Here is a 57,671-nt window from a genome sequence, read left to right as displayed (position 1 = left end):
TCGAGATCTTCTAAAGCGTAACCCGTTGTTTTATTTTGCATACTTAGCTCCCTAACGTGCTTAAAATACAGTCTAACAATACACCTTGTATATACAAGGCAATTATGCCATCTTTATTAAATAGTTTATTTTAAATACAGCTAATAATAAGTAATGACCACTCCTAAATTTGCACAAATAAAACAATTTATTGTCGATAAAATAAAAAATGGCGCATGGCAAGAAAACCAACGCGTCCCCTCAGAAAACGAGCTTAGCAGTCAATTTTCTGTAAGCCGTATGACCGCACGACGTGCACTGAGCGAATTAACAGATGCCGGTATTTTAACGCGCAGCCAAGGATTAGGTACGTTTGTAGCAAGTTTTAAATCGCAATCATCTCTACTCGAAATTAAAAACATTGCCGATGAAGTAAAAGAGCGTAACGGGCATTACAGCTGTAGCGTGCACGTGCTTGAATCTATCAATGCCGTTGCCCCCATCGCCATTGCGCTTGGCGTTGAAGTAGATAGCGTGGTGTATCGCAGTGTACTGGTACACAACGAGAACGACAAACCACTGCAAGTTGAAGAGCGGTTTGTGAACCCAGCTTTAGCCGCGGGTTATTTACAACAAGACTTTAGCACCCTTACACCGCATGAGTACTTATCGAGCGTAGCGCCACTCACACAAGCACGCCACACAGTGGAAGCGGTTATGCCTAACTCGCAAATGTGCCAATGGCTTAACCTGTATAACGAAGAGCCCTGCTTACAGGTCATTCGTCGTACTTGGTCAACAAAAGGCATAGTGAGCTTTGCTCGCTTAGTATCACCGGGCAGTAAATACCGCCTGGGTGGACACTTAACATTTAAAAAATAATAACAAGATAACGCTTAAGGGCGTTTTTTTATAGCTGACCATCTTGTATATACAACAGGAGAAATTCATGAACAACAGGCTCGACACACACCGTGAAATCCGCGCGCCCCATGGCGACAAAATTAGCGCTAAAAGTTGGCAAACCGAAGCCGCTAAACGCATGTTAATGAACAATTTAGACCCTGAAGTGGCAGAGCACCCCCATGCGTTAGTAGTCTATGGCGGTATTGGCCGAGCAGCAAGAGACTGGCCAAGCTTTGATAAAATAATTGAAACCCTTGATAGGCTCGAAAACGACGAAACACTGCTTGTGCAATCGGGCAAGCCCGTGGGCGTATTTAAAACCCACGAAAACGCGCCGCGCGTTCTCATTGCTAATTCTAACCTGGTGCCACATTGGGCAAATTGGGAGCACTTTAATGAGCTCGATAAAAAAGGCTTAATGATGTATGGGCAAATGACCGCGGGCTCTTGGATTTACATTGGCTCACAAGGCATAGTGCAAGGCACTTACGAAACCTTTGTAGCAATGGCAAAACAACACTTTGACGGTAATGCGCAGGGTAAATGGGTTTTAACCGCAGGTCTTGGCGGTATGGGAGGTGCCCAACCACTCGCCGCGACGATGGCCGGTTTTAGCGCATTAGTTGTGGAATGCGACGAAACCCGTATCGATTTTCGAATTAAAACTGGCTACGTTGATGTAAAAGCCACGACGCTTGAACACGCACTTAAACTTATTACCGATGCGTGTATTAAAGGTAAGGCCCTATCGGTAGGCCTATTAGGTAATGCCGCCGATATTTTTACTACCCTAGCAAACAGCAACATTATCCCTGATATCGTGACCGACCAAACCTCAGCGCACGACCCACTCAACGGCTACCTACCTCAAGGTTGGAACATGCAAGATGCGGCAAAAATGCGCAAACAAAACCCACACGCGGTTGTTAAAGCCGCTAAGCAATCTATGGCAATGCAAGTTAACGCTATGCTAGCACTGCAAAAAGCAGGTGCTGCCACTACCGACTATGGTAATAACATTCGCCAAATGGCATTTGAAGAAGGCGTTACTAACGCGTTTGATTTTCCGGGGTTTGTGCCCGCTTATATCCGCCCGTTATTTTGTGAAGGAATTGGCCCATTTAGGTGGGTTGCGCTTTCGGGCGACCCCGAAGACATTTATAAAACCGATGCAAAAGTGAAAGAGCTTATCCCAGAAGATACCCACTTACATAACTGGCTTGATATGGCGCGTGAGCGCATTCAATTTCAGGGTTTACCAGCACGTATATGCTGGGTAGGTTTAAAAAATCGAGCTCGCCTTGCACTGGCTTTTAACGACATGGTTAAAAATGGCGAGCTTAAAGCACCGGTTGTTATTGGTCGCGATCACCTCGATTCAGGCTCAGTAGCAAGCCCGAATCGTGAAACAGAAAGTATGCTAGATGGCTCAGACGCCGTGTCTGATTGGCCAATACTCAATGCTTTATTAAACACTGCAGGCGGCGCTACATGGGTTTCACTGCATCATGGTGGCGGTGTTGGTATGGGCTTTAGTCAACATGCCGGCGTTGTAATTGTTGCTGATGGTACTAATGAAGCAAAAGAGCGTATCGCCCGCGTGCTTTGGAACGACCCTGCCAGCGGTGTTATGCGTCATGCCGATGCAGGTTACGACATTGCAAAAAATTGTGCGCAAGAGCACCATCTCGATCTCCCTATGCTAAACAAGGAATAGCCATGATTTCACACACTCTCACACCAGGGCAGTTAGACTTAAACACCCTAAGAAAAATTAATGACTCAGCTGTCACGCTTAACCTTGTCGATGGCGCCAGTACACAAATAGCCGCCAGCGCACAAACCGTTCAAAACGTAATAAGCAAATGCCAAACGGTGTACGGTATCAACACCGGCTTTGGCTTATTAGCCAATACAAAAATAGCGGATGACGAGCTTGAGCTACTTCAACGTAGTATTGTCCTTTCGCACGCTGCCGGTATAGGTGAGCTCATGGACGACAGCACAGTAAGGTTAATGATGACCTTAAAAATAAACTCTCTATCTCGGGGCTACTCAGGAATACGCCTTGAGGTGATTGAGTTTTTTATTAAGCTACTGTGCAGTGAAGTTTACCCGTGCGTACCAGAAAAAGGATCTGTGGGTGCTTCGGGCGATTTAGCGCCGCTTGCTCATATGTGTCTACCGCTGCTAGGTGAAGGTAAAATGCGTCACAAAGGTGAAATTATAAGTGCTGCTCAAGGGCTAAAAATTGCAAACCTTTCCCCCCTAACTTTAGGTGCAAAAGAAGGGCTGGCGCTGTTAAATGGTACACAAGCTTCTACCGCACTTGCGTTACAAGGGCTTTTCAAAGCAGAAGATTTATACACACAAAGTTGTGTTATAGGCTCTATTAGCATAGAAGCTGCTAAGGGCAGCCGTGCCCCCTTTGATGCACGCATTCACGAAATACGGGGGCAACGCGGCCAAATCGATACAGCCAGTGTATTTAGAGAGCTACTTGGTACTCAATCACAAATTAGCCAATCTCACGTAAACTGTGAAAAAGTGCAAGACCCTTACTGCCTGCGTTGCCAACCTCAGGTATTGGGCGCGTGCTTAACACAAATTCGCCAAGCTTCAGAAGTGCTACTGTGTGAATCAAATGGCGTTACCGATAACCCGCTGGTATTTGCCGATGTGGGCGATATTATCTCCGGTGGTAATTTTCATGCAGAGCCCGTTGCTATGGCAGCTGATAACTTAGCCATAGCGATTGCCGAAATAGGCGCGCTGGCAGAGCGAAGAATCGCGCTACTTATTGATTCAAACCTCTCTACACTGCCGCCTTTTTTAGTTGAAAATGGCGGAGTTAACTCAGGCTTTATGATTGCCCAAGTAACTGCGGCGGCACTTGCTTCCGAGAACAAATCGCTTGCGCACCCCGCCTCGGTAGACAGCCTGCCAACATCTGCTAATCAAGAAGATCATGTCTCTATGGCAACCTTTGCAGCAAGGCGCTTAAATGAAATGGCCAATAACACCCGCGGGGTATTAGCAATTGAATGGCTTGGAGCTGCTCAGGGGCTTGAGTTTAGAGCCCCGCTAAAACCCTCACCGCAAGTAGAAAAAGCAAAAGCACTGCTGCGCGAGCATGTAAGTTACTATGATAAAGACCGCTACTTTGCCCCCGATATAGACGCGACCAATACGCTTTTATCTCAGGGGGCGTTGTGCGACTTTATTAATCTCAACCCGCTACCATCGCATGCTAAATTCCATGCTGATAGCTAAAACCTAACGCCTCAATTGCTGAGCCAAGCACCTTGCGCTCAGCACTTTCATTACTGGTAAAGGTTGGCATTTCACCGCCATGCTCTGCACACTTTTGTGCATAATAATTCGCTTTAGTGGGGTGCGATGGATTCACCACGTTATAAATGTTTTGCCCCGAATTATAGTTTTCTATTACCGCAAAAATAGCGTTTATCACATCTTGTTGATGCACCATATTAACCACTTGCTCGCTAGATGAGTTTAATTCTTTACCAGCCACAAAGCGTCCAGGCTCACGGTTAGGTCCTAATAAGCCCGCTAAACGCAGCACCTTACCGTCTTGTTCTAGTACTTTTTCTTCGCTATCGAACAGTTTTATTTGTCGCTCATTGGTGCAGCTTATTTCACTGCTTTCAGTGTAAACACCAGGCTCTTGGTCGTACACACCGGTAGATGAGCATAAAATAAAGCCTTTGGCAGTTAATTGTTTAGAAAGAGTAAGTGCAGCACTAAGTGTTTCTGGGTAGTTACTTTCACTGTGTCTGCTCCGTGGGGGGATTGCACACACCCAGTAAGCATCGTGTAAATCTATTTGGTGTGTTAGCAACCCTTCATTGAGGACAAATTGACGCTGAAAATCCTCTGTATGCTCATCACTTCTATGTGTACCTTGTACTTGCCAACCGGCTTGCTTAGCTTGCAAGCATAAAGCATGACCCAACCAGCCTGCGCCTAATACTACTAATTTATTAGCTTTTGTTTCCATTTTTGCATAACCCTTCATTTTAAACGCATAATTAGTGCTTTTTATCTAACTTCATAGAGATTTAAAGTAAGATATGATTAGATATCACCTACTAAATAACAATAATACGTGCACTCATGCTAAATAATTTATCATTACGGAAGAAAATATTATTATTGATTGGTGGTACCATCACCATTTTGCTAATTATTGCTTCAACATTTTTTGTAAATCACATCGCTAACCTTTCCAGAGTAAACATTGAGCGCGAAGCTCAAAGCTACCTACAAAGCGAACAACTTTCAATGCAAAGCTATTTTGCAAAGTATGGCAAGCTGGTATCTACGTTCGTTAATAATCCCCACTTAGTTAATTTTTTTGAAAATTGGGATACTCGAAATCAGCCAATCAAAAACGCTCCGGGATACAACGAAGTTAATCAAGACTTTGTCCGTATTAGCTCAAATGACGAAAATATACTGTCGGCGTTTTTTGCCTCAGCAACCACCGGCGAATACTTTAAAGAAAACGAGCGTACCAGCCATTACAATGGCCAACCTTACTACGCCTATAAGCGTGGTTGGTGGCAAGAAGCCCTGCAAATAAATAAACTTTACGTGGGCCCTATATCAGTCGATTTAACCACAGGTGTTGCCTCGGCAGTTGTACAGCAGCCGGTATACAACGCACAGCGTAAACTTATTGGTATGGGCGGCGTTGATTTACAGCTTAATAAAATCAACGACATGGTAGAAGGTATCCGCTTTAACGGCCAAGGCTATGGCTTTTTACTCGATGGCAATCAAAAGGTGGTGCACTTTTCAAATGCCACTGGCCATAAACTGTCTAACACCGATGAAGGCCCTAAAGGTAAAGAAGGGCTAGATGGCCTTGAAAGCCAGTTTAGCAATACATCAGGCTTTACAGAGCTTAATACCCAAATGCGTAACAACCTTGAAGGCAGCCAATTGGTGACTTTAAAAGGCGAAGCGTATTATGTGGTGTATCATCGCTTACAACTAGAACAACCTTATCTTGACTGGTATGTAGGTATACTAATTCCAACCAGCATGATTGAAGCCCCCGTTAATGAAGCGGTTACCAGCACAACCACCGCAGTGGTGATTATTTTAGTGATCATTTTAGCGATGATATTATGGGCAACCCACATGATTTCGCAGCCTATTACCACGCTAACTAATATTATGCGTGATATTGCATCGGGCGAAGGCGATTTAACCCAAAAGATTACTATTAACAGCCAAGATGAGGTTGGCCAGCTTGCCAATCACATGAATACATTCATTGATAAGCTGCGCGGCATGATGTTAGAAACAGCCGCACAAGCTGAGCAATTGACCAATGCCGCAGCGCAGCTTAAAAATGTATCAGCCCAGACCAATACCGAAATACAGCAAGAAAAACAACAAGTAGACAGCGTTAGTGCCGCCGTGACCGAAATGGCCAGCACTGTACTTGAAATATCGCGTAACGCACAGCATACCAACAGCGCCGCCGAAGAAGTACAAGCCATTACTGCCGAAGGGGCTGACCGCTCAACTCAAGCACAACGTGTGATGACCGAACTTGCGCTACACATAGGTGAAGCGTCTAAAGTGGTGGCAGGGCTTGAGCAAGAAAGTAATAACATTGGTGCATTGGTGGATGTAATTAACTCCATTGCCGATCAAACCAACTTACTTGCTCTTAATGCCGCCATTGAAGCTGCGCGTGCTGGTGAGCATGGCCGTGGTTTTGCGGTAGTTGCCGATGAAGTGCGTTCACTTGCGAGCCGTACGCAAGAATCAACAGACGATATACGTAATATGATTTCTCGCTTACAGCAAATTGCCCAACAAGCATCGGTAATGATGCTGCAAGGGCAAGAGCAAACAGAAGGCTCAGTATCGCAAACCAAAGAAGTGCTAAGTTCATTACAAAACATTGCTCAGTCGGTAACTAAAGTGCAAGACCAAAGCCACCAAATTGCCACCTCAACAGAGCAGCAAACGGTTGTAGCAGAGGACATTAACACCAGCCTTGCAGCAATTAATGGCTTAGTAAACAGCACAGCTGATCACGCCCACATTTTAGCAGATGAAGCGCGTGATTTAAGCGACCTAGCCGTTGCCTTAAACAAAACGGTTAATCAATTTAAGCTTTAAATACACTACGTCATAGGGTGGGTTACTCAGTATAAAACTTACCCACCCTATACTCTTGTTTTTAAATTTTTTAACACCATATCTTCACAACTTGCTGCTATTTTTTAGCGTAATAAAACTAGTTTTTTGCGCATCAGATCAAATTTTTCTGTTTTAAATACACATCTTTTTATTGAGATAGTTTGTTGTTTGGCAGAGTCTGGTATAGTAGCACACGTATTAAACAGTGCTTTTAATGCTCTTTAATACAAAATTGCTAATTAATATGTTCTACAGGTTATGTAAAAGTACATATTAATTACCAATTGTAAAAAATGGGTTAGCCGACACTCGGTTAGCAAAGAATACATTGTAACGGTTTTATCATGATATCTAATTTATTTACCAAGATTTTTGGTAGTCGCAATGACCGCACTATTAAAAACCTAAGAAAGACGGTCGCGCTAATTAACGCGCTAGAAACGCAATTAGAAGCGCTTTCTGATGAAGATTTAAGAGCTAAGACAGCTGAGTTTAGAGAACGTTACGATAACGGGCAAAGCCTTGACGACATTCTACCAGAAGCATTTGCTGTGGTACGTGAAGCGTCAAAGCGTGTAAATGGCATGCGTCACTTTGACGTACAGCTATTAGGCGGCATGGTTTTACATCAAGGCCGTATAGCAGAAATGCGTACCGGTGAAGGTAAAACACTCACAGCCACACTTCCAGCCTACTTAAATGGCTTAACAGGCAAAGGCGTGCACGTAATTACCGTGAACGACTACCTTGCAAAACGTGATGCTGAAACAAACCGCGAGTTATTTGAGTTCTTAGGCTTAACTGTAGGCTGTAACGTACCAGGCATGATGCCACAACAGAAAAAACAAGCTTACAGTGCCGATATTACTTACGGTACTAATAACGAGTTTGGTTTTGACTACCTACGTGACAACATGGCATTTAGCATTGATGAGCGTGTACAACGCCCACTGTTTTATGCGGTAGTGGATGAGGTGGATTCAATCTTAATCGATGAAGCACGTACGCCACTTATAATTTCAGGCCCAGCTGAAGATAGCTCTGAGCTATACATCGAAATCAATAAAATTGTGCCGCTTTTAGAGCTTCAAGAAAAAGAAGACGAAGAAGGCATTGAAGGCGATGGCGATTACACTATAGACGAAAAGTCTAAACAAGTTCATTTAACAGAGCGCGGTCAAATTAAAGTAGAAGACCTACTTACTGAACGTGGATTAATTGAAGAAGGCGATTCGCTTTACTCAGCCAGTAGTATTACTCTACTAAGCCACGTGTATGCTGCGCTTCGTGCTCACAAGCTTTATCAAAAAGATGTGGATTACGTTGTTAAAGAAAACGAAGTCATCATTATCGATGAGCACACAGGGCGCTCAATGGAAGGTCGTCGTTGGTCTGAAGGTTTACACCAAGCTGTAGAAGCGAAAGAAGGTGTAAAAATTCAAAACGAAAACCAAACACTGGCTTCTATTACTTTCCAAAACTACTTCCGTTTATACGAAACCTTAGCTGGTATGACAGGTACAGCCGATACAGAGGCATTTGAGTTTCAATCTATTTACGGTCTAGACACGGTTGTTATGCCAACTAATAAGCCGATGATCCGTGATGATCGCGCTGATTTAGTTTACCTAACACAAGAAGAAAAATACGAAGCTATTTTAGCTGATATTAAAGATTGCCAAGAGCGCGGGCAACCTGTGCTAGTAGGTACTATTTCAATTGAAAGCTCTGAGTATTTATCGCAGTTTTTACGCAAAGAAAAAATTAAGCACAACGTACTTAATGCTAAGTTCCATGCGCAAGAAGCTGACATTGTATCGGATGCAGGCTTACCTGGTACTGTAACAATTGCTACCAACATGGCCGGCCGTGGTACCGATATTGTGCTTGGTGGTAACTGGAACAGTGAAGTTGAAAAACTAGAAAACCCAACAGATGAACAAATTGCTGAAATTAAAGCAGCGTGGAAAATTCGTCACGATGCAGTAATTGATGCTGGCGGTTTACATATTATTGGTACTGAACGTCATGAATCGCGCCGTATAGATAACCAATTACGTGGCCGTGCTGGTCGTCAGGGTGATGCCGGCTCTAGCCGTTTTTACTTATCGATGGATGATGCGCTAATGCGTATATTTGCTGGTGAGCGCATGACTAACATGATGCGTAAACTAGGCATGCAACGCGGCGAAGCCATTGAGCATCCATGGGTTAACCGTGCAATTGAAAACGCTCAGCGTAAAGTAGAAGCACGTAACTTTGATGTTCGTAAGCAATTACTTGAGTACGATGATGTAGCAAACGATCAACGTCGTGTTGTTTACGCCCAGCGTAACGAGTTGCTTGAAGAAGGCGATATTTCAGAAACAATCACTGCAATTCGCGCAGATGTACTCAATGGGGTGATCGATCAATACATCGCACCACAAAGCCTTGCTGAAATGTGGGATATCCCTGGGCTTGAAGAACGCTTAAAACAAGACTTTCTTATTGAGTTGCCTATCGCGCAATGGCTAGCTGATGACAATAAATTATACGAAGAGAAACTTCGTGAGCGTATTGAGCAAGCGGTTGAACAAGCTTACAAGCAAAAAGAAGAACAAGTTGGCGACTCTGTACTACGTCAGTTTGAAAAAGCGATTATGCTACAAAGCCTCGATCAGCACTGGAAAGATCATCTTGCTGCAATGGATCATTTACGCCAAGGTATTCACTTACGTGGCTATGCACAAAAGAATCCTAAGCAAGAATACAAGCGCGAGTCGTTTGAGCTATTCACCGAAATGCTTGAAAACTTAAAAGTTGATGTAGTGGGCATTTTAAGTAAAGTACAAGTTCGTGCCGAAGAAGATGTTGAAAAAGTAGAAGAGCAACACCGTAAAAGTGAAAATGCCCCTCGCGAGTACCAACACGAAGAAGCTGAACACGTAGGCGGTGAAGCCCCTCAAAGCGCAACTGTAATGGCAAGAACAGCGCCTAAAGTTGGCCGCAACGATCCGTGCCCATGTGGCTCAGGACAAAAGTTTAAGCAATGTTGTGGTAAATTAAAGTAACGACGCATTGTATGTAATTAAAAAGCGACGCTAGCGTCGCTTTTTTTATGGAGAAAAAATATGACAACAAAAATAGTTAACGTAGCGGTAGGCGTAATAAAAAAAAATAATGCTATATTCATTTGTAAGCGCGCTAATGAGCAACATCAAGGTGGCTTATGGGAATTTCCAGGCGGGAAAGTAGAAGCTGGTGAGAGCGTATTTGCCGCCCTTAAGCGTGAGCTCAGTGAAGAAGTTGGCATTACCATTCACAGCTCTAGCCAACTGATGGTGATTGAACATGACTATGGCGATAAATGTGTAAAACTTGATATTCACGTTGTAAGTAACTTTAGCGGTGAAGCACATGGCGCCGAAGGGCAACCTAGTGAATGGGTCGCTATTAATGAGCTTAGTAACTATGAGTTTCCTGCTGCTAACGCCGAGATTATTGAAAAAATACACGCGCGATACGCGTAAAGCACATGAATACAGCAATACAAAATAAATTAAGTGAGCTATTAGCGCTAAACCCTGAGCTTACTCAGGTGAGCTCTTTAGGCAGCGGACATATAAACACCACCTGGCTGCTCACCAATGCTGGTCAGCAATTTGTTGTTCAAAAGCTCAACACTCATGTATTTGAAAATCCAGCACAACTGGTCAATAACGCCCAGTTAATTGAGCAGCATTTAAGCGCTAAACAACAAGCAAATACTTACCCGCTCGATATTGTTAAGCATATAAGTACCCACCAAGGTGAACACCTTATAATAATTAATAACGCGTACTACCGCGTGCTTAATTTTATTAGCCAAAGCGCAAGTGAAGATATCGTCAAAGAGCCTAAACACGCAGAGCAAGCGGCATTTGCATTTGGCACATTTACACGTGCCTTGCTCGATTTTGACGCATCAAGCCTCTACCCTGTTATTGCAGACTTTCATAACTTAGCCATGCGTTTTGAGCAGCTTAATACAGCCATTGCCACAGCCACTAATGAGCGGCTGCAACAGTGTAAAACCGTTATTGACTACTGCATTGCACAACAGCATTTGGTAAAAGAACTGGCTGAGGTAACAGCTGATTTGCCTACCCGGGTGTGCCACAACGACACTAAAATAAATAACATGCTGTATTGCAGCAATACATATAAAGCAAAAGCAGTTATCGATTTAGATACCTGCATGGCCGGCTTTTTACTTTATGACTTTGGAGACATGGTGCGCACATTTTGCTGCGCTGAGGCAGAAGATTCAACTAACCTTGGTAAAGTGGTTATTCGCAAAGAGGTATTTACAGCGCTTGTTAAAGGCTACCTTGCCCCCCTTAAATCGGCAATTAGCAACAAAGAGCAAGCAAGTTTACTGCTTGGCGCTAAAGTTATGCCGCTAATGCTTAGTGTGCGGTTTTTAACCGATTACTTAAATAACGACGTGTACTTTAAAACCACCCATGCAGAACATAATTTAGAACGTGCGCAAAACCAACTCGCTTTGTATAAAAATATTTTAAGCAATCAAAGCTGGATGCATAAAGCCCTCATGCAATAACTGCAGTGTTATTAGTATAAAAAAACCAGCAAGCTAAACACTTGCTGGTTTTTACTAAGTTAACCAAAAAGCATAACAATTACCAAATTTTTACGCGGTCTTCTGGTTTGATATACATCTTGTCGCCTTCTTTTACGTCAAACGCGTCGTAAAACTCAGGCATGTTCGACAAGATACCAATAACACGGTAGTGACTTGGTGAATGCGGATCTGTCATTAAGCGGTTACGTAATTCTTCATCACGGTACTTACGACGCCAAATTTGTGACCACCCCATAAAGAAACGCTGATCGCCAGTGTAACCGTCAATTACAGGCGCTTTGTTATCGCCTAGCGATAATTGATACGCTTTGTAAGCCACCGTTAAACCACCTAGGTCGCCAATGTTTTCGCCAAGCGTAAGCTCGCCGTTCACACCTGCATCTTCAAACGGTTTATATTCATTGTATTGCGCCACTAACGCGCCGGTACGCTCTTCAAACTGTTTAAGGTCAGACTCACTCCACCAGTTACGTAAGTTACCGTCACCGTCGTATTTAGCGCCTTGGTCGTCAAAACCGTGGCCTAGCTCATGGCCAATTACTGCGCCAATTGCACCGTAGTTTACAGCGTCATCGGCGTCTAAATTAAAAAACGGTGGCTGTAAAATAGCAGCTGGGAATACAATTTCGTTATTTACTGGGTTGTAGTAGGCATTAACGGTTTGTGGGGTCATGTGCCACTCAGAGCGGTCAACTGGTTTGCCTAATTTAGCAATCATATCGCTGTAAGCCCACTGGCTATAACGTATGTAGTTACCCACTAAATCATCAGGATTAATTGTAAGCTCAGAGTAGTCTTTCCATTTATCTGGGTAGCCAATTTTTGGGGTAAATTTGTTTAGCTTTTCTTGGGCTGCAAGCTTGGTTTCTGGGCTCATCCACTCAAGGTTTTCAATAGCAACGCCGTAACCTTTAATAACGTTATCTACCAGCTCTTCCATGCGCGCTTTTGCCTCAGGTGGGAAGTTATCTTTTACGTATACTTTACCTAAAATTTCGCCAAGTACGCTGTTAGATGCATCCACCGCTTTTTTCCAAAGAGGCGCCTGCTCTTTTACGCCGCGTAATGTGGTGCTATAAAAATCAAATTTAAGATCAACCAAGTCAGTGCTTAGTAACTGTGCGTAACCACTTACAAAATGAAACTTTAAGTAGTTTTTCCACGTGGCTAAATCTGTTTCTTTGTACACTTCAGCAAACCCTTCTAAATAGCTTGGCTGACGTACAATAATGTCTGAGGTATCTACCCCAGCGCTTTTGAAAAACGCAGCTAAATCAAAGTCGCCTGTTAGCTTACTTGCCTCAGCTACAGTCATTTTATTGTATGACTTAGTGGCATCACGGCTTTGTACACGGCTCCACTGTGCCTGTGCTAAAGCGCTTTCAAATGCGATAACGCTTTTAGCGGCATCAGCGGCATTTTCAACGCCCGATTTAGCTAAAATATCTGTGATGTATTGCTCGTAAGATGCACGAATTTTAGTAAATTTTTCATCATCTTTTAAGTAATAGTCACGATCTGGTAAGCCAAGCCCAGATTGCGATAAGTACAGCGCGTATTCACTTGAATTTTTAGCATCGTTATTTACAAACCAGCCAAATGGTAAGCTGGCACCTTGCTGCTGAATTTTAGCCATTAAAGGCGCAAGATCAGCTTTTGAATCTAGGCTATCAATGGTATTAAGTGAAGGTTGTAAAGGTGTAATACCTAACTCATCACGTGTGTCTTTATCCATGTAGCTTTTATAAAAAGCACCAATTTTGTACTCGTCGCTGCCTTTTTTAGCATTACTATTTTTAGCGGCACTTTCAAGTGCTGCTTTCATCGCTTTTTGCGACTCTTCATACAACTGTGTAAACGAGCCATAGTTAGACTTGTCGCCAGGGATCTCTGTTTTAGCAAGCCACTGCCCGTTTACATGGTAATAAAAATCATCTTGCGCACGAACTGACTCATCCATATTGGCAAGGTCTACACCTAGCTCAAGGGTTTTTTCTGCAGGTGCTGCAACAGTAGCTGTATCGGCTACTTGTGTTTCTTGTTGTTTTTCACCGCAACCTACTAGGCCCAGCGCAAGTGCAATACTTGCGGCGGTAATAGTTACTTTTTTCATAATTATTCCGTTTGTTAGTAAAGAATAAAATATCTATTTCATTAAGCTATGGCGCCACAGAGAAAGATAAAAAGCGCCCTGCGATGCTTTCACTTAATGAAATTAATATTTAGGCGGTTAAAACAACACGCCGAATTTGTATGATAAACCCCATTAAAGAAACAATAAAATAGAATATGTAACAAAGTATTTGCCGTGAGACGAGATAACAAAATAGCCCTACCAACAACCATATTCGCGCTTTAGCGAGTTATTTTTTACCATGGCGAGCAAGGCGCTCTAGCTTTTCTTTCAGCGAAGGGGGCGCTGATGCGGCAATGGCATTAAGGTAATCTGAGGTTTGCTGGCTCATTTTTCTTGAATTGCCAGGTGCTTTGCCTACGGGGCCTCGTTTATCTGTTGTTGGGCTTAAGCGCGCTGTTGCTTGAGGGTTTGCGACAATTTTAATTTGGCCGAGCTCTGCCATGCCCGCCGCTCTAAAATGCGACTGCATATCCATTTTTAAATAATTAAGTTTAAGGGCAATTGCTGCCGATACAGCTTCAATCATCAGCGTGCCATCGCGGTAATTACTTACACGGCATTTTTCAGCAAGCTTTGGGCCTAAAAACTCTTTAAGCAATACTTGCTGTTTATCTAGCGCTTGGCTTTTACCTGCATAAGCAGATAAGCGATTATTAAGGCCTGCCATAATGTCAGTTAGGGGTTTTGGTGCGTACCTATCTTTAGCCATTCAAGACCTCATCAATTTAAATAAAACACGCTTAAGCCAAGCCCTTAAATACTTGGCCTAAATGAGTGCTTATAGGATCTCAATTTGTCTAATTAAGTATTAGTGCAAATTAATATTATACCAATGCGCATAATTAAGTGATCTATTTTGAGGATGGATAAACGTGTTGATAGCAAGGCAAAAAATTCGCTATTTAGTTGCTCTAAATGAGAATTTTTTAACGCAGATAGCGACACGTTTAGCCCCTAAAAATGATTAAGTATTATTGCGGATTGGTATTAAGCGCCTGCTATTTGCATTTGTTCTATAAGTACTGAGCCGGTTTGAATGCCGCCTCTGCGCTCAATATCGCCCCCTATGGCCGAAATACCTTTAAACATGTCTTTTAAATTTCCGGCAATGGTAATTTCACTAACAGGGTACTGAATTTCACCGTTTTCTACCCAAAAACCAGCTGCTCCACGCGAGTAGTCACCGGTAACGGTGTTGACGCCTTGCCCCATCAGCTCGGTAACTAATAAGCCTGTTCCCATGGTTTTTAATAGTGTGGTTAAATCGTTATGCGTTTGCTCTACTAACCAGTTATGAATACCGCCTGCATGGCCTGTTGGAGCCATATTTAATTTACGTGCTGCATAACTTGCCAATAAATACGTTTGCAGTTCACCGCCTTGAATAATTTCACGGTCAATCGTTTTAACCCCTTCACTATCAAAAGGTGATGATGCTAACCCTTTTAATATATGTGGACGCTCAGCAATATTAACGCACTTACTAAATACTTGGGTGCCTAGGCTGTCGAGTAAAAAGCTCGATTTACGATAAAGCGCCCCACCGCCTATAGCCGATACCAAATGTCCAAACAATGAGTTAGCTATATCGGCTCTAAAAATAACAGGTACTTTCATAGTCCCTAGTTTTTGGCTGTTTAACTTAGCAAGTGTTTCGGTTGCAGCTTCAAGGCCCACTGCTGCAGCATCGTTTAAACCAGCTTGATCGCGCGCAACAGTGTACGCCGAATCGCGCTGCATGTGCTCGCCTTCTTTGCCTATTACCATAGTACTAATACTATGGCGCGTACGTGGAAAACCAGCAATTAAACCATGGCTATTACCGTATACACGTAAACCTTGGTGCGATGAAAAACTTGCACCATCTGAATTTACAATGCGCTCATCAGCATTTAAGGCGGCTTGCTCGGCGGCATGGCAAAGTTCAATACCTTGCTCTGGGCTTACATCCCACGGATGATATAAATCGAGATCTTTAGGGGCAAACTCAAGTAGCTCTTTATCCGCAATGCCATTAAATGGATCATCGGAGGTAAACTTGGCAATATCAATGGCTTTTTCGACTACAGTGCGTAGTGTTTTTGGGTTGAGATCTGCAGTAGATGCCGACCCTTTATTATTCCCTACATAAACACTGATACCTAAACCGCCATCTTGGTTAAATTCTATGGTTTCTACTTCACCCATGCGTGTACTTACCGATAAACCCGATGTACTCGACATAGCAGCTTCTGCGGCAGTAGCACCCAATTTTTTTGCATGCTCGAGCACTTCAGCTACGGCATCTTTTACTTGAGAGATTTGAGAATAAATTGGATCGTGTTGTTGGCTTTTCATAAATTAAGTCCTGAGCCTTAAGGCAATATTGCACGCATTTCTTATCTTTAAATGCTAACACACTCACTGCACCACATCAGCTAATATTAATCACTAAAAGAATCGCGTATAATGGCAAAAGTTATTTTTACTTAAGAGCACCCCATGGCGAAGAAAAAAGGCAAGCCTGCTGAAATTGAAGAAGAAATTATTTACGTATCAAAAAGTGAGCTAAAGCGAGACGCGCAAGAGTTTCACCAGTTAGGTTCTGAAATTGCTAAAATGGGGAAAAAACAACGCGAACGCTTACCACTCAATGACGATTTAAAAGAAGCCATGGTGGTTGCTGATAAAATTAGCAATAAAAGCGATGCGTACCGTCGTCATTTAAATTACATTGCTAAAACGCTGCGCACAGTAGAAAACGTTGAAGAAATTAAAGCAATTATTGATGTAATGCTTAATAAAAATAACCAAGCTGAGGTTTTAATTAAAAAAATTGAGCAATTACGTAGTGACTTAATTGAACAAGGCGACGATTTAATCAACGAAACCATTGAGCAATACCCGACCCTTGAGCGCCAAAAAATGCGCCAATTGGTTCGCAATGCCGCCAAAGAGGTTAAAGCCGAGAAGCCAGGCAAGGGCTATAAAGAATTGTTTCAGTACCTAAAAGATGCCCACAACATAACGTATTAACAAAAAATACTCTTTTAAAAGGTGCTTAGGCACCTTTTTTGTTGTAGATCAAAACCCCTTCCTTAAAAGCTTTTTATACTCACCACCTCATTAATATATAAGGTGCGCGTGATGATAAAGCTTCCAAAATGGGATCAAACTCTTATAAATAAGTATAACGTGTCAGGGCCGCGTTATACCTCCTATCCTACCGCGTTATCTTTAAGCGAGGGGTATCAGCAGCAAGACCTAGTTAGCGCTATAAAATCATCATCGAGTCGCTCACTCTCTTTGTATATTCATATCCCATTTTGCAGTGAGCTTTGCTATTACTGCGGTTGTAACAAGGTGATTACGCGCCATCAGTCTAAAGCCGATGTGTACTTAGATTATTTAGCAAAAGAAATAGCAGCGCATGCCCCATTATTCAAACACTACACGGTAGAGCAATTGCATTTAGGCGGTGGTACACCAACTTTTTTAACTGTAAAGCAAATGACGCGCCTAATTAATTTGCTAGAGCAGCACTTTCATTTTACCCGCAACACTGAGCGTGGCATTGAAATAGACCCACGCTCCCTTGCTAAAGATATGCTTATACACTTACGGGTTTTAGGTTTTAACCGCGTATCCTTTGGTATTCAAGATTTTAACGATGAGGTACAGCAAGCAGTTAACCGCACACAGCAAGTTGAGACCGTTAAAGCACTGATAACCCAAGCCCGCGAGCTGGGCTTTAAGTCAATAAATGCAGATATGATTTATGGCCTACCTAAACAAACACCCCAAAGCTTTGAGAAAACAATAGCGCAATTAATTGCCTTAAGCCCAGACAGAGTCTCTGTATTTAATTACGCGCATTTACCGGAGCGCTTTGCTGCGCAACGTAAAATAAAAGAAGCTGATTTACCCAAAGCCCACGACAAGCTAACAATGTTTAAAAACACCTTGTCGCAAATGACATCAGCAGGTTATCAGTTTATTGGTATGGATCATTTTGCAAAAGCCGACAACGAACTGGCAGTTGCGCAAAACAAAGGGCAGCTACATCGCAATTTTCAGGGCTATACCACCCACGGTAATTGCGACTTGTTAGGCTTAGGGGTCTCGTCCATCTCACAAATTGGCACAGCCATTTTACAAAATCAAAAAGTGCTTAAGCATTATTATCACGCCATTGAAACGCAAGCTGGGAGCGCTATACATAAAGGAATGCATTTAACGCATGATGATGTAATACGTGCAGAGGCTATTAAATCCCTTATCTGCCAGTTTGAATTAGACACACAGGCTTTTGCGAAAAAACATACTATTCAATTTAATGAGTATTTTGCAGATGCCCTGTTGGCACTACAGCCTTTAATAGACGATGAGATGGTACATATAAATGATAACGTAATACGTGTCACGCCTCGGGGGAACTTGTTTATTCGTATAATATGTATGTGCTTTGATGCTCACTTACAAAAGCAAATAAGTAAAACCCGTTTCTCACGGGTGATTTAAAGCAGGCATAAAAAAAGCAGACCTAAATCTGCTTTTTTTATTTTTGAGCTTAATTAAACACTATGTTTTCGCTGCCCGGCGCAGCTTTAAACTCGACAATGATTTTATCGCAATCGGCTTTAATCTCATCGCTAAAGTTTTCTTCTGCTCGCCAACGAGCTGTATCTTGTTTAAAAATCTCTTTTTTAGAGTATTTTTTGCGTGCATCGTGAGTCGGCATTTCTTTAACGACATTATACATTTTATAAATGCCTGGGTACGCCTCGGTTAAATCTCGCTCATCTTCAAAAGCGTACTGAGACATTAACACCCAAATCCGTAAACAGCCTTCAGAATACTCACATTGCTTTTCAGCCATTGCGCGAGCAATTAAATGAATGCTATCTGCAAGTTTAGCGTTTCGCTTTAAGCGCGACTGCTTAAGCTTTTGCTGTTGCTCTGCTTGCTTTTGCGCAATTAACTTTTTTTGCGCGTTAAGCTTATAGAGTAACTGACCTGCATAAAATGCTAAGCCAGCAATAATAACAGCACCTACAAACAAGGCTACAATCACTGCGGTACTCATTAAGCGCCCTTACTATTTATCGTCATCATCTAGCCACTCATTGGCTAAATCATCTGAAAGGTATTTATCAAAGTCTGAGTTACCGTTGCTTTCGACGTTGTCTTCAAAATCATCTTCAAACTCGTCCTCATCCTCATCTTCTATACCCAGTAACTTACAAAGCACTTGGTGGCGTGCAATACGGCTATTAAAGTACTTTGCATCTTTACCCGTCAGCATTTCACCTTGTTCATGACGCTCAACGAGCTTAAGTAAACGCTCATCGTTTTCAAGCGCTTCTAGCTCTTGCTCTGGTGTCAGCTCTGGCTCTGTCGCCTTTTTAAGCTCGGCCATTGGCTTTAAGTTACGCTTCATTTCTACTTGTGGCTGTGGTGCGGCAGCCACTAAAGGTACCGCTTTTTTACTGCCTACACGTTTATCTTTCGGTGCTGAACTTACTTTTTTAGTGTCGCTATCTAATAGCTCTGGTGCATTTCGAGAGCCAGGTTTAGCGCCCTTTGGCTTTTTAACACGTTGCTCCTTTAACGCACGCATTTCTCTAAGCTTATCTTGGCTTAAACGAACAGGGCCGTTTGAAGGAATTTTACGTGACTTTTTCTTTCTACTCATATCTTGATCATCTCACTTAAGAGGTTTTGAGCGAGGCACATAACATGAGCATCGCAGTGCTGGCCTAGCCAGAAGAATTCGATTTGCGCATTAAAGCTTGGGTTGCTTGTTGAATTAGCGCATTAGCTTATTGCTAAACGGTGGGTATTGTAACAGGACAAATAAAAAGGCGGTAGAGAAAACATCTCTACCGCCTACTAATCTGAGCGCCATTATCTGGACACTTCTCCCTTCGACTTTTTTAGTCTTTATTATTTTTATTATTATCAGTCCGTATTGTTATTATTTTAACCTTCCTTGTTACATTCCATTTTGTTTTTATTTTTAACTTCCTTGAGATTTTATTATTTACGGTCATCCTGACGCTTTCTTGTTATTTCCTTTTGTAGCACCTTCAGTGTGCTATTCAGTCGTGCCGCGCTATTTTCCTTTAGCATAATCCATGTTGTTATTGTTGTTTTGCGACAGTGGTTAATTTACCCATTAATAATTTTGTTACAACTGGTTTATATAATTTTTCTTACATGTCACACATATAAATTCATTAAAAACAATATAAATTAATAAGTTACACACTTAAAAAGTTTAAAAATAAGTTATTTCTCACAATTCTATATGGCAAATATCTCACAAACTAAAGGGTGATATCGTTAAATTACGGACACAAAAAAAGCAGCGTAAGCTGCTTTTTAATCATATTTCATAGTATTACATTAGCAAATACTAAATAAATACGACTTTAGTGTAAACCACCCAAGTATTGAGAAAGTACTTCAATATCTTTGTCTGTTAGCTTTTTCGCTATATCTTGCATCATACCGTTATGGTCGTTTTTACGGGTACCATCACGGAATTTCTCTAGCTGAGCTTTGATGTACTCTGGGTGCTGGAAAGAAATTTTAGGAAACTTAGCAAGTGACGAACCATTGCCGCGCGGACCATGACACGCCGCACAAGCTGGAATACCACGCTCAGCATCGCCTGCTTTGTAAAGCTTTTGACCAACTTCAACCACGTCTTTAGGGGTGGCGCCTTCAGTCATGTTCAATGAAGAAAAATAAGCAGATAGGTCTTTCATGTCTTGTTCGCTAAGTGGCATAGCCATCGCGCTCATTACAGGATCCATACGACCTTCTTTACCGCCTGAAGTCATACCTAGTTTTAAATCCTTAAGTTGTTTAAGGATGTAATCTGGATGCTGGCCTGCAAGTTTAGGGTAAATATTAACCGGTGCATTACCGTCTGGGCCGTGACAAGCCGCACACGTTGCTGATTTTTCTTTACCTGCGTTTACATCGCCATCAAATGCTGTTGCGTTGCTTGCTGACAACGCACCAAGCAATATTGTTAAAGATAGTGCTATTTTTTTCATGGTGAATTCTCTGTTTCCGACCCTGTATCATCTACAATATGGATGTTGTAATTCATGTATTCTACACGATAAAAAATTCTCTGGCACGTTTTCTACTCATATTAAGCTTATAATTTATAGGGTTTTGACCTAGATTAACCTTTAAGCAGCTTTAATAGTGCCATTTATAGCATTTTTAGGTGTTTAAATACGCTTTTTAATACATCCTTTATAGTATAAAATACGCGCCCTGAGTCAATTTAGCTCAATAAGATTAACTTTTACGTTTTAGGAGAGCCTGTGCTCAAATCTCGTATCAAATATAATACTGCGTCTTTTGTTACAAGCGCGCCAGACATCACTAAATTACCTGCTGATACGGGAATTGAAGTCGCGTTTGCAGGTCGCTCTAATGCCGGTAAGTCGAGTGCTCTTAATGCACTTACAGATCAAAAACTTGCTCGTACCAGTAAAACACCGGGCCGTACGCAATTGATCAACACGTTTGAATTAGGTGAAGTGGATGATATGCGCTTAATTGACTTACCTGGTTATGGCTTTGCTAAAGTGCCCATTGAAATGAAAAAGAAATGGCAAAAATCACTGGGTGAATACCTACAAAAACGTCAAAGTTTAAAAGGCATTGTGGTATTAATGGATATTCGCCACCCATTAAAAGATTTAGATAAAGATTTAATTAATTGGGCTATTGGCAGTGAAATCCCTGTATTGGCGCTTTTAACTAAAGCGGATAAGCTTAAGCAAGGGGCGCGCAAAGCACAAGTATTACAAGTACGCCGCGAATTAAGTGAACTAGACGGTGATATTACTGTTCATGCTTTTTCATCACTTAAGGGGACGGGTTTACCGGAAGTCGCCAAGAAATTAGATGAGTGGTACTTAGGGCCAATCGTGGCTGTTGCACCACAGCCAAGTGATGAAGATAACTCAAACGCTTAAAAATAAGCATCTATGAGAGATAAAACCTTTCACCTGCAGATTTTATAAAATAGCCGCGCTCATCTGCGTCGGCTATTTCAGCCCACTGATAAAACACATTTCGTGATACCCGCGCATTACATCCATAAGGCAATTGCAAATAAGGCACCGCTGCATTTTTATAGTTTTTTATATAAAGAGGCTGCTCAGCACTAACTAACCATTGTCGTGCTAAATTATCTACACAACACATAACGTGCCCCTGCGCTGTGCTCTCTATATGCCAGCTTACGATAACGAATGGCGCATCTTGTACTTCTATCGCTATTTTTTCGATGGGTGTTTTTAAGTAAAACTGCTCGCCTTCTTTGCATAAAACACTGGCAAACAGTTTTACCATAGCGGAGCGAGTAATTTCGCTGCCATCGTAAAACCACAGCCCTTGTTCGTTAATAATAATTGGCAGTTCACCACACTGGGTTGGCTGCCAACTATCAAACGGTTTACTAGGCTCGCTTAATTGCTTACTAAGCGCCGCTAAGGAGATCACTGTTTTTTTAGTGTCAGTGCAAAAGTAACCGGGACGGCTGTAGCAACGGCCGGTAAGCCAGCTAATTGCTGTAACTTTTTAACGCCTTCGGTCACCCCAAAGTCTTGGCTATTTATAATCACTGGCGTAAACGACGATACGCTTAAATCGCCATTTTTTGAACTGCTAACAAGTACATTTATTTTTAATGGTTTTTTATTACCATGAAAATCAAGCTGCGCATCAACCGCTTTTAATACATGTTGGCCTGGTTTTTTAATATTACTTAATTGCTTTTTTAAATCTGCGGTTAAAATTGCGTTAGGGAATTTTGCCGCTTCAAATACAAATTGAGTTAAACGTTCATTGCGAATGGGGATTAGTGTTTCTGCAGAGGTTAAGTCAATATTTACACTAAAAGCACCGCTGTCTAAAAGTGTCCCTTCTAGATTAGTAAAATGATGCGCCTCAGCAATCGTGTCTTTCTTTATAGAAACAAAACTTAATTGGCTTTTATCATTAACGAGCTGCCAATCTGCATGAGCGGCATTAGACAAAACAAGGCTAGTTAACGATAAACCTACAGCGGCTAACGTTTTAAACATAACGCACTCCTTAAATTTAAATGAGAATAATAGCGCTTTCGATACTACCACTTGCGGTATACGCATACCAACTCAAAATAAATAATAAAGGGGATTGAAAAGAAAAAACGGCCTGCTTAAAACAAGCAGGCCGGTATAGCAAACTGGGGAGAAGCTATCAATTTGTTGCACCTTTTCAGATGCATCATCAACAGGATGTCCTACAGGATGAGGACGCGCGCACTTTAACAAAAGCGCGCATAAAAATACAATCATATTCCGCCAAAATAGTTCGAATTGACGAACATATAACTATTTAATACAAATAGTTGCTTAAATTAACCTACTTTTAACTAAACTTTGTTTACGCACAGAAATACGTATATCGATTCGCCTAATTGGGTGAGTTATTTAGAGGCAATAAAAAAGCGCCTTGCGGCGCTTTTAAACTATAAGCATGTTTTGAGGTTAATGGGCTTGTTCCCAGTTTTCACCTTCGTCGGCTTCAACAATTAAAGGCACATCTAAACTCGCAGCTTGCGACATTAGTTCACAAATTTGCTTGGTGTAAGCTTGTGCGCAGTCGGTTTTAATTTCAAATACCAACTCATCGTGTACCTGCATGAGTAATTTAATCGTGTTAGGGGCTTGCTCACTAACCCATTGATGTACACTCAACATTGCTTTTTTAATAATGTCGGCGGCTGTGCCTTGCATTGGTGCATTGATTGCTGCACGTTCGGCGCCTTTACGACGAGCTCCATTACGTGCATTAATTTCTGGTAAGTGTAAACGACGACCAAAAATAGTTTCTACATACCCGTTCTCAGCCGCTTTCTCACGCGTTGTTTCCATGTAATCAAGTACCCCAGGAAAACGCTCAAAGTATTTATCTATGTAGTGCTGTGCTTCGTGACGTGGCACATCAAGCTGACGCGCTAAACCAAAGGCGGACATGCCGTAAATTAAACCAAAGTTTACTGCTTTCGCTTTACGACGCATATCGGTGGTTACCTTACCAAGCTCAACACCAAATACCTCAGCAGCGGTTGCACTGTGTACATCTAACCCATTAGCAAAGGCATTTAGTAGCCCTTTGTCTTGCGATAAATGCGCCATAATACGCAGCTCAATTTGGCTGTAATCGGCAGCCACAATTTTATAACCTGGTGCCGCTACAAACGCCTCACGTATTCGGCGCCCTTCTTCAGAGCGAATAGGAATATTTTGTAAGTTAGGATCGGTAGAACTCAAACGCCCTGTGGCCGTAACAGCTTGATGATAAGAAGTATGCACGCGTTGTGTTTTCTCATTTACCATCAATGGTAATTTATCGGTATACGTTGATTTAAGCTTAGATAAACCACGATGCTCAATAATCACTTTAGGTAATGGGTAATCATGGGCAAGTTCTTGTAGCACTTCTTCAGCCGTTGAAGGTGCACCTTTAGGTGTTTTTTTAATGACTGGCAGCTCAAGTTTTTCAAATAAAAGTACTTGCAGCTGCTTTGGCGAGCTTAGGTTGAATGGTTCGCCAGCTATTTCAAACGCTTCTTTTTCAAGCTCAAGTAAACGCTCGCCTAAACGCTGACTGTGTGCGGCAAGCATATTGCTATCTATAGCTACACCAGTGCGTTCAATATCAGAAATAACATCAACTAGGGGCATTTCTATGGTTTCAAACACTGACTTTAACTTCTCATCAGCTTCTAATTTTAGCCACAGTACTTGGTGTAAACGCAGTGTAATATCGGCATCTTCTGCTGCGTAAGGCGCAGCTTTTTCAAGCTCAATTTGATTAAAGGTAAGCTGCTTTTTCCCTTTGCCGGCAATATCTTCAAAGCTAATGTTTTTATGGCCTAAGTATTTAAGCGCTAATGAATCCATGTCATGGCGAGTGCCCACACTATTAAATACGTACGACTCAAGCATAGTATCAAACTTAATGCCATTGAGTTCATAGCCGGCATTAGCTAGTACACTCTTGTCGTATTTTAGGTTTTGCCCTACTTTAGCTTTGTTAGCATCGGCCAGAATTGGCCCAAGCTTTTGCATTACATATTCAAAGCTTAATTGCTCTGGTGCACCCGGGTAGTCATGTGCAATGGGTAAGTAAGCGGCTTCGCCTGCTTTTACAGCAAAGCTCATACCTACTAACTGCGCTTGCATATAATCAAGGCTAGTTGTTTCGGTATCAAAGGCAAATAACTCAGCGTTATTTAACTGCTCTATAAGCGCATCAAACTGTGACTCGCTTAAAATAGTTTCATAATGAGCGTCTTCTACTTTTGGTAGTTCATTTTCCTCAGTAGGGAGCGCTTTTTCTGCATCTTTTGGATTATCAAGTAGCTCAGCTAACCAGCGGCGGAACTCACACTCACCATACAGTGCAATAAGCTCATCTTTATTTGGCTCTTGTACTTTAAAGGTATCTAGGTCTGACTCTACCTCAACATCACATTTAATGGTGGCAAGCTCATAACTTAGTGGTAAATGATCTAGGGCGTTTGCAAGTTTTTCACCAATCTTGCCTTTAATGTCGCCGGCATTATCAATAACACCTTGAAGTGACCCATATTTTTGTAGCCATTTAACAGCTGTTTTAGGCCCACAACCTTCAACACCTGGGATGTTATCAACTTTATCACCCATTAATGCTAAATAATCGATGATTAGCTCAGGTCCTACACCAAATTTTTCAACAACGGTTTGAGGATCTGAAATGCTATCGGTCATGGTGTTTATTAGCGTCACATGCTCGTTAACTAGTTGAGCCATGTCTTTATCGCCGGTAGAAACCAATACATGGCGCTTTTGCTCAGTCGCTATTCGTGAAAACGTACCAATCACATCGTCGGCTTCAACACCTTCTATACTGATCAGTGGAAAGCCCATTGCTTTAATAATACTGTGCAGTGGCGCTATTTGCGTTCGTAAATCGTCAGGCATAGGCGGACGGTTAGCTTTATACTCGCTATACATGTCGTTTCTGAACGTTTTGCCTTTGGCATCAAACACCACCACCATGTGACTCGGATCATATTGTTTGATCAAACTCTTAAGCATGTTAACCACGCCATAAATAGCGCCTGTTGCTTCACCTTTTGAGTTGGTTAAATGCGGTGGAGAGTGATAAGCACGGAATAAATATGAAGAGCCATCAACTAAAATTAGCGGGTTTTCGGGGATCTGAGCCATGGTGAATTTGGATCCTAAATACAAAAGAGTAATATTATTACAAGCATGCCATAAGGTTGTGAATAAAACGACAGTGAATTACGCTTAGTAGCTATAATTATTGCAGAGCAACCTGTGGATAACTTTGTAGATAACAGCCACGAACTATTCCTCCAATACATAATTAAATGCTTAGAAAAATAAATAACTGCTTGTTTTGTTTAAAAAAGATAATACGAGGTTCTTTTTTTATTATTTTAAAACCAATGTGGAAAAAGGTTTTCTAACTGATACATCTGCTGTTAGTCACTTTAGTTATTTGCATCCATTTAAATAACCGGAGGAGTATTCTAGCATAATGGATCAAAGATCATAGCGATCCTTTATAATTTTTTTTATAAGCGCACTGGCAAAAATGGCATAAACCGCAATACAACTTGCACTGCGAATACTTTTTAAGCTAAAAAATTATTTTAGTGAGTGTTTTGCCCCGTGTTAAACTTCACCCAAACGACTTATTTAAAATACTTAAGGAGCACAAAAGCATGAAAAAGATAGCTGTAATATTAGCCGGCTGTGGTGTGTACGATGGCAGTGAAATAAACGAAGCAGTATTAACATTACTACACATAGCTAAAAATGGTGCTGCATATCAATGTTTTGCTCCTGATATAGAACAACTTCACACGATTAATCACCTCACCGGTGAAGAAATGCCAAGCAACCGTAATGTACTCACTGAGGCAGCACGCATTGCCCGTGGTGATATAAAATCTTTAAGCGAATTAAAAGTATCTGAATTTGATGCGTTAATAGTCCCTGGGGGATTTGGCGCCGCTAAAAACTTATGTGACTTTGCCGTTAAAGGCGCTGATGCGCAGATAAACGAAATAGTTTTAGCAGCGTGTAAACAATTTTCCAGTGCACAAAAAGCGGCTGGCTACATGTGTATTGCGCCGGCTTTAATTCCGTTTATATATCCCAAGGCTACTTTAACCATAGGTAATGATGAACAGACCGTAAACGCTTTAACCCAGCTAGGCTCTACTCACGCAGCCTGTGCAGTTGATGATATTGTGATTGATGAAGACAATAAACTCGTTACCACCCCTGCTTATATGCTGGCGCAGTCTATTTTAGATGCCGATGCGGGGATCGAAAAATTGGTTAAAAACGTATTAGCATTAGCTTAAATAGTGATTTACTAAGCCACCGATTATAAAAGTTTATTAACTGAAACATGCAATTTTATTGCGTTAACGCAAAAATTAGACAGTTTTATTGATAAAAACACCAGTGGGCGTTTTATAAATTGTTACACAGAGGTATAATCGGTTTAATTTCCGTCATCTATAATCGTGATTGATCACGTTCAAATCGAAGTGAGCAAGGCAAAATGAAAAAACTATCAGCTGCAGCATTATTAGTGCTAGCAACCACCGCATACGCACAGCCATATGATAACTCTATGACTGAAGATGCGATTAAAAAGCGTTTAGCTCCAGTTGGCGCTGTTTATCTTGAAGGCGAAAAAGCTGCTGCGGCAGCGCCTAGTGGCCCTCGTTCTGGTGAGCAAGTTTACCAAGGCGCCTGTTTTGCCTGTCACGGTACTGGCGCATTAGGTGCACCTAAATCAGCTGATGACTGGGCACCGCGTATCGCTAAAGGTAAAGATGTGTTGCTTGATCATGCTATCAATGGCTTTAATGCGATGCCGCCAAAAGGAACATGTATGGATTGTTCTGATGATGAGATTAGCGCAGCTATTGATTTCATGACATCTAAATAATTTAATTAACCCTCTGATAATTAGGGTGATTATTTAAAAAAGGTCTATTTTTATAATAGGCCTTTTTTTGTTGCTAAAATAATGTTTTAGTGGCAGTTTTAGGGCATTAGTTACTTGACGATCGCAACTAAAAGTGAAATTATACGTTTAATAAACATACAATAATAAAATAATATGATTCATGTCATCGGAAGATAAGGCCGCTAACCTTAGTAAATTAGCGCATCAGAATAAACGTCTCAGAACGCTATTAGAAAAGTATAAGCAATCTCACCACTTACAAAATGCCTTGATTCAATTATCAGAGCAAGCGAGCTCTGTTGCCGAATTAACCTTACTTTACCCCGCAATCCATGACATTTTACAAGCATACCTACCTAGTAAAAGCTTTTATGTGGTACTTGCTAATCAATATACTCATGCTCTTGAGCTTTCTTATTTTTGCGATGAAAAAGATGGTATATCAGTTGCCCTTAATCAGGATAATAGTTTTGAAGAAGGCGCTACAGGCTATGTTTATAGACTTGGCAAAACCACGTGCTTTACCAAGCAAGAAATGCAAAGCGCTGCTCAAAATGGCTTATTTAAAGCGCTTGGCTCACCTGCAGAACATTGGGTAGGCGTGCCTATCTACCAAGAGCAAAATATTATTGGTGTGCTTGCTGCGCAAAGTTACGACAAACAGCAAGACTACAGCAGCCAGCAGGTGCACTTACTCGAAGTAATGTCTTTATATTTAGCGACAGCAATAGAGCGGGTTAAAAAAAGAGAGTTACTCGAATCAGAAGTAAAAATTCGTACCCGCGCACTGACACAAAGTAATGAGGCATTAAACCTAGAAATTGAACAACGAAAACGCGCACTACAACGCCAACAAATTCTGTTTAAAATATCGGAGTTGGCAACGCAAGCGCAAAACTTAGATGATGCCTATGTAAAAATTCATCAAATAATAAAAACCATTACATACGCAGAAAACTTATACATTGCACTTTATAACAAAGAAACAGGCTGGATCAGCTTCCCATATTGTGTAGATGAATTTAAAGACAACACCGAGCCTAGAAAGTTTGCAAAAGGTTATAGTGAGCTAGTTATTAGTAGCGAGCAAACCCAACTTATTCACCCAAGTAGAGCTAAAGAGCTGTTAGAAAGTGGTGACGTACAGCGAAATAACCCAATACCAGAAGAACAAATGGCCACCAGCTGGCTAGGCGCACCACTTAAAACATCGCAAGGTGTTATCGGCCTAATTGCATGTCAAGCGTATAATAATAAACATATTTTTAGTAAAGATGACTGCGAACTTATTACATTTGTTTCGCATCAAATTGCGACAGTTCTGCAAACAAAGTTAGCCACGCAAGCACTTAAATCTAGCCACCAAGAGTTAGAGTATCGCGTTAATGAAAAAACAAAAGCGTTGCAGCAGGCCAACTTACATTTACAAATGCAAATTGATGAGCGTAAAAAAGTAGAACAACAGCTTTATCATGATGCACATCATGACTCATTAACAGGCCTCCCTAATCGCAGCCTGTTTTTAACCCAGCTAGAAAAAACATTGCAGCATTACCACCGCTTTCCTGAGCACCACTTTGCTGTTTTATTTATTGATTTAGATAAATTTAAAGATATAAACGATCAACTAGGGCACCATGCTGGCGATCAATTTTTAATAAGTGTGGCTGATTTATTTTCCCATTGTATTCGTGAGCACGACTTGCTCGCCCGCCTTGGTGGTGATGAATTTGTCATTTTGCTTACCCACTTAACAGAGCTTCAACAAGCAGAAGATGTGGCTGATCGCATTATTAATATAATGAAAAAGCCATTTTGCAGTAAAGGTACCTGCGTTCAAAGTGGTGCAAGTATTGGTATAACGTACTCAAATTCGAGTTATCAGCATACCGATGAAATTATTCGCGATGCCGATGCCGCTATGTATTACGCTAAAAATGCCGGCCGCGACCGCTATGAGTTGTTCCATCCATTATTAACGCAGACACTAACAAGTGCAGAATCTCCAGCACAGCACCATCTTGATTCACTTCCGATGAGCTTTAGAAGTGCTGATATTATAAACCTTGATGAGCAACAGCAATCAGAGTCATTGTTTGAAGCATTTGGTGAGCACCCTGTATTAGGTTATACCAGTTTTGAAGTGCTGAAAAAGTTTGCAACCGATAAAGAGCAACACCTACAGGTTGAATTAGAGCTATTGCAACACGCTTACGCCCATGCCCTAGCGGCCAATGTGGCCATGGTATTGATGCCGTGCTCAGGGTTGCTTTTAGAAGCGCTTGAATTTAATTTATTTACCGAGGTATTAAGTAAGCTGCAAGGACAGAGTCAACTGTGTTTACTCTTTGACGACCAAGAAATACGTTATGCCTGTGCAACTCAGCTAGAAAACCTTAAAAAGCTCTCGCAGCTTGGTTACAGTATTGGCTTAAATAACTTTGCAAAAGACCGTTGTGAGTTAAATGCGCTGACCGACATTAACTTCGATTACATACTCCTTAGCTCCACCTTTAGTAAACGCGTATTACAACAAGAAAGCTTTAACTTGCAATTACAAGGCGTACTGGCAATTACTCAGCTTAAAGGCATAAAAGTCATTGCCAAAGGCCCTTCTATACTCAACTTTAGGGCCTTGCTTGATAAGTACGGGCTGAGTTTATTTGTCGCAAAGCAGCAAGGCTTATCGCAGTCAATAGAGGCTACTGAGAACACCGCACAATCTATTAACTAGGTTTTTTAAGCATCGCCCTTAAGTTAGCGACCCGTGCTTGGCCTTTTTCCATGCGCTCAGCTTGCGAACTAGGGGCTTTTTTGTTTTCAAACGCTAAGTCATCTTGTGGTAACTCTTGCACAAAGCGACTTAGCTCTGTTTGCGAGGTTTCACCAAACTGGCGTCGTATTTTTGCATACGTTAAGGTCAGCTCTTGCTGGGCCCGTGTGATCCCTACGTACGCTAAACGGCGCTCTTCATCTACGTTTTCTTCGTCAATACTTACTTGGTGCGGCAGTAACCCCTCTTCCATACCAACCATAAATACGTACGGATACTCTAAGCCTTTGGATGCATGCAGAGTAAGTAACTGTACCGCATCGGATTCATCTTCTTCCTCATTACGCTCTAACATATCGCGAAGTGTTAGTTTGCTGACCACTTCTGGTAAGGTCATTGGTTCGTTATCGGCATCGCCGGTGAGCATATCGGTGATCCAACGATACAACTCAGAGACGTTTTTCATACGCATTTCAGCTGCTTTAGCACTTGGCGATGACTCATATAAATACGCTTCGTAATTAATATTACGCACTAAGTCTTTTACCGCTTCGAGTGTATCGCTACGCACTGCATTATCTGAAAGCTCAACAACCCATCGTGCAAACCCCGAAAGCGCATTTAAACCACGGCCTTTAAGTCGGTAGCCTAAGTCGTTATCAAAACAAGTGGCAAATAAGCTTTGGTGTTTTTCGTTTGCAAGCGTGCCTAGCTTTTCAAGTGTAACGGTGCCTATTTCACGGCGCGGTGTATTAACTATGCGTAAAAATGCGTTATCGTCGTCTTGGTTAACCAATAAGCGTAAATAAGCCATAATATCTTTGATTTCTGAGCGCGAAAAAAACGACATACCACCGCTGATTTTATAAGGGATGCGGTTGCTCATTAATGACTTTTCAAAGCCACGAGCTTGGTGATTACCGCGATACAAAATAGCGTAATCTTTATAGCTGGTACGTTTCATAAATTTATGGGAAATTATTTCAGCTACAACACGCTCGCACTCGTGCTCTTCATCCCGGCAGCCAATCACTTTAATTGGCTCACCGTAACCAAGCTCACTAAATAGCTTCTTTTCGATATCGTGCGGGTTATTGGCAATTAAAATATTTGCAGCTTTTAAAATACGCTGCGCACTGCGGTAATTTTGCTCAAGCTTTATAAGCCTAAGTCCGGGGTAATCTTTACCTAGCAGCACTAAGTTTTGGGGACGGGCTCCGCGCCATGAGTAAATAGATTGGTCGTCATCCCCTACCACTGTAAAACGCGCTCGCTCGCCTACTAATAACTTAACAAGCTGGTACTGGCTGGTATTGGTATCTTGGTATTCGTCCACCAGCAAATACCTAAATCGTTGCTGCCAACGCTCTCGTGAGGTGGCATTATTACTAAGTAACAAAGTGGGGATCATGATTAAATCGTCAAAATCCAGTGCGTTATATGCTCGCAGCTGATTTTGATAACGGGCGTAAAGCTGCGCAAATAACGCTTTTTGCGCATCACGTGCTTCGCGTATGGCTTGCTCAGGCAAAATTAATTCATTTTTCCAGCTGCCTATTTGCATCTTAAGTAGGTTTAGTAGGTCTTTATCTTTTTTAAGCTCATCTTCGGTTAGCTCACCTAACAGCTGGTTAGTATCTTGGTCATCAAACAGTGAAAAACCTTCTTTAAAGCCTAGTGTTTTTAGCTCTTTTTTAATTATTTCAAGCCCTAGGGTATGAAAAGTTGATACCCACAACCCTTTCGCCTCTTGCTTATTAAGCGTTTGTAATACACGCTCGCGCATCTCTTTGGCCGCTTTATTCGTAAACGTTACCGCAGCAATATTACGTGCTTTGTACTCGCACTTTTGCACCAAATAAGCAATTTTGTTAGTGATTACGCGCGTTTTACCTGAGCCTGCACCCGCGAGTACTAAACACGGACCACTAATATATTTTACTGCTTCATCTTGTTTTGGATTGAGTTTCATAACGACCATGGAGTTTTAAAAGGCAGCTAATTTTACCGTAACCACAGATACAGGCATAGCCATTAGATTAATTAATTCCATTATGGTGATCATGTATTAAATGCCTTAGGTATAAGGTAATATTAGTCATTATCATTTTAGGGCAAAAGCAAGGGACGATTATGATCAATCCAGCAAAACTTGAAGAAATTGCTAAGCAAATCACCAATAACATGCCGCAAGGTGTAAAAAACCTAGCAGATACACTCGAAGGTAAAACCAAACAAGTTTTACAAAATAAGCTGGCTGAAATGGACTTTGTTAGCCGCGAAGAATTTGATGTGCAAAGCCAAGTACTTATTCGTACTCGTGAAAAACTCACGGAGCTTGAAGCAAAAGTTTTTTTACTAGAGCAACAATTAAATGCTAAAAATAACGCCGAGTAGCACGTATTTACGTATGTATACTCAGCCAAAAAAAAGCAGCCAAGGCTGCTTTTTTGCTTTTAACTTAAACATTTATCCACTATGCATTAAACAATGCATCTAATACATAGTATTGCAGGGGTTGTTGCTGCGCCAAACTCACAGCACACATTTTTTGCGCCACTTGCTTGCCCGTAATAGGTTTATAACGTTTTAAAAAAGGAAGTTGTGTAATAACAGGTAACACAAATGCGCCTATTTGCTCAGCTAAACGAGTATCGCTTCGCTCACCCATTAATAAAGACGGCTGAAATATACTTACTTTTGCAAAGCCCAGCGTTTTTATATGCTGCTCAAGCTCGCCTTTCATTTTTAAGTAAGGGCTGATGCTGTGTGCATTAGCGCCACTTGATGACACCAAGCAATAATGGCTCACTGCATTGTTTGCTGCCATTTGCGCCGCAATAAACTGATAATCAAAATCAACTTTACGCTGCGCCGCGATTGAACCAGCCTGCTTTTTAGTTGTGCCTAAACACGAAAAAAGCACATCCCCTTTAAATAACGCGCAGTAGTTAGTTAAACAATCAAAATCAATAACATGATTAGTGAGCTTAGTATGTTTAATGTCTAGCTTACGGCGTGTAATAGCAACCACTTTACAAAACGCAGGGCTTTGCAGTAAAAGCGTTAATAGCTCACTCCCCACAACCCCTGTTGCCCCTATGATTATCGCCGTTTTAGTCATTACTTAAATTACTCGCAACCGGCTTTAGCGAGTACATGTGCAACGGCTTTTTTATACACCTCGGCTTCTTCATCGGCGCAGGTTACAACCGATGATAAGTCGTGTAAGTGGCCGTTCTCTAATCCATATACCCAACCATGAATCGTGAGCTCTTGCCCTTTATCCCATGCATCTTGCACTATGTTTGTTCTACACACGTTGCGTACTTGTTCAATAACGTTTAACTCAATTAAGCGACTTAAACGCTGTTGCTCACCCATTGCATTAAGCTGCGCTAAGTGTTTTTCTTTTACATCGCCAACATGGCGTAACCAATTATCAATAAAACCAAATTTGGCGTTATTTAATACCGCTTGTACACCGCCACAGCCGTAGTGTCCCACCACCATAATATGCTTTACTTTAAGCACCTCTACCGCGTACTGCATTACCGATAAACAGTTATGGTCAGTATGCACCACTACATTAGCCACATTGCGGTGTACAAATAGTTCACCTGGTAATAAATCAACAATTTGGTTTGCAGGAACACGCGAGTCGGAGCAGCCAATCCACAAATACTCTGGGTTTTGTTGCATTGATAATATTTTAAAAAACTCAGGGTTGGCTTCGGTTGTACGTGCAGCCCAACGTTTGTTGTTTTCGAATAAATTTTTTAGCTTTCTCATTGCATCTCTTATTTAGATTGGGATAGGAATTACACCCCAAAAAAGACAAATAATGAGCGCCTTTTTAGTTGGTGTTTGCAAGAATTAAAATATTGCGAGGAGTTAACTGTTTCTCGCAAAAGGTGCTAACTGAAACGTGATAACCTTGCTGTTGCAAATATAAAGCACGATCGAGCACAAGCCAAACTTCTATTGCTCTTCTAAACACATGTCGAACCAGTTCGATTCGCTCTGTTACTTTTTTACGCGCCTTACCTATTAGTAAAAACTTATCGTAATCAGTATCTTGAGGAATAATTAGAGACTTTTTATCACCCGCCCAAGCACAAAACTGTGCAAATGTGTCAGAAAATACCGCCTTATTAACCGATGGCACGCTTACGTAAAACTGCTCATTAGTAATTGACTTTCGAAGTGCGTCAAACCCTAAGCGCCATTCCACCTCAGTTTTTCGTATTTTAGCCACACGTGAAGGGGCTGTAACTGTCTCTTGCAGCGCCAACTTTAAATCGCGGTGTGTTAAATTCAGCTTACTGGTAAAGGCAAGCTCACTCATTGGATGGTACTTATTATCAGTAAATAAGTGATAACAGCACGGCGAAAAACTAATACGTTTTACCCTAGCGGCACTGGCGTGTTGCATAAATGTTTGGTGCAGTGCGCCACATGCATGCAGTGCCACCGCATGTGTGTCGGTATTAAAAAAGTGGCTTATATCATCTTCAAGTACATTTGCTTGGCTAAATTGCATCGCTAAACCTTGCTTACGTGCACTGTGCTCTCCTTGCTCACATAGGTGTGCTTGTAGCTCAACACTTCGCACACTTTGCGCCCCGTTATAAGCAAGCATACGCCCTAAGTGGCCTTTGCCCGCGCACCACTCTAAAACAGGTTGCGTTGTAAAAGGCAATGCTGAAACAAAGTCTTGTAGTTGCTCAAACTTACGCCCTTTAATACCGTTACTTATCCAAAACGGGTATTCACTGCGTTGCTGCTGGTTTTTTGGTAAATTACACAGCTCAGGTAGCTGCTCTACCCCGGCAATAAATGGGCTAAAAAATTGATAAAGCTGTTGCTGATCGTTATCAAGCCTTGCAACATCTTCATCTGATAAGTTATGTAACGCCGCTTGAAGCTCAGGCCACGGTAATTCATCAAAATCAAATGCCGTACATTGCCAATATTCGCGGGTATTCATTAGCACTGCATCGAGTGCTGCAAACTGCTCAGCTAGGTTCATAACAACTTAAAATAGTAAAAAGACGTTTAATTATACCAGTTGCGCAGAGCTGCATTAAGCGGTTATTTTTTTGCGAGGATTAACCGCAAATAAAGGGGGATCGAAATAATACTTACAATGAAAGCGGCTATTAGCATCCACGACAGTTGTAATTGCTCCGGCTCTTGGTATTTATACACAAACCTCGCTTTGTGCTCGTCAAATTGGGTTTGCTTAATACCATAATAATCTGCAATTAAGCGCCATTTGGCCATTGACATATTCCCTAATTGAGTCGTCGGCGGCAATATGTAGTCTTTCAATACTTCGGCCTCGTAGGCTAGCTGATGAAAACTTTTATTTGGCGCATACACTTGCTGAGTAATAGCTATGGCTTCATCCATATTCATTAAGGCATAACGCCAACCTTTTAAACTCGCTTGATAAAACTTTTCAACCGTTTGCGGGTGCTTTTTAAGCATTGATTCGCTGGTAAATAACACATCACCGTATACATCCATACCATAACGCTGTGGGCATATAAGGCGATGCGATACCCCTTGCTGAGTCATTAAATAGGGCTGAGTTGTAATATACACTTGCATTGCATCAAGTTTGTTTTCTTGCCACGCTTGCAGTGCAGGCTCATCGCCTTCAAAAACGTCTAAAGTAGTTGTGTCAATGCCGCTGCGTTTTAGCATGACTAACAACTCGGTACTGTCTTTTTTACTTACTTCGGTAATACGTTTAGCGGTAAAATCGCGAGGGTGAAAAATATCAGAGCTGTCTTTTACCATCCAACAGTACGGGGAAAACTGCAAAATAGCCGCCATTGCAACAAGCGGTTGGCCGTTTACTCTTTGTTGTAAAATCCCCGAATGCGCCACCCCAAACTGAGCTTCTCCGGTTGCTACAGGAGTAAAAGTATCAGGCATTTTAGGATTGGCTTCGCGTATGGTCACATTAAGTCCGGCGTCTCTGTAGTAGCCTTTTTGCTGAGCCATGTAATAGCCAGCAAACTGAAATTGGTGGGTCCATTTAAGTTGTAAAGTGACTGATTCTTGAGCCATTAGCTGGCTGCAAAAAAGCAAGCTTGCAAGTATTAATCCTTTAATAAGCAACTGAGTGTTCCAAATAGTAGTCATTAGGTGTAACTATATTTAAAACACACAATAAAGCAAGCATGCAAAGGCGCATACTTGCTTATGAAGCCTTAAGCTGAGGCTACGTTATCAACGTTTGAGCTGTTTGGCTGAGAGGTTAAAAACTGCGTAAAACACGGGTTATGTGTTTCGTCTTGCACACTGTAACCTAAGCGGTTTAAGTGCTCGTTAAACATCTCAAATTGGCTAGGCTCAATCGCAAAGCCCGCCAGTACATTTCCGATAGACCCCCCATGATTACGGTAATGGAACAAAGTAATATTCCAATTGCTACCTAGGGTATCTAAAAAGCGTGCTAGAGCGCCTGGGTATTCTGGAAATTCAAACCGTAATAACCTTTCGTGCAACTGCTCAGGTGCTTTGCCCCCTACCATATAACGTACATGTAATTTTGCGAGCTCATTATCTGATAAATCGCAAAATGGGTAGTCGTTGTTAGTTAGGTCTTGTTTTAGCTCGCTGAGTTCTTGCTCACCTTGGCGCAGGGCTATACCCACAAATATTTGCGCTTCACCAGGGCCTGCATAACGGTAGTTAAACTCAGTAATAGCACGGCCCCCTAAAGAGGTGCAAAACTGCTTAAAGCTGCCTTTTTCTTCTTTAATGGTTACCGCAAGTAACGCTTCGTTTTTTTCACCAAGCGCGGTGCGCTCTGCAACATAACGTAAGCGGTCAAAGTTTAAGTTAGCTCCCGAAAGCACCGCTGCTAAATGCAGCCCTTTTAGGCCAGATTGTTGGCTCCATTTTTTAAGCCCTGCGGTGGCAAGCGCACCTGAAGGCTCCGAAATTGCGCGAGTAGAGACAAAAATATCTTGCATGGCGGCACAAATTTCATCGCCACTGACAGTTACAACTTCATCGCAAAATTTTTGCGCTAGGCGAAATGTTTCACTGCCAATAATTTTAACCGCTACGCCATCGGCAAAACTGCCAACACGGTCAAGCTCTACTGGCTCGCCCGCTTTAAGCGCAGCTTGTAAACACGCGCTTTCGTCGGCTTCTACGCCAATCACTTTTATATCGGGACGTAATGATTTGATATAAACCGCCATGCCAGCTAGTAAACCACCACCGCCAACAGGGATAAATACCGCATCAAGCTCATTGAGTTGCTGCATAAGCTCGCGAGCCACTGTGCCTTGCCCCACAATTACGTCAGGGTCATCAAAAGGCGGTACAAATACACCATTACGTTGCTCTGTTAATTCAAGAGCATGTGCTTTTGCTGCATCAAAATGATGGCCATGTAAAACCACTTCACCGCCCAGTGCACGTACCGCACTAACTTTTATTTCAGGCGTAGTAACAGGCATAACAATAGTGGCTTTATGGCCAAGATGTGAAGCACTAAGCGCCACACCTTGCGCATGGTTACCCGCAGATGCCGTAATAACCACGGACCCTTTAGGTAACTTGTTTAATTTATTATAAGCACCACGTAACTTAAACGAATACACAGGCTGTTGATCTTCACGCTTTAACCAAACATGGTTGCCTAATTTATCACTGAGGTCGCGCATTTCGCTCACCTCAGTTACTTTAGCGAGCGGTTCCATATTGGCTTGAATAATAGCGCGAAAATAATCGAGCTCTTGAGAAACCATAATTAGCTAAGCTCCTCCAGTTTGGCTAAATCACGTACTGCGCCTTTATCTGCACTGGTTGCAAGTAATGCATACGCTTTTAATGCCGATGATACATAGCGGTCACGATCAAGCGGCTTATACGCTTGTTTGCCACGTGCTAATTGCTTTTGTTTTCGCGCTTCCAGCTCTTCATCACTTAATGCAAGGGTAATCTCACGTGAAGCAATATCAATGATAATTTTGTCGCCATTTTCAACATATGCAATAGCGCCGCCACTTGCCGCCTCTGGCGATACGTGCCCGATTGATAAACCAGAGGTGCCGCCCGAGAAACGGCCATCGGTGATCAAGGCACATTTTTCAGCAAGGCCTTTTGATTTTAAGTAGCTAGTTGGGTAAAGCATTTCTTGCATGCCAGGGCCCCCTTTAGGACCTTCGTAACGAATAACCACGACATCACCGGCTTTAACTTCATCGTTTAAAATGCCTTCTACTGATTCATCTTGTGACTCATAAACCACAGCGGTGCCTTCAAAATGAAGCATTTCGTCAACAACACCTGCACTTTTAACAATACAACCATCAACTGCTAAATTTCCTGAAAGTACAGCTAAGCCGCCATCTTGCCTAAAGGCGTGTTCAACACTGCGAATACAGCCATTCTCACGATCATTATCACCTTCATCCCAACGACACTCTTGGCTCATCGCTTTGGTCGTGCGAATACCAGCAGGACCTGCACGATAAAACTTTTGTGCAGCTTCGTTGTTTGGATCCGTAGCATCCCATTTTTTAACAAGCTCACCCATTGTCATACCTGCAACATGGTTTACTGATAAATCAACTAAACCAGCTTTGCCAAGCTCACGTACTATTGCCATCATGCCACCAGCGCGGTGCACATCTTCAATATGGTATTGCGCTGTAGCAGGCGCCACTTTACATAAAAACGGCGTTTTGCGAGATAGCTCGTCAATGTGCGACATATCAAAATCTACACCGGCTTCTTGTGCCGCTGCTAATAAGTGCAATACGGTATTAGATGAACCACCCATGGCAATATCAACCACCATAGAGTTCATAAAGGCTGTTTTGTTTGCAATTGCGCGTGGTAGTACGTCGTGATTGTCTTTTTGATAGTACTCGCGGCATAAATCAACAATACGGGCGCCCGCTTCTACATAAAGCTGCTTACGATCTTTGTGGGTTGCAAGCGTTGTACCGTTACCCGGTAGCGCAAGACCAATAGCTTCTAATAAACAGTTCATTGAGTTGGCAGTAAACATACCTGAACATGAGCCGCAGGTAGGACACGCAGAGCGCTCTACTTGCTCTGAATCGGCATCACTGACTGTTTCATCAGCGCCTTTAACCATGGCATCAACTAAGTCGAGTTTAATATCGATGTTAGCAAGCTTTGTTTTACCTGCTTCCATTGGGCCGCCCGATACAAAAATAACCGGTATATTTAAGCGTAGCGCTGCAAGCATCATCCCTGGGGTGATTTTGTCACAGTTAGAAATACAGATCATTGCATCGGCGCAGTGGCCGTTAACCATGTACTCAACCGAGTCGGCAATTAAATCGCGTGAAGGCAGAGAGTAAAGCATGCCACCATGGCCCATTGCGATACCATCATCAATGGCGATGGTGTTAAATTCTTTTGGTACACCGCCCGCTTGGGTGATGGTTTCAGCCATTAGCTCACTAAGCTGATTAAGGTGTACGTGCCCGGGCACAAATTGCGTAAACGAGTTAACTACAGCAATAATAGGTTTACCAAAGTCGGTGTCGGTCATGCCTGTTGCGCGCCATAATGCACGTGCGCCTGCGCGTTTACGTCCTTCAGTTGTTGTTGCACTTCTTAATTTAGCCATAGTTACCTCTGTTTTGCCGCTGTGTAAGCAGGCATTCCTCATTCTAAAAATTGTTGAGTTACTGAAGGTTATACTCAGTAACGCGTAAATGTGTTTCGTTGGCAGTTACACTGCTTGTTGCTGTAAATTTTCTAAGCTGATTTCTTTCACGTCTACCAACTTGTTTAGCTGGTTGGTTAATAGATGAATCGGCTTATCGCTATCGACCGTCATTGCTATCGTATAATGAGCTTCATCTGTATTAAGCTGAAAATGCGTAAGGTCAAAACCACGGTGACGCACAACACGTAAAAAGCGCTCCACCGCAATACTTTGATTTTTAAGTGCAATCGTTAAGCTGTGTTTCATTGTGCTTTCTCCGTAATCATTTCGTCATTTGCAGCCCCAGGTGGTACAAGCGGCCATACGTTTTCTTTATCGTCTATACAGGCATGTAAAATATACGGGCCCTTGCTATTAACTAATGCTGTTATTGCATCGTCAACTTCGTTGGCTTTGGTGATCGTTTGCCCAGGAATACCAAATACTGCGGCTAATTGAACAAAATCAGGGTTATCTGACAGGTTTGTTTCCGAGTAACGACCTTCAAAAAACAGCTCCTGCCATTGACGAACCATACCTAAGCGTTGGTTATCTAATATGAGTATTTTTACCGGTAAATTATTACGGCGAATAGTGGCAAGCTCTTGAATATTCATCATGATTGAGCCATCCCCCGACACCGTTATTACAAAATCATCTGGGCGTGCTACTTGCGCGCCAATAGCCGCTGGTAAGCCAAAGCCCATAGTACCTGCGCCACCACTACTTAAATGATTGCTTGGGTGGTTAAATTTCATGTGTTGCGCTACCCACATTTGGTGCTGGCCCACGTCGCAGCACACTACGCCAGTTTTTGGCATATGCTGGCTTAATTGGTTCAATAAATACGGGGCAAATACTTTTTCGCCTGGGTAGTCGTAACGCCATGCATGCTTTTCGCTCATGAGTTTATTTGTATCGCACCATGCTTTAGGTGTTGCAACACACTCAAGTGCGGGTAATGAGGTTTTTAAATCAGCAACTAAAGACGCTTTAGCGGGTTTGCGTTTACCTACTTCGGCCGCATCAATGTCTAAGTGGATTACTTTTGCTTTGGCAGCAAATTTAGCTAAGTTACCGGTTACGCGGTCATCAAAGCGCGCGCCTATACATACAAGCACATCACACTCTTGTACTGCTATATTAGCTGCTTGTGTGCCGTGCATGCCCAGCATTCCTAAGTAATGTTCGTAATCAGGTAATACACTGCCTAACGCTTTTAATGTTGATACCGCTGGCATTTGTGTTTTATTTAAAAACTGCATTAACTCATTTTGCGCATCAGCGGCTTGCACGCCACCACCTACATACGCGACAGGCTGCTTTGCCTCACTTAATAGCTGATTTGCAATGGCCACTTGGTTTAGATCTAGCTGGGGTAAATATTCATCAGCGGCTAACCACGGTTTAAAAGGCACTTGCGCCATTTGAATATCTTTTGGAATATCTACAAGCACTGGGCCTGGTCGACCACTTTGCGCTAAGTGCATCGCTTCTTGCAGTACTTCGGCTAAGTCTTCTGGGCGCTCTACCATATAGCTGTGTTTTGTACACGATAGTGACATACCTAGTACATCGACTTCTTGAAATGCATCTGAGCCAATAGCGGCAGTGGGAACTTGGCCGGTAATTGCTAACAATGGTACTGAGTCCATCATCGCATCGGCAAGTGCGGTTATTAAGTTAGTAGCACCTGGGCCTGAGGTAGCAAAACAAACACCTAATTTGCCTGTGCTGCGGGCATAACCCACTGCGGCAAAGCCAGCACCTTGCTCGTGACGAGTAAGGTAATGCTTTACAGGCGCGCCATACAGCGCATCATAAATGGGCATAATAGCTCCGCCAGGGTAGCCAAATACCTCATTTACGCCGTGCTTGGCTAATAAATCGATTGTTAGTTCTGCGCCTGTCATTAATTAATCCTCATTCCTCAGTGACAACCCAATTACCTGCTTACTTAAAACTTATAGCTAAAATCTTTAAAACTTTGTGCTTAAAACTAAAAAGCCCTCCGAACGATTAGGTGCGGAGGGCTTTTTAATGCTTAAGTTTATAGCACTACGAAGCCCTCGCGGGAATAATCACCACGATAATAATCAGGACTAGGTTAAGTGCATTTGTAAGCATGTAATTAATACCAAAATGTGTTCATTTGTTACGAAGTAATAATCTTCGCTCTGTATTTGTATTTGTACCGCGCTGAGGCGAGTAAGTCAACACCAAACTTAATTCAAAAAAAACGCTAAAATTCAAATTAAGTGGTTTTTAAATTCATCACAAATCTATTTAAAGAATTTTTTATGCTTAAATTTCAAGCTTAGAAATTCACTATTCTTAAATCTCTCATTTATGGTTTGATTAATTTTTGAGGTTTTTTTACAAATAAAATTTATTTATTCTCTTCAGGGAATGCGTAGGTTCTCTTAAGCAATTCTTAAGTGTTGTTGCATAGCATGGCGTTGTTATTTTAAACGAGCCTAAATATGAACGCACTTAACCATACACCCGTACAAAAAAAGCCAAATCGTAGTAAACGGTTTTATATTCACTGTAGTGCAAACACCTTTGTAGTAATGATTGCTTGTTATTACTGTTTAGTTATAAACATTCCTTTTATTCAAGGTTCGTTTAGCGCCATTACCTCACTTGCGTCTTTTTCATGGCTGTTTTTATTTTCAGTCCCGCTGCTATTGTTATGTCTTTTAATTATTTTCTTTTCGATTGTATCGGTTAGGTGGTTACTAAAACCCATAAATTACCTATTACTGATAATTTCAAGCGCTGTACTTTATGGCTCATTAAATTACGGCGTCGTGTTTGACTATTCAATGATTCAAAACACGTTCGAAACAGATTCAAGCGAAGCGTTGAGCTATTTAAACCCGCAGCTCATAGGCTTTTTACTGCTATTTTGTGCGTTACCTGTTTTTATATTAAGCAAAGTGAAAATACATTTCACTCGCCCCCACCAAGAAGCGATTAGCCGTATAAAGCTTATTCTAGCGTGCTGCTTATTAATTACTTTAGTTGTTGTGAACTTTTACGCCGACTACGCAGCCACTGGCCGTAATAATCGCATTTTGAAAAAAGAAATCATTCCATTTCAGTACCTCTCTAGCGGTTATAAATATATGCGCGATCAACTGTTGTACTCCAATATAAAATTTAAAAGTATAGATGCAGCACCTACCCTAATTGAGCCGACGATTCCCAGCGTAACAGTTATAGTTGTTGGCGAAACCGCACGAGCAGACAACTTTGCTTACCAGGGATATAAACGCAACACCAATCCCTATACACAAAAGCATAATGTAACGTATTTTAATAATGTCGCATCATGCGGTACGGCAACAGCGGTGTCTGTGCCGTGTATGTTTTCGCTGCAAACACATGATAACTTCGATCGATTAACGGCCGATAACCAACAAAACCTGATTGACCTTGCACAACAAGCTGGCAGCGATGTGCTGTGGGTTGATAACAACAGCGGCTGTAAAAACGTATGCACCCGTGTTGTTAACATTGATATCTCAACCACTGCATCAGCGCTTTGTGATGGGAAATATTGTTTTGATGAAGCACTTATTGCTCCACTTAAACGTAAACTAGCTAATTTAAGCCAAGCTAACACCGTGATCGTCCTGCATATGATGGGCTCACACGGACCCACCTACTTTAAGCGCTACCCAGATAAATTTAAGCAATTTAAGCCCACGTGCGACAGAAGCGACATTCAAAACTGCTCACTCGATGAATTAGTTAATACCTACGACAACACAATTGCGTACAGCGACTTTGTTAACGCCCAGGTAATTGAGCAGTTAAAAGCGCTGCCAAAAAACATAGATAAGCAGTTTTTATATGTCTCTGATCATGGTGAATCACTTGGCGAAGCTGGGGCTTATTTACATGGTTTTCCGTATAGCTTTGCACCTAGCACACAAACGCACGTTCCTCTTTATATGTGGGCTGATGAGCATAATCAGCGCATTACGAATGCCTGTTTAGCTAATTTAGACACCCGAGCTGCACGCTCACACAACAATATTTTCCACACCCTTTTAAATTTAATTGGCATTAAAAGCAAAACATATCAGGCATCCCTTGATTTACTTGCTCACTGCCAAACAACAAGCGAAATAAAACTATGAGCAATAAAACCGTTATAAAACGCCAAGGCTTAATGCGCCTTATTTTTACCTTAAACCATTCTTTTAACGGCTTAAAATGGATGAGTCGATTTGAAGCGGCGTTTCAACAAGAGCTAGCACTGTTTTCGTTACTTGGAGTGTTTGTGTGGTTACAAGACATTGCATTAAGCGACAAGTTATTACTGATAGCCAGCCTGCTTTTTGTATTGTTTGCTGAGCTGGTAAATACAGCCGTTGAGGTTGTGGTTGATAGAATTGGCAGCGAATATAATGAGCTTTCGGGGCTCGCTAAAGATATTGCCTCAGCCAGTGTGTTTATAGCCATGCTAATTACAGCTCTTATTTGGTGGGCTGTATTATGGGCTTAACGCTTAAAAGTAATAATTCTAAAGTCAAGCAAGTATTTGGCCCTGTGTGGATTCTTGTTGTATTTACTATTTTAGCTCTGAGTTTTTTAACTCTTGCCCGTTTTGGGTTGAGCGTATGGCAAGGTGAGCGTGTATTTGGATCGCATGCATGGCTTTCTATATTTATAGGTGGCCTAATAGTAGATATAGCGACTTTAAGCTACATTATTATGCCTGCATTACTACTGACTTTAGTTATGCAAAGCATAAATTGGCAAAACAAAGTATGCGGCCTCATTAAAATTTACTTAGTAGCGATGTCTGCTTTACTCGTTTTTTTTGAAGTGATTACTCCTACGTTTATAAACGAATACGATTTGCGCCCAAACCGCTTATTTATAGAGTATTTAATTTACCCTAAAGAAATCTCAAAAATGATTTTTTCAGGCTATAAGCTAGACGTAGTGATTGTTGTTATAACACTTGTTTTAAGCTGTAAGTTTGCAAGTAAAGTATTTAGTCATCAATGGCAAAGAAAATCATCACTAACGAGGCTAAATCAATCAATTTTAGCATTAGTTTTAGTATGTTTGACTATTTTAGGCGCGCGTAATTCATTAGGGCATAGGCCGCTAAACCCAGCTATGGTCTCGTTTTCTACCGATCACTTACTTAACGATTTAACTCTGAACTCACTTTATAGCGTCGTATTTGCGCTCAAACAACTCTCTAACGAGCAATCAAGCCAAGACTATTACGGGAAAATGCCTACAAATGAGCTACTTAGTATTGTGCGTAATAATATGCAAAATACACAAGCCGCATTTAGTGACTTAACCGCACCAACAAAAACATTTCATGCAGCAAGCAATACAGGCAAACCAAAAAATCTAGTCATTATTTTACAAGAAAGTTTAGGTGCCCGTTACGTAGGTACACTTGGCGGTTTACCGCTTACACCTAATATTGATGCCCTTTATAAACAAGGCTGGGGGTTTGACAATTTATACGCCACAGGTACGCGCTCGGTGCGAGGAATTGAGGCGGTAATTACAGGATTTACACCCACACCTTCGCGTGCGGTCGTTAAGCTTGATAAATCACAACATAATTTTTTTACCATTGCTGATTTTTTAGCTAAGAAAAATTACAACACCCAGTTTATTTATGGTGGCGAAAGCCATTTTGATAACATGCGAAGCTTCTTTTTAGGTAATGGTTTTAAAGATATTGTAGATACGAATAACTTTAATAAAATAGACTTTAATGGTTCATGGGGCGCATCAGACGAAGACTTATATGATCAAGCCGATCTCGAGCTCACTAAACTTGAAAAACAGAATAAACCCTTTTTTAGCCTTATATTTTCAAGCTCTAATCACAGTCCCTATGATTTTCCAGATAACAAAATAACGCTGTACGACAAACAAAAGCAAACCCGAAATAATGCTGCAAAATATGCCGATTATGCACTAGGTACATTTATCGAAAAAGCTAAAAAATCAAGTTACTGGGACAACACCGTATTTATTGTTATTGCCGATCACGACTCGCGAGTATCGGGCTCTAATTTGGTCCCGGTTGATCACTTTAGAATTCCAGCTGTTATTTTTGGCAAAGGTATAGCTCACAAACGCGATGACCAACTAGCCAGCCAACTCGATATTCCCGTAACTTTACTCTCTTTAATTGGTGCAAGTGGCGAACACCCAATGATAGGGCATGATTTATCAAAGCCAATTAGCGATAACAAACAACGTGCTATGATGCAATACGACAAAAACTTTGCTTATATGCACGGTAATAAAGTGGTGGTGTTACAACCACAAAAACCAGCAACCACCTATACATACAGTAATAACAAGCTTGTGCCATGTGAAAACGATGAGCAACTGATTAAAAAAGCCCTCGCCCATGCCAACTTAGGCAACCTAGCTTATACAAACGGCTGGTATCATTAACAAAGTGACTTGATTATAAAGCCTTGTTAAAGTAACAAGGCTATTTTTATAAACCGAGCAAACATGAAAATCCTCATAATTGAAGACTCCGAAGCACTAAGGCGCAGTTTGCAAGTAGGCCTTAGTAACCTAGGTTTTACCGTAGATGAAACCGGTGATGGCTCAGAAGGCTTGAGTATGGCACTGAGTGGAAATTACGACCTCCTCGTGCTTGATTTAATGCTACCGAGTGTTGATGGCATGAGTATTTTACAAGCACTACGCAGCAGTAATAGCCAAAGCCGCGTGCTTATTTTATCTGCTAAAAGCGAAGCACAAGATCGCATAAACGGCCTTATGAAAGGTGCGGACGATTACCTTACAAAGCCGTTTTCGTTTGAAGAGCTTCATGCACGGGTTTTGGCTCTACTTCGTAGAGGCGCTCTACAAAATCAACAAAATATGCTCACTGTTGGCGATTGTATTTTAGATCTATCGTTAAAAACTCTCATGTATAAGCACCACCCTATTGAGCTTACCCGCAATGAGTACAAAATAATCGAATGCTTGTTTAATTCACCTGAACGAGTTTTAGGCTTAGAGCTTATAAGCGAAGCTGTTGTGGGGCAATTCGATATGCTTTCAAAAAATGCGCTTGAAGCACACATATCAACCATACGTAAAAAAGTAAGGCAGTTTGATGGCGAGCTTCCAATAAAAAATAAACGTGGATTTGGCTATGTCGCAACAACAAAATAAAAGTCACTCAATAAAACGTAAACTCGTTAATAATATTAGCGCCGTGATCTCGGTTATTTTATTCACAATATTTTTAACCGTTGATATAAGTGTGGATACTTGGGTGGAAGATCAGTTTAATCAGTCGCTCACAAATAAAGCAAATTACTTAAAAACATTGGTAGAAGATGATAATGGCAATGTAGAGTTTGATTTTGCTGGCGAGTTCATGTCTGAATATGAACAAACACAAGCCAGTGAGTTTTATCAGCTCTGGCATGGAGAAGCGATATTTGAACGTTCTGATTCACTCGACTTATTTCCAGGCGCAAACTTACCTTTTTTAGACATGCCAATAAATGAATCCAAAATAATCGATATTGATCTTCCTAACGGACATGATGGCCGTGCACTTATAAGTCATTTTATTGCACAAAAAGGTGATAGAAGCACTACGGGCTTAGACGTATTCAACCGCATGACACTTGCAATAGCAGCCCCTACTGATGAACTAAATAAAGTGCTCATAATTATAGATGTTGTATTTATTTTAACGTGTATATTTGGTGTATTTGGCGTGCGCTACTTGGTTACTCGCATTGTAAATAAAGGTCTATTCCCTCTTAATAATTTAAACGAACAAATAAAAATACTTGATATTACAGGCGTTGCACAAACAATAGAAAGCGACATAAAGGTAGAAGAGTTAGAGCCTATACGTAACGAACTTAATAAGTTTATAACTGTAAATCAAAAGCTCTATAGCAGTGAAAAGCGCCTAACTAACGATATCGCACACGAACTAAAAACCCCTATTGCCGAGCTCATTAGTCTCTCTGAAGTAGCGCTTCGCTATCCTAACGATAAACGCATTAGCGATACATATACCAGCGACGTACTTAATATATCTCAGCGAATGAAGATTATTGTAAATAATTTACTGTTATTACAGCGCTCTAGCAGCAGCGCTATTGAGCTTAATAAACAAAACATCATTTTAAAGCACTTAACTAAGCAAGTTATCGAAGAACTCGCTTTTAAGCATCTAAATATTTCTGAGCGTATTACTAATATGCTCAATGATAAACTAACTATTTTTGCAGATGAATTTAGCTTAAATACTATTTTATGTAACCTTATAGACAATGCATTATTTTACGGTATAACTGATCAAGCTATTACTATAGATGCCACCGAAAGTGAGCATAGTGTAACAATTTCAATAAGTAATAAAATAGACAGGCCACTTAGCGATGAAGAGCTAAGTGCTATTTTCGATCCACTGTATCAACTCGATTCTTCACGAACTAATAATCAGCGGCACGGTTTAGGCCTTTCTATAGTGCTAAGCTTATGCAATTTAAATGGCTTTAAAGTTAATGCTCAAAATAACAAAAGTAATACCCTTACATTTAATTTAACACTACCCATAAAGTAAATTTAGGTTAGTATTTAGGCAACTCAATTAGATTAAGGACAAACCATGCAAGCCCTCACTCGAATTACTCAGTTTTTTATACTGACACTTTTTATTACAACTAGTTTTAATAGTGTCGCAGCGCCGGCACTGTTCAAAGTAGAAAAAAACGGTACTAGCTCTTACTTGTTTGGCACGGTTCATGTGGGTGACGCAAGCATGAAAGGTTTACCAGAAAAAATAACGAAAGCTATAGATCAAAGCGAGCAAGTTATTGTTGAAGTAGATATTAGTAAACTCACACCACTGCAAATGCAGCAGCGTTCAATGCCCTTTATGATGCTTAAAGATGGCAAAACATTACAAACAGAACTATCAAAACAAAACTACAATAAGCTTAAAGAGTACTTTGCTAAAAAATCGATTGATATAGCTATGTTTAATGGCCTAAAGCCTTGGGCTGTAATGGTAACCATGATGCAAATTGAATTTCAAAATGCAGGGTTTTCCGACCAAACAGGCATAGACAAGCAAGTACTTGCTTACGCTAAAAAGCAAAATATCACGATTGGAGAGTTAGAAACGCTAGAGCAGCAACTGCAAATGTTTGATGGTATGGCGCTATTAAGCAACGAAATGATTGAAGAAACCTTTGAGCAGCTTGCCGATATTAACACCTACTTTATCAAGCTCGTAAACGCGTGGAAAAATGGTGATATGGAAACCCTTACCGAGTACTACAACATGAGTTTTGACGATAGTAATTATGGTGAAATAAGCGAGCAAGTAATGCTAGTAAACCGTAATGATAAATGGGTGGAGCAATTAGTGCCTCGCTTGGCTAACGAAAAACTCTTTATTGCGGTAGGTGCACTTCACTTGCCAGAGCAACACGGTTTAATAAAACAGTTAACTGATGCAGGCTTTACTATTACTCGCCTATAAAGTGATGCTAAAGGTTGGGCATAATAAGCCCAGCCTTTAATTAAAATCTTCCATTTTTAAGTAATTCTCTATTCCTTTAATTTTGTCTGCCGCATGGTGATTCACGTAAATCACAGTACTTGTTTTGGCGGCACACACTTTCTCGATTAATACTAACACCCGCTGCCTATTTGCTTCATCAAGCCCTAGGCAAGGCTCATCTAAAATAAGTAACGTGGGGTGTTTTATCATGGCGCGCACAATTAATAGCATGCGCTGATCGCCATACGAAAGTTGCGTAAATGGGCTATTTTGTTTATCGCTTAATCCAATCAGCGCTAACCATTGCTTAGCTGTATTTACCTGTGACTCTGTTGGCTTTTGATATAAGCCAATGCTGTCAAAAAATCCAGAAATAACCGTATTAAGCGCTGAAATACTTACTCGATAATCCATATGCAGCGCATTTGATATAAAGCCAATATGCTGTTTTATATCCCAAATACTTTCACCCGTACCACGTTTAAATCCAAATACTTCAATATCGTTGCTATAGCATTGAGGGTTATCGCCGGTTATTAAATTTAATAAGCAGGTTTTACCTGAGCCATTTTTACCACTTAATTGCCAGTGTTGATGTTTATTAATTTGCCAAGTGAGGTTTTTAAATATATTAACCCCAGCGTAGCTAACCTTAGCATTAGTAAGCTTAACCAATGTATCGGCGGTATACTCTGCTCGAGCTTGGGAGTCATCTGGTTGAGGTATTTCTAAAGTGGTATGAGTTAAATGCAGTAGCTTGAGCAAATCAGCACGCTGCTCTGCAGTTGGCTTATTGAGTACTTGCTGCAACTGCCCCTGATTTACATATGCGTAGTGAGTAATAAAGGGCGGAATTTCATCAAGCCTATTTAACACAAATACAAAGTTAATTGTTGAGCTAAGTGTTTCTAATAAAGTGTTTAGCACCTCACACGAATGTTTATCTAAGCCGTCATATGGCTCATCTAGCACCACTAAATCAGCATCACTACTCAACGCATTTATAAGAAGGAGTTTACGGGTTTCGCCGGTAGAGAGATCTCTAAAATTCCTCTTTAAAAGGGCGCTGTAATTAAAAGCATCTATTAGCTTTATGCGTAGCTCACGGTTGTAACTAGCATTTTGAGGAAAAATAAAATCTTTTACTAAGCTGTGGTGTTCATGTTCAATTTCATGCTTGATTAACTGCTTTTGCACATCAGATGACACAAGCTGCGTGTTATTAAATGTACTCTTAAAAGTACCACTTTGCTGCTTAGCCCCTCCCGTTAATGCGGCGCTCAATGCCGATTTACCTGCGCCATTAGCCCCTAATAATAGCCAGTGCTCGCCGGCATTCACTTGCCAACTTAAGTCATTAATTGTGTAGCGGCTTTTACCTTGCCCCTGTAAATAACCACTAAACTGTTCAAATACAATACTTTGCACAATACTGCCTTCACCATAAGCTAAATAAACAACTTAACGTATAGTAAATTACTTTAGCAAGCGTATTTAATTGCGTATTAATTTATTTCATTAGCTATGCAAACATTTACCAATGCATCAGCCACTGCCTGCTTACTTATGGGTTTATGAATATGCTCACTCGCGCCATATTCATAAATTAAGTCCATGTCTTCGGCTGAGGTATTTGCGGTAACCACTATGATGGGCATAGTTTTATTTAGCTCTTTGCGTATTTTTTTAGTTGCTTCAAAGCCATCCATTATCGGCATGTTTAAGTCCATAAAAACCACATCATAGTCAGTTTTAGATACCTTTTCACAGGCTTCTAGGCCATTTACAACGCATTCATAATCCACGCCTAACGTTTTCAAAATACGTGTAAGTAACAAGGTATTTAATTCGTTGTCCTCAACTACAAGGCAAAAAAGCTTTTTTTCGACCCCTTTTTCTGTTTGTTTATTGGTAATTTCAATTGGTAAATTGAGCGTAACGTGTGCACCGTGCATTGCATTGTTTTTAAATGCGAGCGTGCCATGAAGGGCTTTAACAACATACTGCGCCCGTGTTAATCCCGTTCTTAATCCTTGAAAGTGGTTAGTTTGCTTAAATGAATCAAACTCCAGTTCGGTTATTTCATTAGCAAAACCACACCCACTATCGCTGACTGTTAAATGTAACTGCGAGCTTTGCATGTGTGCTGTAACTTCAACTTTCCCCTTCTGCGTAAACTTAATAGCGTTGCTAATTAGCTCGGTTAATACATGCTGTAAGCGCTGATGATCTAACTTGCAAAAACAATTAAGGGAATCATCAAAATGAGTAATTAACTTAAGCCCTTTTTGCTGCGCTGCGTATTCATACGCTAACACCACTTTGTTTATTGACTCTAGAAGGTTTTCGTTTTTAAGAATTGGCGCCCACTTACCCGTGCTGAGTGCTTGTAAATCTTGTAGCTCATCTAACATAGATAAAAGTCTGAGAGCGCAATAGCTAGCTTGCGTTTTAATATTTTGTTGGTCGGCATTGATGGTGAGCTCATCTATCGATGTAATTAAGCCTTGCAACGGGGTTCTAAACTCGTGACTTGCTCTAGCAATAAAGTGCTCTTTGTTTTGGCTCATTTGCGCTACAAAGTCTTTTTGTTTTTGAAGAGCGACCAAAGTGCGCTCTACCTCTTTTTCCATAGGCATAAACACAAACCTTAGCTCAATAAGCAGTAACACCACGGCCAGTAGCCAACATAACAGCTCTAAATTAGACACGCGGTTAACTTTTTTTAATGCATGCTGTTCAAATAAAGTCACTGCGCGGTCAAGTTTGACAAGTAGGTTTTCTACATGTGCTACGCTGAGCACCTGTGTGTCTATTTCTCCTTTTTGGTATAGCAACCAACTAGCCTGGGTAATAAACTCATTCACTTCGTTATCGAGATTAGCTGGTTCAGAGAAATATAACTTTACTAATTCTGGCGTTAGGTAGCGATAACTGTCGCCTTGCTTTGTAAGCAATACCGCATGAGCTGTTTTGAATTGGGAGAGAGATTGCTCGAGTGAAGAGGTGTGGGTAGCCACATCGATTCGAGACGAAAGTAGTGCATTACTATGCCAAGCAATTTTTTGCGAGAGCATACGCTGCTTACCTGCCATATTAATTATTTTAGCGTCGTACTTTTGTACAGAAAAACCATACTGCAGCAATAAGGCTGAGCCACTTATTAATAATGCTATAGCGATTAACGCCCATCGGTAGCGCTGTCTCAGATTGGCAATTATTTTAAACATACAAGGCCGCTTTTTATTTTAAGTGTAGCCTATATATACAAAACTCAACATCAGCTTTAGTAATTATATAAATAAAAAGCCCAGTAAATTACTGGGCTAAATGTATTACATTAGGCGCAAATCTCTCATTAGAGAGCGCTACGATTATCGGTTTTCTAAGCGGTTATAATCGAACATACCAAACTCTACACCGCGATAATCTTTAGCTACCTTATGCAGTATGTCGCTGTATTTCCAAAATTCGGGGTGTGAACGGCGAATACCAAATTTTACTTTTAAAGCGGCATAATCAGCTTCAATTTGCATCATAGGTAATAGCTGTGCAAATTCACCCACTTCATTTTGATCATTTAAATACCAAATAGCCGCAGGGTAATCGCCAATAAAGCCTGGCACTAGGGTGGCGGTATCTTCATCATAAGCGCGCTGACCATCTTCATTTAATAAGCTGGAAATATTGTAATGCGCGTTGTGGTGAATAAGCGTGTAAGCTTTATGTGAAGCATCGTCTTGCTTAACCAAAATATACGATAACTGCGGTAATAAATTTATCGCTTTAGCGGGCATATTGTTTAGTGCATTTAATGGCGTGGGTACTTTTGTGTAGTCGTAGTGCTCACTCAGTACTGGCGCTAAAGTTTGCTTAACTAAACCATACAGCTCATGCTGTGGATCATCCGTTTTATATTCAATACCGCTAGGTTGGCTAAACTCTCGGTTGTTTTTAAAAAACTTAGATAAGCTTGGTGGCGACTTTCTATACCAACTCTTTTTAATTTGATGGCGCTTAGCTTCAGGTAATAACGCTAAAAAGTTTTGCTCGCCTTCTAAACGTAAAAAGTCCATGTACAAACGGGTCACTAATTGGTGGCCGATATTTCCATAGACATCAAAGCCAGCAACAAGTAGGTAATGAATACGCTCAAACAACGCATAGTCTAAAACCCACATAGTTTTAGGCTCTTGCCCAATAAACCCTTTTACTACAGTAGCACTATCAAAATGGCGAAATATGGTAAGCGCAGCATTTTTGTTATGGCCTTCACCTTTCCATAATAGGTCGGTGGTTAAATGCTCTCCATTTTTAAACATTTCGTTAGCAAGCTTAACTTTAGCCTGTAAGTACTTTTTCTCGCGCACTGAATATTTAACCCAGTTGGAGATAGGCAATGCATTGCTTTCCTCTGCTGCAGGCAGCTCAAGTGCCTCTTCATGTTGTAATAACATATCTTCAACAGCGGGCGTCGCGACTTTTTTCGGGTCTGCAAAAGCCACCCAAAAGTGATCGTTAATCACATTAAGTGCTATTTGCCCCCGACACACAGGCCCCTTAATAAAGCCCATTATGATTAGCTCAGCTTCATCAAGCATAAACTGATACTTAGCATCAATAGGGATCACTTCAAACGTTTTAAAAGGGTTAGATGCTGATTTAGGCTCGTAACTAGGCATTTTAGTTACCGTATACTCAGGGGCAATAAATTGCTCATAAATACGTGCAAGCTTGGCGTCATCAAGCCTTAATGGCAAATGTGTTTTTGATAAAACGGTTGAGCGATCTTGTAATAAGCGATAGTAAACACGACTCACTTTTGGATCATCATATGGTCGGCGCGTATTAATTAGCTTAATTTCTTCGCCTGGCGGCGTACTTGAGCGAACGAGTTTAAAAAAGTTCTGAGGGTTATCAGAATCAAAGTAAATATGGGCTAAAAACCAGTGCTCGTAAATATAACGTGCAGCTAATTGGTATTTTAAGCTGTCTTGATTTAAAAAAGCTTCCCAGTTTTTAACGTTTGTTAGCTCGGTTTCGGTGGGCGGTTTAATATGCGCCATTTTTCCACCCTCTTTGAGCCACTTTTGTAAATGATAAAACTCTTTACTAGACACCCCTGGTAAACCGTAAGGCATGCCGCCGTGAGGCTGCTCAGCTGCTAAACGATCAAATTCGCCAATAGTCGCGCAGGTTTGTGAACGGCTAAGTGAAAAGTCAAATTCATCATCGAGAATTTCATTTTCAGGTAAAGGGGCGCTTTGTTTTAAAACCAGTGAATTAAATAAAACACCGCCGGCTAAATTAGCTTCTGGGCTTTGGTTACGCTCATTTAATACGGGTGTAAAGCCTTTATCGCGCCATTGCTGAGTTGTGGTTGCATCAAATAATAACCGGCTTGGCGTACTTGCTAACAACCGTGTACCATCATAAACCAGCTCTTTGCTCAGCCCCCTATCTATCCCTTCAGGCGAAGAAAGTTTTAACTGGCAAGGCGCATCATAACAGCCATGACACACCACACAACGTGTATCAAGTACTGGCTTTACGTTTTGCAAAAACTCAGCACCAGCACCGGTATCGTGTGGCACAATTCGCTGCTGTGTTTGTTCATTACCAAATAAATCATTGTAATGGGCATTACCTAAATAAGCACACCCACTGAGAATAATAAGGACGAGTGTGCTGATCAGAATTTTTTTCATTCTTCGTCCTCATCACCGAGGTCGAAGGTTGGCATCATGTCCATTTGCGGAGAGACAAAGGTCTGGTTGTCCTGGGTATTTAACACCACACTTAGCAGTGGGCCGTGGGTCAGCGTTATTTGTGCATCGTGCTCGTGATTTAATACTCCATTAAATTCACTACTATGCAGCTCAAGTGCATACTCTTTTAAACTAATAGCAATACTGCTATCGGGTGCTGGGTTTTGGCATATCTGCGTCAGTAGCTCATCATTAAGAGCGAAGGAAATGTCTAAATCAGGCTTTTCTACATCTCGCTCACTAAGCGACTCATTTAAAATAAATAACGGTAAGGTTAATTTACTGTCTTGTTCAAATTCCATTATGCTCTCTTGCTAACTGACGGTGTAATTACCCGTCATTATAGCAAAAAAGAACATAATTACTGCGCCTAAATCACCACACTAAAGTTTAAAATTTAGCCGCAAACGTTGCTGATAGTTAAGTTTTAATATCATCCATTACCGATTCAATGATAGAAAAAACAGCGCCTTGAGGGTCGCAAATAACACTAAAACGCCCTACATCAGGAATATCTGTAGCAGGTACGCACACCTGCCCTCCAAGGCTCGCCACTTTTTTTACATAGCTATCGCAGTTATCTACAGCAAAGTAAATCATCCAGTGAGGAGGGACGTCTTGAGGCCATTCATCAGTCATTTGTAGCATGCCTGCTACAGGCTTGCCCGCAACTAAAAACAAGGTGTAATCCATCCCCTCCATTGGCTTTATTTCGCTTTGCCAACCCAGTAGTTCACAATAAAAATGACGACTCGTTTCACTATCGCGCGTTGCCATTTCATGCCAATAAGGCGTGTTGAGCTCGCAAGGACGCTTACACCCTATATGCTCTTTACCTTGCCATAACGCCACCGTGGCACCCGCAGGATCCTTTAGCATTAACATACGTCCCGCATCCATCACATTATGCGGGCCTGCTATAATTTTAGCGCCGAGCTCTTGCGCCTTCATTGCACATGCATCAACATCATCCACTGCAATATAGGTCAACCAGTAGCTAGGTATGGAATCAGCCACTTGCTCTTTAGGCATTTGATACATGGCTGCAATACCGTCATTTTGCTTTTGTAGCATAGTGTAATACTCATCATCGCCAATGGGTTGATCGTCACTTCCCCACTCAAACAACGCAGTATAAAAAGCCTTCCCTTCTTGCCAGTTGTGAGTACACAGTTCAGCCCAGCAAAATACACCTTGTGGATAGTTATTTTTATTATTCATTGTCCATTTCCTGTTGTAAATTTAAGCCATTTTTAGCTTAGGCTAATACCCTGTAAGTGTCGATAGTTATTCACTGAATAAGCCCCCTTACACACCAGTGACCACTTCCACTTGGGATTTGTAAAGCCGACCCAAACAACATTATTTACATTAACGCCAAGCAGCTAAAAGCTGATAGCTAAAAACTAATCACTTTTATTCAGGCATTAAAAAACCCGAGGCTAAGCTCGGGTTTTTTCAGTATTAATTAGCTAGGCTAATTATTACTCTACGATAGTTGCTACAAAGCACCTACCCCTAAAGGTAACAGCGCCACCTTCACATGACGTAAATGTCAGGCATTAAAAAAAACGAGGCTAAGCTCGGGTTTTTTTAGTATTAATTAGCTAGGCTAATTATTACTCTACGATAGTTGCTACAAAGCACCTACGCCTAAAGGTGACAGCGCCACCTTCACATGACGTAAATCTCAGGCATTAAAAAACCCGAGACTAAGCTCGGGTTTTTTTAGTATTAATCAGCTAGGCTAATTATTACTCTACGATAGTTGCTACAAAGCACCTACCCCTAAAGGTAACAGCGCCACCTTCACATGACGTAAATCTCAGGCATTAAAAAACCCGAGGCTAAGCTCGGGTTTTTTCAGTATTAATTAGCTAGGCTAATTATTACTCTACGATAGTTGCTACAACACCAGCACCTACAGTACGGCCACCTTCACGGATAGCGAAAC

General features: G+C 41.3%; 45 protein-coding genes (1 of these 45 running past the window's edge). 20 read left to right on the top strand and 25 right to left on the bottom strand.

Translation table 11 applies throughout. The annotated features are described in order from the left end of the window. A protein-coding gene (hutI, locus tag AN391_RS06075; RefSeq protein ID WP_055014580.1) for an imidazolonepropionase crosses the window boundary here: on the bottom strand, positions 1–41 show its start. 1,207 nt of this gene lie to the left of the window's left edge; the window shows 41 of its 1,248 coding nt (coding positions 1–41); the start codon lies at positions 39–41; the stop codon falls past the left edge of the window. Positions 42–153: 112 nt separating this feature from the next. On the opposite strand from hutI, the gene hutC reads away from it, so the two are divergent. The 3 genes from hutC (at position 154) to hutH (ending at position 4,158) form a co-directional block, all read left to right on the top strand. Beyond that, complete coding sequence (hutC, locus tag AN391_RS06070; protein ID WP_055014579.1) at positions 154–861, top strand: histidine utilization repressor; 708 nt, start codon at positions 154–156, stop codon at positions 859–861. A gap of 67 nt (positions 862–928) precedes the next feature. After that, entirely contained in the window at positions 929–2,602 is a 1,674-nt protein-coding gene (gene hutU / locus AN391_RS06065; protein ID WP_055014578.1) for a urocanate hydratase, read from the top strand. A 2-nt stretch (positions 2,603–2,604) separates the two neighbouring features. Next, complete coding sequence (hutH, locus tag AN391_RS06060) at positions 2,605–4,158, top strand: histidine ammonia-lyase (protein WP_055014577.1); 1,554 nt, start codon at positions 2,605–2,607, stop codon at positions 4,156–4,158. Here the strand turns inward: hutH and AN391_RS06055 are convergent. Continuing rightward, entirely contained in the window at positions 4,136–4,906 is a 771-nt protein-coding gene (locus AN391_RS06055; RefSeq protein WP_055014576.1) for an NADP-binding protein, read from the bottom strand. The genes hutH and AN391_RS06055 overlap by 23 nt on opposite strands. Before the next feature lie 116 nt (positions 4,907–5,022). On the opposite strand from AN391_RS06055, the gene AN391_RS06050 reads away from it, so the two are divergent. From AN391_RS06050 to AN391_RS06035, 4 genes are all read left to right on the top strand, one after another. Continuing rightward, complete coding sequence (locus tag AN391_RS06050; protein WP_055014575.1) at positions 5,023–7,050, top strand: methyl-accepting chemotaxis protein; 2,028 nt, start codon at positions 5,023–5,025, stop codon at positions 7,048–7,050. Between the two features lie 365 nt (positions 7,051–7,415). Next, positions 7,416–10,124: a preprotein translocase subunit SecA gene (secA, locus tag AN391_RS06045; RefSeq protein ID WP_055014574.1), complete on the top strand. Its 2,709-nt coding sequence runs from the start codon at positions 7,416–7,418 to the stop codon at positions 10,122–10,124. A 60-nt stretch (positions 10,125–10,184) separates the two neighbouring features. Beyond that, entirely contained in the window at positions 10,185–10,583 is a 399-nt protein-coding gene (gene mutT, locus AN391_RS06040) for an 8-oxo-dGTP diphosphatase MutT (RefSeq protein ID WP_055014573.1), read from the top strand. 5 nt (positions 10,584–10,588) lie between these two features. After that, positions 10,589–11,656, top strand: a complete 1,068-nt coding sequence (locus AN391_RS06035) for a phosphotransferase enzyme family protein (protein ID WP_055014572.1) — start codon at positions 10,589–10,591, stop codon at positions 11,654–11,656. A 79-nt stretch (positions 11,657–11,735) separates the two neighbouring features. Here the strand turns inward: AN391_RS06035 and AN391_RS06030 are convergent, their stop codons facing one another. The 3 genes from AN391_RS06030 to pmbA form a co-directional block, all read right to left on the bottom strand. Beyond that, positions 11,736–13,811: a M13 family metallopeptidase gene (locus AN391_RS06030; RefSeq protein ID WP_055014571.1), complete on the bottom strand. Its 2,076-nt coding sequence runs from the start codon at positions 13,809–13,811 to the stop codon at positions 11,736–11,738. Positions 13,812–14,061: 250 nt separating this feature from the next. Further along, on the bottom strand, positions 14,062–14,544 hold the full coding sequence (locus AN391_RS06025; protein WP_055014570.1) for a DUF721 domain-containing protein: 483 nt from the start codon (positions 14,542–14,544) through the stop codon (positions 14,062–14,064). Positions 14,545–14,822: 278 nt separating this feature from the next. Then, positions 14,823–16,172, bottom strand: a complete 1,350-nt coding sequence (gene pmbA / locus AN391_RS06020; protein ID WP_055014569.1) for a metalloprotease PmbA — start codon at positions 16,170–16,172, stop codon at positions 14,823–14,825. A gap of 144 nt (positions 16,173–16,316) precedes the next feature. Here pmbA and yjgA point away from each other — a divergent pair, with 144 nt between their 5' ends. Together yjgA and hemN are read left to right on the top strand one after the other, a co-directional pair. Then, positions 16,317–16,850 carry a ribosome biogenesis factor YjgA gene (gene yjgA / locus AN391_RS06015; protein ID WP_055014568.1) on the top strand — a complete coding sequence of 178 codons (534 nt, stop codon included), beginning with the start codon at positions 16,317–16,319 and terminating at the stop codon, positions 16,848–16,850. A gap of 111 nt (positions 16,851–16,961) precedes the next feature. Further along, positions 16,962–18,335 (top strand): oxygen-independent coproporphyrinogen III oxidase, encoded by a 1,374-nt coding sequence (gene hemN, locus AN391_RS06010; protein WP_055014567.1) that lies wholly within the window; start codon positions 16,962–16,964, stop codon positions 18,333–18,335. Between the two features lie 49 nt (positions 18,336–18,384). Here the strand turns inward: hemN and AN391_RS06005 are convergent, their stop codons facing one another. The 3 genes from AN391_RS06005 to AN391_RS05995 all read right to left on the bottom strand — a co-directional run bounded on the left by AN391_RS06005 (position 18,385) and on the right by AN391_RS05995 (position 20,881). Next, positions 18,385–18,900: a DUF2489 domain-containing protein gene (locus AN391_RS06005; protein WP_055014566.1), complete on the bottom strand. Its 516-nt coding sequence runs from the start codon at positions 18,898–18,900 to the stop codon at positions 18,385–18,387. Between the two features lie 12 nt (positions 18,901–18,912). Further along, positions 18,913–19,509 (bottom strand): Der GTPase-activating protein YihI, encoded by a 597-nt coding sequence (gene yihI / locus AN391_RS06000; RefSeq protein ID WP_055014565.1) that lies wholly within the window; start codon positions 19,507–19,509, stop codon positions 18,913–18,915. A 739-nt stretch (positions 19,510–20,248) separates the two neighbouring features. Continuing rightward, positions 20,249–20,881: a cytochrome c gene (locus tag AN391_RS05995; protein WP_055014564.1), complete on the bottom strand. Its 633-nt coding sequence runs from the start codon at positions 20,879–20,881 to the stop codon at positions 20,249–20,251. Between the two features lie 279 nt (positions 20,882–21,160). Here AN391_RS05995 and yihA point away from each other — a divergent pair, with 279 nt between their 5' ends. After that, the gene (gene yihA / locus AN391_RS05990; RefSeq protein WP_055014563.1) at positions 21,161–21,820 is read left to right on the top strand and encodes a ribosome biogenesis GTP-binding protein YihA/YsxC; all 660 of its coding nucleotides are present in this window, start codon (positions 21,161–21,163) and stop codon (positions 21,818–21,820) included. Positions 21,821–21,830: 10 nt separating this feature from the next. Here the strand turns inward: yihA and AN391_RS05985 are convergent, their stop codons facing one another. The 3 genes from AN391_RS05985 to polA all read right to left on the bottom strand — a co-directional run bounded on the left by AN391_RS05985 (position 21,831) and on the right by polA (position 26,110). Continuing rightward, entirely contained in the window at positions 21,831–22,349 is a 519-nt protein-coding gene (locus AN391_RS05985) for a DUF1285 domain-containing protein (protein ID WP_055014562.1), read from the bottom strand. Then, positions 22,346–22,933 (bottom strand): YceI family protein, encoded by a 588-nt coding sequence (locus AN391_RS05980; RefSeq protein ID WP_055014561.1) that lies wholly within the window; start codon positions 22,931–22,933, stop codon positions 22,346–22,348. The genes AN391_RS05985 and AN391_RS05980 overlap by 4 nt, the downstream gene beginning before the upstream one ends. Positions 22,934–23,380: 447 nt before the next feature. Then, positions 23,381–26,110, bottom strand: coding sequence for a DNA polymerase I (polA, locus tag AN391_RS05975; RefSeq protein WP_055014560.1), 2,730 nt, complete (start codon positions 26,108–26,110; stop codon positions 23,381–23,383). Between the two features lie 524 nt (positions 26,111–26,634). Between polA and elbB the strand changes: the two genes are divergently transcribed. From elbB to AN391_RS05960, 3 genes are all read left to right on the top strand, one after another. Beyond that, positions 26,635–27,282 (top strand): isoprenoid biosynthesis glyoxalase ElbB, encoded by a 648-nt coding sequence (gene elbB, locus AN391_RS05970; RefSeq protein ID WP_055014559.1) that lies wholly within the window; start codon positions 26,635–26,637, stop codon positions 27,280–27,282. Positions 27,283–27,485: 203 nt separating this feature from the next. Beyond that, on the top strand, positions 27,486–27,878 hold the full coding sequence (locus AN391_RS05965) for a cytochrome c5 family protein (protein WP_055014558.1): 393 nt from the start codon (positions 27,486–27,488) through the stop codon (positions 27,876–27,878). 181 nt (positions 27,879–28,059) lie between these two features. Then, on the top strand, positions 28,060–30,633 hold the full coding sequence (locus AN391_RS05960) for a diguanylate cyclase domain-containing protein (protein WP_055014557.1): 2,574 nt from the start codon (positions 28,060–28,062) through the stop codon (positions 30,631–30,633). Here AN391_RS05960 and rep read toward each other — a convergent pair. Beyond that, the gene (gene rep, locus AN391_RS05955) at positions 30,626–32,644 is read right to left on the bottom strand and encodes a DNA helicase Rep (RefSeq protein WP_055014556.1); all 2,019 of its coding nucleotides are present in this window, start codon (positions 32,642–32,644) and stop codon (positions 30,626–30,628) included. The genes AN391_RS05960 and rep overlap by 8 nt on opposite strands. A 161-nt stretch (positions 32,645–32,805) precedes the next feature. Between rep and ubiK the strand changes: the two genes are divergently transcribed. Next, complete coding sequence (gene ubiK / locus AN391_RS05950) at positions 32,806–33,069, top strand: ubiquinone biosynthesis accessory factor UbiK (RefSeq protein WP_055014555.1); 264 nt, start codon at positions 32,806–32,808, stop codon at positions 33,067–33,069. A 79-nt stretch (positions 33,070–33,148) separates the two neighbouring features. Here ubiK and AN391_RS05945 read toward each other — a convergent pair whose 3' ends face one another. From AN391_RS05945 to ilvG, 8 genes are all read right to left on the bottom strand, one after another. Next, positions 33,149–33,796: an NAD(P)H-binding protein gene (locus AN391_RS05945; protein WP_055014554.1), complete on the bottom strand. Its 648-nt coding sequence runs from the start codon at positions 33,794–33,796 to the stop codon at positions 33,149–33,151. Positions 33,797–33,804: 8 nt separating this feature from the next. Next, positions 33,805–34,464 carry a carbonate dehydratase gene (can, locus tag AN391_RS05940; protein ID WP_055014553.1) on the bottom strand — a complete coding sequence of 220 codons (660 nt, stop codon included), beginning with the start codon at positions 34,462–34,464 and terminating at the stop codon, positions 33,805–33,807. Between the two features lie 64 nt (positions 34,465–34,528). Next, entirely contained in the window at positions 34,529–35,704 is a 1,176-nt protein-coding gene (locus tag AN391_RS05935; RefSeq protein WP_055014552.1) for a methyltransferase, read from the bottom strand. Between the two features lie 62 nt (positions 35,705–35,766). Further along, positions 35,767–36,753 (bottom strand): ABC transporter substrate-binding protein, encoded by a 987-nt coding sequence (locus AN391_RS05930; protein ID WP_055014645.1) that lies wholly within the window; start codon positions 36,751–36,753, stop codon positions 35,767–35,769. 143 nt (positions 36,754–36,896) lie between these two features. After that, positions 36,897–38,450 (bottom strand): threonine ammonia-lyase, biosynthetic, encoded by a 1,554-nt coding sequence (ilvA, locus tag AN391_RS05925; RefSeq protein WP_055014551.1) that lies wholly within the window; start codon positions 38,448–38,450, stop codon positions 36,897–36,899. Positions 38,451–38,452: 2 nt separating this feature from the next. Beyond that, positions 38,453–40,309 carry a dihydroxy-acid dehydratase gene (ilvD, locus tag AN391_RS05920; RefSeq protein ID WP_055014550.1) on the bottom strand — a complete coding sequence of 619 codons (1,857 nt, stop codon included), beginning with the start codon at positions 40,307–40,309 and terminating at the stop codon, positions 38,453–38,455. Positions 40,310–40,414: 105 nt separating this feature from the next. Beyond that, positions 40,415–40,657, bottom strand: a complete 243-nt coding sequence (gene ilvM, locus AN391_RS05915; RefSeq protein ID WP_055014549.1) for an acetolactate synthase 2 small subunit — start codon at positions 40,655–40,657, stop codon at positions 40,415–40,417. Then, a complete protein-coding gene (gene ilvG, locus AN391_RS05910) occupies positions 40,654–42,303 on the bottom strand; it encodes an acetolactate synthase 2 catalytic subunit (RefSeq protein ID WP_055014548.1) in 1,650 nt (549 codons plus the stop codon). Before ilvG ends, ilvM begins: the two co-directional genes overlap by 4 nt. A gap of 570 nt (positions 42,304–42,873) precedes the next feature. On the opposite strand from ilvG, the gene AN391_RS05905 reads away from it, so the two are divergent. From AN391_RS05905 to AN391_RS05880, 6 genes are all read left to right on the top strand, one after another. Next, positions 42,874–44,541, top strand: a complete 1,668-nt coding sequence (locus tag AN391_RS05905) for a phosphoethanolamine transferase (protein ID WP_055014547.1) — start codon at positions 42,874–42,876, stop codon at positions 44,539–44,541. Continuing rightward, positions 44,538–44,909 (top strand): diacylglycerol kinase, encoded by a 372-nt coding sequence (locus tag AN391_RS05900; protein ID WP_055014546.1) that lies wholly within the window; start codon positions 44,538–44,540, stop codon positions 44,907–44,909. Before AN391_RS05905 ends, AN391_RS05900 begins: the two co-directional genes overlap by 4 nt. Then, positions 44,900–46,849 (top strand): LTA synthase family protein, encoded by a 1,950-nt coding sequence (locus AN391_RS05895; protein ID WP_055014545.1) that lies wholly within the window; start codon positions 44,900–44,902, stop codon positions 46,847–46,849. The genes AN391_RS05900 and AN391_RS05895 overlap by 10 nt, the downstream gene beginning before the upstream one ends. A 63-nt stretch (positions 46,850–46,912) precedes the next feature. Beyond that, positions 46,913–47,587, top strand: coding sequence for a response regulator transcription factor (locus tag AN391_RS05890; RefSeq protein ID WP_055014544.1), 675 nt, complete (start codon positions 46,913–46,915; stop codon positions 47,585–47,587). Beyond that, on the top strand, positions 47,568–49,004 hold the full coding sequence (locus AN391_RS05885; protein ID WP_055014543.1) for a sensor histidine kinase KdpD: 1,437 nt from the start codon (positions 47,568–47,570) through the stop codon (positions 49,002–49,004). Before AN391_RS05890 ends, AN391_RS05885 begins: the two co-directional genes overlap by 20 nt. A gap of 45 nt (positions 49,005–49,049) precedes the next feature. Further along, positions 49,050–49,928, top strand: a complete 879-nt coding sequence (locus AN391_RS05880; RefSeq protein WP_055014542.1) for a TraB/GumN family protein — start codon at positions 49,050–49,052, stop codon at positions 49,926–49,928. A 36-nt stretch (positions 49,929–49,964) separates the two neighbouring features. Here the strand turns inward: AN391_RS05880 and AN391_RS05875 are convergent, their stop codons facing one another. The 5 genes from AN391_RS05875 to AN391_RS05855 all read right to left on the bottom strand — a co-directional run bounded on the left by AN391_RS05875 (position 49,965) and on the right by AN391_RS05855 (position 56,938). After that, a complete protein-coding gene (locus AN391_RS05875) occupies positions 49,965–51,377 on the bottom strand; it encodes an ATP-binding cassette domain-containing protein (RefSeq protein WP_055014541.1) in 1,413 nt (470 codons plus the stop codon). A 77-nt stretch (positions 51,378–51,454) separates the two neighbouring features. Next, positions 51,455–53,179, bottom strand: a complete 1,725-nt coding sequence (locus tag AN391_RS05870) for a response regulator (protein ID WP_055014540.1) — start codon at positions 53,177–53,179, stop codon at positions 51,455–51,457. Between the two features lie 144 nt (positions 53,180–53,323). After that, positions 53,324–55,657, bottom strand: coding sequence for a fatty acid cis/trans isomerase (locus AN391_RS05865; protein ID WP_055014539.1), 2,334 nt, complete (start codon positions 55,655–55,657; stop codon positions 53,324–53,326). After that, the gene (locus AN391_RS05860; RefSeq protein ID WP_055014538.1) at positions 55,654–56,019 is read right to left on the bottom strand and encodes a hypothetical protein; all 366 of its coding nucleotides are present in this window, start codon (positions 56,017–56,019) and stop codon (positions 55,654–55,656) included. The genes AN391_RS05865 and AN391_RS05860 overlap by 4 nt, the downstream gene beginning before the upstream one ends. A gap of 118 nt (positions 56,020–56,137) precedes the next feature. Beyond that, positions 56,138–56,938, bottom strand: a complete 801-nt coding sequence (locus AN391_RS05855; protein ID WP_055014537.1) for a VOC family protein — start codon at positions 56,936–56,938, stop codon at positions 56,138–56,140. Positions 56,939–57,671 lie beyond the last annotated feature (733 nt).

The sequence above is a fragment of the Pseudoalteromonas sp. P1-13-1a genome, from assembly GCF_001401875.1.
Lineage (GTDB): Bacteria > Pseudomonadota > Gammaproteobacteria > Enterobacterales > Alteromonadaceae > Pseudoalteromonas.
Note: the sequence above shows the minus strand (reverse complement) of the source record. Positions and strands in the feature narration are given on the sequence as shown.

Excerpts from the sequence above, each read along its gene's own strand:
- hutC (WP_055014579.1), top strand. The coding sequence starts at position 154 with ATGACCACTCCTAAATTTGCACAAATAAAACAATTTATTGTCGATAAA.
- hutU (WP_055014578.1), top strand. The coding sequence starts at position 929 with ATGAACAACAGGCTCGACACACACCGTGAAATCCGCGCGCCCCATGGC.
- hutH (WP_055014577.1), top strand. The coding sequence starts at position 2,605 with ATGATTTCACACACTCTCACACCAGGGCAGTTAGACTTAAACACCCTA.
- AN391_RS06055 (WP_055014576.1), bottom strand. The coding sequence starts at position 4,906 with ATGGAAACAAAAGCTAATAAATTAGTAGTATTAGGCGCAGGCTGGTTG.
- AN391_RS06050 (WP_055014575.1), top strand. The coding sequence starts at position 5,023 with ATGCTAAATAATTTATCATTACGGAAGAAAATATTATTATTGATTGGT.
- secA (WP_055014574.1), top strand. The coding sequence starts at position 7,416 with ATGATATCTAATTTATTTACCAAGATTTTTGGTAGTCGCAATGACCGC.
- mutT (WP_055014573.1), top strand. The coding sequence starts at position 10,185 with ATGACAACAAAAATAGTTAACGTAGCGGTAGGCGTAATAAAAAAAAAT.
- AN391_RS06035 (WP_055014572.1), top strand. The coding sequence starts at position 10,589 with ATGAATACAGCAATACAAAATAAATTAAGTGAGCTATTAGCGCTAAAC.
- AN391_RS06030 (WP_055014571.1), bottom strand. The coding sequence starts at position 13,811 with ATGAAAAAAGTAACTATTACCGCCGCAAGTATTGCACTTGCGCTGGGC.
- AN391_RS06025 (WP_055014570.1), bottom strand. The coding sequence starts at position 14,544 with ATGGCTAAAGATAGGTACGCACCAAAACCCCTAACTGACATTATGGCA.
- pmbA (WP_055014569.1), bottom strand. The coding sequence starts at position 16,172 with ATGAAAAGCCAACAACACGATCCAATTTATTCTCAAATCTCTCAAGTA.
- yjgA (WP_055014568.1), top strand. The coding sequence starts at position 16,317 with ATGGCGAAGAAAAAAGGCAAGCCTGCTGAAATTGAAGAAGAAATTATT.
- hemN (WP_055014567.1), top strand. The coding sequence starts at position 16,962 with ATGATAAAGCTTCCAAAATGGGATCAAACTCTTATAAATAAGTATAAC.
- AN391_RS06005 (WP_055014566.1), bottom strand. The coding sequence starts at position 18,900 with ATGAGTACCGCAGTGATTGTAGCCTTGTTTGTAGGTGCTGTTATTATT.
- yihI (WP_055014565.1), bottom strand. The coding sequence starts at position 19,509 with ATGAGTAGAAAGAAAAAGTCACGTAAAATTCCTTCAAACGGCCCTGTT.
- AN391_RS05995 (WP_055014564.1), bottom strand. The coding sequence starts at position 20,881 with ATGAAAAAAATAGCACTATCTTTAACAATATTGCTTGGTGCGTTGTCA.
- AN391_RS05980 (WP_055014561.1), bottom strand. The coding sequence starts at position 22,933 with ATGTTTAAAACGTTAGCCGCTGTAGGTTTATCGTTAACTAGCCTTGTT.
- polA (WP_055014560.1), bottom strand. The coding sequence starts at position 26,110 with ATGGCTCAGATCCCCGAAAACCCGCTAATTTTAGTTGATGGCTCTTCA.
- elbB (WP_055014559.1), top strand. The coding sequence starts at position 26,635 with ATGAAAAAGATAGCTGTAATATTAGCCGGCTGTGGTGTGTACGATGGC.
- AN391_RS05965 (WP_055014558.1), top strand. The coding sequence starts at position 27,486 with ATGAAAAAACTATCAGCTGCAGCATTATTAGTGCTAGCAACCACCGCA.
- AN391_RS05960 (WP_055014557.1), top strand. The coding sequence starts at position 28,060 with ATGTCATCGGAAGATAAGGCCGCTAACCTTAGTAAATTAGCGCATCAG.
- rep (WP_055014556.1), bottom strand. The coding sequence starts at position 32,644 with ATGAAACTCAATCCAAAACAAGATGAAGCAGTAAAATATATTAGTGGT.
- ubiK (WP_055014555.1), top strand. The coding sequence starts at position 32,806 with ATGATCAATCCAGCAAAACTTGAAGAAATTGCTAAGCAAATCACCAAT.
- AN391_RS05945 (WP_055014554.1), bottom strand. The coding sequence starts at position 33,796 with ATGACTAAAACGGCGATAATCATAGGGGCAACAGGGGTTGTGGGGAGT.
- can (WP_055014553.1), bottom strand. The coding sequence starts at position 34,464 with ATGAGAAAGCTAAAAAATTTATTCGAAAACAACAAACGTTGGGCTGCA.
- AN391_RS05935 (WP_055014552.1), bottom strand. The coding sequence starts at position 35,704 with ATGAACCTAGCTGAGCAGTTTGCAGCACTCGATGCAGTGCTAATGAAT.
- AN391_RS05930 (WP_055014645.1), bottom strand. The coding sequence starts at position 36,753 with ATGGCTCAAGAATCAGTCACTTTACAACTTAAATGGACCCACCAATTT.
- ilvA (WP_055014551.1), bottom strand. The coding sequence starts at position 38,450 with ATGGTTTCTCAAGAGCTCGATTATTTTCGCGCTATTATTCAAGCCAAT.
- ilvD (WP_055014550.1), bottom strand. The coding sequence starts at position 40,309 with ATGGCTAAATTAAGAAGTGCAACAACAACTGAAGGACGTAAACGCGCA.
- ilvM (WP_055014549.1), bottom strand. The coding sequence starts at position 40,657 with ATGAAACACAGCTTAACGATTGCACTTAAAAATCAAAGTATTGCGGTG.
- ilvG (WP_055014548.1), bottom strand. The coding sequence starts at position 42,303 with ATGACAGGCGCAGAACTAACAATCGATTTATTAGCCAAGCACGGCGTA.
- AN391_RS05905 (WP_055014547.1), top strand. The coding sequence starts at position 42,874 with ATGAACGCACTTAACCATACACCCGTACAAAAAAAGCCAAATCGTAGT.
- AN391_RS05900 (WP_055014546.1), top strand. The coding sequence starts at position 44,538 with ATGAGCAATAAAACCGTTATAAAACGCCAAGGCTTAATGCGCCTTATT.
- AN391_RS05895 (WP_055014545.1), top strand. The coding sequence starts at position 44,900 with ATGGGCTTAACGCTTAAAAGTAATAATTCTAAAGTCAAGCAAGTATTT.
- AN391_RS05890 (WP_055014544.1), top strand. The coding sequence starts at position 46,913 with ATGAAAATCCTCATAATTGAAGACTCCGAAGCACTAAGGCGCAGTTTG.
- AN391_RS05885 (WP_055014543.1), top strand. The coding sequence starts at position 47,568 with ATGTCGCAACAACAAAATAAAAGTCACTCAATAAAACGTAAACTCGTT.
- AN391_RS05880 (WP_055014542.1), top strand. The coding sequence starts at position 49,050 with ATGCAAGCCCTCACTCGAATTACTCAGTTTTTTATACTGACACTTTTT.
- AN391_RS05870 (WP_055014540.1), bottom strand. The coding sequence starts at position 53,179 with ATGTTTAAAATAATTGCCAATCTGAGACAGCGCTACCGATGGGCGTTA.
- AN391_RS05865 (WP_055014539.1), bottom strand. The coding sequence starts at position 55,657 with ATGAAAAAAATTCTGATCAGCACACTCGTCCTTATTATTCTCAGTGGG.
- AN391_RS05860 (WP_055014538.1), bottom strand. The coding sequence starts at position 56,019 with ATGGAATTTGAACAAGACAGTAAATTAACCTTACCGTTATTTATTTTA.
- AN391_RS05855 (WP_055014537.1), bottom strand. The coding sequence starts at position 56,938 with ATGAATAATAAAAATAACTATCCACAAGGTGTATTTTGCTGGGCTGAA.